Annotated in this window: 50 protein-coding genes and 1 pseudogene (2 of these 51 running past the window's edge); 33 read left to right on the top strand and 18 right to left on the bottom strand. The window is 72.2% G+C overall.

Annotated features, from left to right (window positions below; genetic code table 11):
• Both ACIQOU_RS23675 and ACIQOU_RS23670 read right to left on the bottom strand, forming a co-directional pair.
• Positions 1-168, bottom strand: the 5' portion of a protein-coding gene (locus ACIQOU_RS23675) for a gamma-glutamyl-gamma-aminobutyrate hydrolase family protein (RefSeq protein ID WP_401538790.1). The gene continues 519 nt to the left of window position 1, outside the view; the window shows 168 of its 687 coding nt (coding positions 1-168); its start codon is at positions 166-168; the stop codon falls past the left edge of the window.
• A 173-nt stretch (positions 169-341) separates the two neighbouring features.
• Positions 342-1076, bottom strand: coding sequence for a FadR/GntR family transcriptional regulator (locus tag ACIQOU_RS23670; protein WP_401538789.1), 735 nt, complete (start codon positions 1074-1076; stop codon positions 342-344).
• An 86-nt stretch (positions 1077-1162) separates the two neighbouring features.
• On the opposite strand from ACIQOU_RS23670, the gene ACIQOU_RS23665 reads away from it, so the two are divergent.
• The 3 genes from ACIQOU_RS23665 (at position 1163) to ACIQOU_RS23655 (ending at position 4806) form a co-directional block, all read left to right on the top strand.
• The gene (locus tag ACIQOU_RS23665) at positions 1163-2521 is read left to right on the top strand and encodes a glutamine synthetase family protein (RefSeq protein WP_401538788.1); all 1359 of its coding nucleotides are present in this window, start codon (positions 1163-1165) and stop codon (positions 2519-2521) included.
• Between the two features lie 123 nt (positions 2522-2644).
• Positions 2645-4024 (top strand): aldehyde dehydrogenase family protein, encoded by a 1380-nt coding sequence (locus ACIQOU_RS23660; RefSeq protein WP_401539022.1) that lies wholly within the window; start codon positions 2645-2647, stop codon positions 4022-4024.
• Complete coding sequence (locus ACIQOU_RS23655) at positions 4021-4806, top strand: 3-oxoacyl-ACP reductase (RefSeq protein ID WP_401538787.1); 786 nt, start codon at positions 4021-4023, stop codon at positions 4804-4806. The genes ACIQOU_RS23660 and ACIQOU_RS23655 overlap by 4 nt, the downstream gene beginning before the upstream one ends.
• Positions 4807-5191: 385 nt before the next feature.
• Here the strand turns inward: ACIQOU_RS23655 and ACIQOU_RS23650 are convergent, their stop codons facing one another.
• Together ACIQOU_RS23650 and ACIQOU_RS23645 are read right to left on the bottom strand one after the other, a co-directional pair.
• On the bottom strand, positions 5192-6394 hold the full coding sequence (locus ACIQOU_RS23650) for an amino acid deaminase/aldolase (protein WP_401538786.1): 1203 nt from the start codon (positions 6392-6394) through the stop codon (positions 5192-5194).
• A 1100-nt stretch (positions 6395-7494) separates the two neighbouring features.
• On the bottom strand, positions 7495-7689 hold the full coding sequence (locus ACIQOU_RS23645; RefSeq protein WP_401538785.1) for a hypothetical protein: 195 nt from the start codon (positions 7687-7689) through the stop codon (positions 7495-7497).
• A gap of 2230 nt (positions 7690-9919) precedes the next feature.
• On the opposite strand from ACIQOU_RS23645, the gene ACIQOU_RS23640 reads away from it, so the two are divergent.
• Both ACIQOU_RS23640 and mycP read left to right on the top strand, forming a co-directional pair.
• The gene (locus ACIQOU_RS23640) at positions 9920-10729 is read left to right on the top strand and encodes a hypothetical protein (RefSeq protein ID WP_401538784.1); all 810 of its coding nucleotides are present in this window, start codon (positions 9920-9922) and stop codon (positions 10727-10729) included.
• Positions 10726-11901: a type VII secretion-associated serine protease mycosin gene (mycP, locus tag ACIQOU_RS23635; protein ID WP_401538783.1), complete on the top strand. Its 1176-nt coding sequence runs from the start codon at positions 10726-10728 to the stop codon at positions 11899-11901. Before ACIQOU_RS23640 ends, mycP begins: the two co-directional genes overlap by 4 nt.
• Before the next feature lie 27 nt (positions 11902-11928).
• Here mycP and ACIQOU_RS23630 read toward each other — a convergent pair whose 3' ends face one another.
• Entirely contained in the window at positions 11929-12867 is a 939-nt protein-coding gene (locus ACIQOU_RS23630; protein ID WP_401538782.1) for a serine hydrolase, read from the bottom strand.
• A 149-nt stretch (positions 12868-13016) separates the two neighbouring features.
• Between ACIQOU_RS23630 and ACIQOU_RS23625 the strand changes: the two genes are divergently transcribed.
• A complete protein-coding gene (locus ACIQOU_RS23625) occupies positions 13017-13748 on the top strand; it encodes an SseB family protein (RefSeq protein WP_401538781.1) in 732 nt (243 codons plus the stop codon).
• Positions 13749-13758: 10 nt separating this feature from the next.
• On the opposite strand, the gene ACIQOU_RS23620 is transcribed toward ACIQOU_RS23625, so the two are convergent.
• Positions 13759-14133 (bottom strand): DUF1844 domain-containing protein, encoded by a 375-nt coding sequence (locus ACIQOU_RS23620; protein ID WP_401538780.1) that lies wholly within the window; start codon positions 14131-14133, stop codon positions 13759-13761.
• Between the two features lie 351 nt (positions 14134-14484).
• Here ACIQOU_RS23620 and infC point away from each other — a divergent pair.
• From infC to ACIQOU_RS23575, 9 genes and pseudogenes are all read left to right on the top strand, one after another.
• Positions 14485-15184: pseudogene (gene infC / locus ACIQOU_RS23615) on the top strand (translation initiation factor IF-3).
• 112 nt (positions 15185-15296) lie between these two features.
• The gene (rpmI, locus tag ACIQOU_RS23610; protein ID WP_007829094.1) at positions 15297-15491 is read left to right on the top strand and encodes a 50S ribosomal protein L35; all 195 of its coding nucleotides are present in this window, start codon (positions 15297-15299) and stop codon (positions 15489-15491) included.
• Positions 15492-15586: 95 nt separating this feature from the next.
• The gene (gene rplT, locus ACIQOU_RS23605; protein ID WP_018549117.1) at positions 15587-15970 is read left to right on the top strand and encodes a 50S ribosomal protein L20; all 384 of its coding nucleotides are present in this window, start codon (positions 15587-15589) and stop codon (positions 15968-15970) included.
• 523 nt (positions 15971-16493) lie between these two features.
• On the top strand, positions 16494-17324 hold the full coding sequence (locus tag ACIQOU_RS23600) for a TrmH family RNA methyltransferase (protein WP_401538779.1): 831 nt from the start codon (positions 16494-16496) through the stop codon (positions 17322-17324).
• A 54-nt stretch (positions 17325-17378) separates the two neighbouring features.
• Complete coding sequence (locus ACIQOU_RS23595; protein WP_401538778.1) at positions 17379-18497, top strand: ATP-binding protein; 1119 nt, start codon at positions 17379-17381, stop codon at positions 18495-18497.
• A 138-nt stretch (positions 18498-18635) separates the two neighbouring features.
• Positions 18636-19757 (top strand): phenylalanine--tRNA ligase subunit alpha, encoded by a 1122-nt coding sequence (pheS, locus tag ACIQOU_RS23590; protein ID WP_401538777.1) that lies wholly within the window; start codon positions 18636-18638, stop codon positions 19755-19757.
• Positions 19757-22264 (top strand): phenylalanine--tRNA ligase subunit beta, encoded by a 2508-nt coding sequence (pheT, locus tag ACIQOU_RS23585; protein WP_401538776.1) that lies wholly within the window; start codon positions 19757-19759, stop codon positions 22262-22264. Before pheS ends, pheT begins: the two co-directional genes overlap by 1 nt.
• A gap of 526 nt (positions 22265-22790) precedes the next feature.
• Positions 22791-24131 (top strand): transcriptional regulator, encoded by a 1341-nt coding sequence (locus ACIQOU_RS23580; RefSeq protein ID WP_401539020.1) that lies wholly within the window; start codon positions 22791-22793, stop codon positions 24129-24131.
• Positions 24132-24283: 152 nt separating this feature from the next.
• Positions 24284-24829: an NUDIX hydrolase gene (locus tag ACIQOU_RS23575; RefSeq protein ID WP_401538775.1), complete on the top strand. Its 546-nt coding sequence runs from the start codon at positions 24284-24286 to the stop codon at positions 24827-24829.
• A 32-nt stretch (positions 24830-24861) separates the two neighbouring features.
• On the opposite strand, the gene ACIQOU_RS23570 is transcribed toward ACIQOU_RS23575, so the two are convergent.
• Together ACIQOU_RS23570 and ACIQOU_RS23565 are read right to left on the bottom strand one after the other, a co-directional pair.
• Positions 24862-25119, bottom strand: a complete 258-nt coding sequence (locus tag ACIQOU_RS23570; RefSeq protein ID WP_401538774.1) for a hypothetical protein — start codon at positions 25117-25119, stop codon at positions 24862-24864.
• A 175-nt stretch (positions 25120-25294) separates the two neighbouring features.
• On the bottom strand, positions 25295-26170 hold the full coding sequence (locus ACIQOU_RS23565; RefSeq protein ID WP_401538773.1) for a 3-hydroxybutyryl-CoA dehydrogenase: 876 nt from the start codon (positions 26168-26170) through the stop codon (positions 25295-25297).
• Positions 26171-26351: 181 nt separating this feature from the next.
• Here ACIQOU_RS23565 and ACIQOU_RS23560 point away from each other — a divergent pair, with 181 nt between their 5' ends.
• Positions 26352-27581: a glycoside hydrolase family 10 protein gene (locus tag ACIQOU_RS23560; RefSeq protein ID WP_401538772.1), complete on the top strand. Its 1230-nt coding sequence runs from the start codon at positions 26352-26354 to the stop codon at positions 27579-27581.
• Positions 27582-27837: 256 nt separating this feature from the next.
• Here the strand turns inward: ACIQOU_RS23560 and ACIQOU_RS23555 are convergent, their stop codons facing one another.
• Positions 27838-28818: a DMT family transporter gene (locus tag ACIQOU_RS23555; protein ID WP_401538771.1), complete on the bottom strand. Its 981-nt coding sequence runs from the start codon at positions 28816-28818 to the stop codon at positions 27838-27840.
• On the opposite strand from ACIQOU_RS23555, the gene ACIQOU_RS23550 reads away from it, so the two are divergent.
• The 3 genes from ACIQOU_RS23550 to ACIQOU_RS23540 all read left to right on the top strand — a co-directional run bounded on the left by ACIQOU_RS23550 (position 28817) and on the right by ACIQOU_RS23540 (position 31409).
• Positions 28817-30301, top strand: a complete 1485-nt coding sequence (locus ACIQOU_RS23550; protein ID WP_401538770.1) for a PLP-dependent aminotransferase family protein — start codon at positions 28817-28819, stop codon at positions 30299-30301. The genes ACIQOU_RS23555 and ACIQOU_RS23550 overlap by 2 nt on opposite strands.
• Positions 30298-30747, top strand: coding sequence for a GNAT family N-acetyltransferase (locus tag ACIQOU_RS23545; RefSeq protein WP_401538769.1), 450 nt, complete (start codon positions 30298-30300; stop codon positions 30745-30747). Before ACIQOU_RS23550 ends, ACIQOU_RS23545 begins: the two co-directional genes overlap by 4 nt.
• Before the next feature lie 68 nt (positions 30748-30815).
• A complete protein-coding gene (locus ACIQOU_RS23540; protein WP_401538768.1) occupies positions 30816-31409 on the top strand; it encodes a histidine phosphatase family protein in 594 nt (197 codons plus the stop codon).
• Here ACIQOU_RS23540 and ACIQOU_RS23535 read toward each other — a convergent pair.
• Positions 31391-31834, bottom strand: a complete 444-nt coding sequence (locus tag ACIQOU_RS23535; protein ID WP_401539018.1) for a DUF6314 family protein — start codon at positions 31832-31834, stop codon at positions 31391-31393. The two genes, ACIQOU_RS23540 and ACIQOU_RS23535, sit on opposite strands and share 19 nt — an antisense overlap.
• A gap of 186 nt (positions 31835-32020) precedes the next feature.
• Between ACIQOU_RS23535 and ACIQOU_RS23530 the strand changes: the two genes are divergently transcribed.
• Positions 32021-34513 carry an alpha-L-arabinofuranosidase C-terminal domain-containing protein gene (locus ACIQOU_RS23530; protein WP_401538767.1) on the top strand — a complete coding sequence of 831 codons (2493 nt, stop codon included), beginning with the start codon at positions 32021-32023 and terminating at the stop codon, positions 34511-34513.
• On the opposite strand, the gene ACIQOU_RS23525 is transcribed toward ACIQOU_RS23530, so the two are convergent.
• Positions 34500-34940, bottom strand: a complete 441-nt coding sequence (locus tag ACIQOU_RS23525) for a carboxymuconolactone decarboxylase family protein (protein WP_401538766.1) — start codon at positions 34938-34940, stop codon at positions 34500-34502. The two genes, ACIQOU_RS23530 and ACIQOU_RS23525, sit on opposite strands and share 14 nt — an antisense overlap.
• Positions 34941-35262: 322 nt before the next feature.
• Between ACIQOU_RS23525 and ACIQOU_RS23520 the strand changes: the two genes are divergently transcribed.
• The 4 genes from ACIQOU_RS23520 (at position 35263) to ACIQOU_RS23505 (ending at position 40209) form a co-directional block, all read left to right on the top strand.
• Positions 35263-37851, top strand: coding sequence for a YfhO family protein (locus ACIQOU_RS23520; protein WP_401538765.1), 2589 nt, complete (start codon positions 35263-35265; stop codon positions 37849-37851).
• Between the two features lie 35 nt (positions 37852-37886).
• Positions 37887-38837, top strand: coding sequence for a glycosyltransferase family 2 protein (locus ACIQOU_RS23515; RefSeq protein WP_401538764.1), 951 nt, complete (start codon positions 37887-37889; stop codon positions 38835-38837).
• On the top strand, positions 38837-39205 hold the full coding sequence (locus ACIQOU_RS23510) for a GtrA family protein (protein WP_401538763.1): 369 nt from the start codon (positions 38837-38839) through the stop codon (positions 39203-39205). Before ACIQOU_RS23515 ends, ACIQOU_RS23510 begins: the two co-directional genes overlap by 1 nt.
• A 107-nt stretch (positions 39206-39312) precedes the next feature.
• Positions 39313-40209 (top strand): LysR family transcriptional regulator, encoded by an 897-nt coding sequence (locus ACIQOU_RS23505; protein WP_401538762.1) that lies wholly within the window; start codon positions 39313-39315, stop codon positions 40207-40209.
• A gap of 48 nt (positions 40210-40257) precedes the next feature.
• Here ACIQOU_RS23505 and ACIQOU_RS23500 read toward each other — a convergent pair whose 3' ends face one another.
• The gene (locus ACIQOU_RS23500; protein WP_401538761.1) at positions 40258-41028 is read right to left on the bottom strand and encodes an SDR family oxidoreductase; all 771 of its coding nucleotides are present in this window, start codon (positions 41026-41028) and stop codon (positions 40258-40260) included.
• Positions 41029-41444: 416 nt separating this feature from the next.
• Here ACIQOU_RS23500 and argC point away from each other — a divergent pair, with 416 nt between their 5' ends.
• From argC to ACIQOU_RS23475, 5 genes are read left to right on the top strand one after another with little or no spacing between them, the layout of a single operon-like run.
• Complete coding sequence (gene argC, locus ACIQOU_RS23495; RefSeq protein ID WP_401538760.1) at positions 41445-42473, top strand: N-acetyl-gamma-glutamyl-phosphate reductase; 1029 nt, start codon at positions 41445-41447, stop codon at positions 42471-42473.
• The gene (argJ, locus tag ACIQOU_RS23490) at positions 42470-43651 is read left to right on the top strand and encodes a bifunctional glutamate N-acetyltransferase/amino-acid acetyltransferase ArgJ (protein WP_401538759.1); all 1182 of its coding nucleotides are present in this window, start codon (positions 42470-42472) and stop codon (positions 43649-43651) included. Before argC ends, argJ begins: the two co-directional genes overlap by 4 nt.
• On the top strand, positions 43648-44553 hold the full coding sequence (gene argB / locus ACIQOU_RS23485; protein ID WP_401538758.1) for an acetylglutamate kinase: 906 nt from the start codon (positions 43648-43650) through the stop codon (positions 44551-44553). Before argJ ends, argB begins: the two co-directional genes overlap by 4 nt.
• Complete coding sequence (locus tag ACIQOU_RS23480) at positions 44550-45734, top strand: acetylornithine transaminase (protein WP_401538757.1); 1185 nt, start codon at positions 44550-44552, stop codon at positions 45732-45734. Before argB ends, ACIQOU_RS23480 begins: the two co-directional genes overlap by 4 nt.
• A gap of 19 nt (positions 45735-45753) precedes the next feature.
• Positions 45754-46317, top strand: coding sequence for an arginine repressor (locus tag ACIQOU_RS23475; protein ID WP_401538756.1), 564 nt, complete (start codon positions 45754-45756; stop codon positions 46315-46317).
• On the opposite strand, the gene ACIQOU_RS23470 is transcribed toward ACIQOU_RS23475, so the two are convergent.
• The 5 genes from ACIQOU_RS23470 to ACIQOU_RS23450 form a co-directional block, all read right to left on the bottom strand.
• A complete protein-coding gene (locus ACIQOU_RS23470; RefSeq protein WP_401539017.1) occupies positions 46309-47046 on the bottom strand; it encodes an FAD:protein FMN transferase in 738 nt (245 codons plus the stop codon). The two genes, ACIQOU_RS23475 and ACIQOU_RS23470, sit on opposite strands and share 9 nt — an antisense overlap.
• 22 nt (positions 47047-47068) lie before the next feature.
• Positions 47069-47824 carry an FMN-binding protein gene (locus tag ACIQOU_RS23465; protein WP_401538755.1) on the bottom strand — a complete coding sequence of 252 codons (756 nt, stop codon included), beginning with the start codon at positions 47822-47824 and terminating at the stop codon, positions 47069-47071.
• Between the two features lie 28 nt (positions 47825-47852).
• A complete protein-coding gene (locus ACIQOU_RS23460; protein WP_401538754.1) occupies positions 47853-49235 on the bottom strand; it encodes a ferric reductase-like transmembrane domain-containing protein in 1383 nt (460 codons plus the stop codon).
• A 147-nt stretch (positions 49236-49382) separates the two neighbouring features.
• A complete protein-coding gene (locus ACIQOU_RS23455) occupies positions 49383-50075 on the bottom strand; it encodes a L,D-transpeptidase (RefSeq protein ID WP_401538753.1) in 693 nt (230 codons plus the stop codon).
• A gap of 107 nt (positions 50076-50182) precedes the next feature.
• Positions 50183-51097 (bottom strand): hypothetical protein, encoded by a 915-nt coding sequence (locus ACIQOU_RS23450; RefSeq protein WP_401538752.1) that lies wholly within the window; start codon positions 51095-51097, stop codon positions 50183-50185.
• A 354-nt stretch (positions 51098-51451) separates the two neighbouring features.
• Between ACIQOU_RS23450 and argH the strand changes: the two genes are divergently transcribed.
• The 4 genes from argH to ACIQOU_RS23430 all read left to right on the top strand — a co-directional run bounded on the left by argH (position 51452) and on the right by ACIQOU_RS23430 (position 56303).
• Positions 51452-52885, top strand: a complete 1434-nt coding sequence (gene argH / locus ACIQOU_RS23445) for an argininosuccinate lyase (RefSeq protein WP_401538751.1) — start codon at positions 51452-51454, stop codon at positions 52883-52885.
• Between the two features lie 236 nt (positions 52886-53121).
• On the top strand, positions 53122-54093 hold the full coding sequence (locus ACIQOU_RS23440) for an aldo/keto reductase (protein ID WP_401538750.1): 972 nt from the start codon (positions 53122-53124) through the stop codon (positions 54091-54093).
• Positions 54094-54201: 108 nt separating this feature from the next.
• Entirely contained in the window at positions 54202-54768 is a 567-nt protein-coding gene (locus ACIQOU_RS23435; RefSeq protein ID WP_401538749.1) for a TetR/AcrR family transcriptional regulator, read from the top strand.
• On the top strand, positions 54765-56303 hold the full coding sequence (locus tag ACIQOU_RS23430) for an MFS transporter (RefSeq protein WP_401538748.1): 1539 nt from the start codon (positions 54765-54767) through the stop codon (positions 56301-56303). The genes ACIQOU_RS23435 and ACIQOU_RS23430 overlap by 4 nt, the downstream gene beginning before the upstream one ends.
• 299 nt (positions 56304-56602) lie before the next feature.
• Here ACIQOU_RS23430 and ACIQOU_RS23425 read toward each other — a convergent pair whose 3' ends face one another.
• Positions 56603-56609, bottom strand: the 3' end of a protein-coding gene (locus tag ACIQOU_RS23425) for a lysophospholipid acyltransferase family protein (protein ID WP_401538747.1). The gene runs 665 nt beyond the window's last position; the window shows 7 of its 672 coding nt (coding positions 666-672); its start codon lies beyond the right edge, outside the window; its stop codon occupies positions 56603-56605.

Raw genomic sequence — 56609 nt, 5'->3', positions numbered from 1 at the left:
GGCGGCGCGTTCCGGAGCGTCCGGCGGCAGCAGCGCGGCGAGGCCGCCGGACCGCTGCACCAGCCGGGGATAGCCCGCGGGCAGCAGCGCCGCGTCCAGCTCCCAGATGCCCCAGCGCGCACCGGTCTCCAGGTATGTGCTCACGCCGATCAGCGGCCGTGGGGTCACCGAGCCTCCTTCAAAGGTGTAAGTGCCTACCTTTAACCGGCTCGGCGGGTTCACCGCAAGACCTTCAGCCCAAGACCCCGGACCGAGACGCCGGGCCGGTGCGCCGGTCGATGCACCGGGCCGGAACGCCCGGCCCAGGGCGCCCGGCCATGGGCACACCCGGTCCCGGGACCTCAGCCCAGGAAGCCGCGGAGCAGGGCCGCCGTTCCCGCGCAGTGTTCGCGCATCATCTCCCGCGCGCCGTCGGCGTCCTGGTCGAGGACCGCCTCGACCAGCGCGGCGTGCTGGCGCTGCGAGTGCTCCAGGTTGCGCACGAGCAGCGGGATGCAGTCGAGCAGGTCGTTCACCGAGGCGCGCACCGCCGCGTACTGGGCGGTGAGCGTCGGCGAGCCGCACAGCTCGGCCAGAGTGAGATGGAGCAGCGTGTCCAGACGCCGGTACTCGGCGAGCGGGGCGTCCTGGGTGCGGGCCAGCGCCGCCCGCAGCCGCGCCGCCCGGTCGCCGTTCAGCCCGTGCGTGGCGCACAGGCCGGCCGCGCCCACCTCCAGCACCTCGCGGAAGCGCAGCACGTCCTCTATGTCGACGGTGCTGATGCGCCGGCGCAGTTCGTCCTCGCCGCCCGCGTCCGTGCGCGGGAGCACGAACGTGCCGCCGTAGCGCCCCCTGCGCGACTCCACGAGCCCCTGGTCCTGGAGCACCTTCAGCACCTCGCGCAGCGTTACCCGACTGATCCCGAGCCGCTCCGCCAACTCCCGCTCGGCGGGCAGCCGTTCACCGCCCGGCACCAGACCGAGCCGGACCACCTGGAGGATCTGCTCCAACGCCTCCTCGAAGCCGTTCCCCGCCCGCACCGGACGCAGTACCGGCGTCAGCCGATCCCGCAGATCACCCTCCGGATTCACCGACATCCCGCCCTACCCCCTTCCCAAGCAATGGTTCTCCCCAATACCTTATTGACTCCCGGCTCACAGCAGTAGCCGAAGGAGGCTCCCCCGTGGCAGACCGCACACCCCCGCTCGGCGTCGAGGAACTGGTCGCGCTCGTCGACAGCGGTGAGATCGACACTGTCGTCCTGGCCTTCCCCGACATGCAAGGGCGGTTGCAGGGAAAGCGGTTCGCCGCCCGATTCTTCCTCGACGAGGTCCTGGAACACGGCACCGAGGGATGCAACTACCTGCTCGCCGTCGACACCGAGATGAACACCGTCGACGGCTACGCCATGTCCTCCTGGGAGCACGGCTACGGCGACTTCGCGATGCGCCCCGACCTGAGCACCCTGCGCCGGGTGCCGTGGAACGAGGGGACCGCGCTGCTGATGGCCGACCTCGCGTGGGACGACGGCTCGCCGGTGGTCGCCGCACCTCGTCAGATCCTCCGCCGCCAACTCGAACGCCTCGCCGCACTCGGCCTCACCGCACAGGTCGGTACGGAGCTGGAGTTCATCGTGTTCAAGGACACCTACGAGCAGGCGTGGGACGCCGGTTACCGGGGGCTGACCCCGGCCAACCAGTACAACATCGACTACTCCGTCCTCGGCACCGGCCGCATCGAGCCCCTGCTGCGCCGCATCCGCAACGAGATGGCGGCCGCCGGTCTCACCGTCGAGTCCGCCAAGGGCGAGTGCAACCCCGGCCAGCACGAGATCGTCTTCCGCTACGACGAGGCCCTGGTCACCTGCGACCAGCACGCCGTCTACAAGACCGGCACCAAGGAGATCGCCGCCCAGGAGGGCGTGTCGATCACCTTCATGGCCAAGTACAACGAGCGCGAGGGCAACTCCTGCCACATCCACCTCTCGCTCACCGACGCCGACGGCGCCAACGCGATGGCCGGGCCCGACGGCATGTCCGACCTGATGCGCCACTTCCTGGCCGGACAACTGGCCGCGCTGCGCGACTTCTCGCTCCTGTACGCGCCCAACGTCAACTCCTACAAGCGGTTCCAGCAGGGCTCGTTCGCGCCGACCGCCGTCGCCTGGGGGCACGACAACCGCACCTGCGCCCTGCGCGTCGTCGGCCACGGCCGCTCCCTGCGCTTCGAGAACCGGCTGCCCGGCGGCGACGTCAACCCGTTCCTCGCGGTCGCCGGTCTGATCGCCGCCGGACTGCACGGCGTCGAACAGAAACTGGAGCTGCCCGAGGCCTGCACGGGCAACGCCTACACCGCCGGGTACGCACACGTGCCGACGTCGCTGCACGAGGCCGCCGCGCTGTGGGAGAACAGCCCGATCGCGCGGGCCGCCTTCGGTGACGAGGTCGTCGCGCACTACCGCAACATGGCCCGCGTCGAACTCGCCGCGTTCGACGCCGCCGTCACGGACTGGGAGCTGCGCCGCTCCTTCGAACGTCATTGAGCCCGCCGAACCCGCCGATTCCGCAGGCCGGTTGGGCCTGACGCCGTCGGCACCCGCCCCCCACCGATCCACCGACCCCACCGACCCCACCGACCCCTTCGAACGCGAGGTTGCTCCGTGTCCGTGTCCGACCGCCCCGAGCTGCGGGTTCTCGACCCCGCCACCGAAGAGGTCGTCGCCACCGTGCCCGCCGCCACCCCGGCCGACGTGGACGCGGCCGTCCTGCGGGCAACGGCGGCCCAGACGCGGTGGGCCGCCCTGGCGCCCGGTGAACGGGCCCGGCTGCTGCGCCGGTTCGCCGTCGTCGTCGACGAACACCGGGAGGAACTGGCCCGGTTGGAGGTGCGGGAGGCCGGACACACCCTCGGCAACGCCCGGTGGGAGGCGGGCAACGTCCGCGACCTGCTCGACTACGCGGCCGGCGGCGTGGAGCGGCTGACCGGCCGTCAGATCCCGGTGCCGGGCGGCCTCGACGTGACGATCCTGGAGCCGGTCGGCGTGGTCGGCGTCATCGCCCCCTGGAACTTCCCGATGCCGATCGCGGCCTGGGCCACCGCACCGGCGCTCGCGGCCGGCAACGCCGTCCTCCTCAAGCCCGCCGAGACGACCCCGCTGACCGCCCTGCGGCTGGCCGAACTCGCGCTGGCGGCCGGGCTTCCCGACGGCCTCTTCCAGGTGCTGCCCGGCCATGGCCCGGTCGCGGGCAACGCGCTCGTCGAACACCCCGGCGTCGCGAAGATCGTCTTCACCGGGTCGACGGCGGTGGGCAGACAGGTGTGGGCCAAGGGCGCGGACCGCCTCAAGCGCGTCACCCTGGAACTCGGCGGCAAGAGCCCCAACATCGTCTTCGCCGACGCCGACCTGGAAGCCGCCGCCGCGGCCGCCCCGATGTCGTTCCTCGACAACACCGGGCAGGACTGCTGCGCGCGCAGCCGCATCCTCGTCCAGCGTTCCGTCCACGACCGCTTCCTCGACCTCCTCGCCCCCGCGATCGAGTCGGTCGTCGTCGGCGACCCCTCCGACGAACGCACCCAGATGGGCCCGCTGATCTCCCACGCCCAGCGCGAACGCGTGCGGTCCTACGTCGACGCCGACGCGCCCGGCATCCGCGGCAAGGCGCCCGAGGGCCCCGGCTTCTGGTTCCCGCCGACCGTCCTCACCGGCGTCGACCCCCGCGCCCGGGTGGCCGTCGAGGAGGTCTTCGGGCCCGTCGCCGTCGTCCTCCCCTTCGACGACGAGGCCGAGGCGATCGCCCTCGCCAACGCCACCGACTACGGACTCGCCGGTTCCCTGTGGACCTGCGACGTCGGCCGGGCGCTGCGCGTCGCCCAGCGTGTGCGGGCCGGCAACCTGTCCGTCAACTCCCACTCCGCCGTCCGCTACTGGACCCCCTTCGGCGGCTTCAAGCAGTCCGGCGTCGGCCGCGAACTCGGACCCGACGCCCTGGCCGCCTTCACGGAAACCAAGAACGTCTTCATCAGCACGGAGGGCCCCGCACAGTGACCGCAGACAACAACGTGTGCCGTCGACTCGTCGGCCGTACGGCCGTCATCACCGGAGCCGGCAGCGGCATCGGCCTCGCCACCGCCCGCCGCCTCGCCGCCGAGGGCGCGCACGTCGTCCTCGGCGACATCGACGCGAGCAGCGGCCAGACCGCCGCCGAGGAGGTCGGCGGCACCTTCGTGAAGGTCGACGTCACCGACGCCGGGCAGGTCGAGGCGCTCTTCCAGACCGCGTTCGAGACCTACGGCAGCGTCGACATCGCCTTCAACAACGCCGGTATCTCGCCGCCCGACGACGACTCCATCCTGGACACGGGACTGGAGGCCTGGAAGCGCGTCCAGGAGGTCAACCTCACCTCCGTGTACCTGTGCTGCAAGGCCGCCATCCCGTACATGCGCCGCCAGGGCAAGGGCTCCATCATCAACACGGCGTCCTTCGTGGCCCGGATGGGCGCGGCGACCTCGCAGATCTCCTACACCGCGTCCAAGGGCGGTGTCCTCGCCATGTCCCGTGAACTCGGCGTCCAGTTCGCCCGCGAGGGCATCCGCGTCAACGCCCTGTGCCCCGGCCCCGTCAACACCCCGCTGCTCCAGGAACTGTTCGCCAAGGACCCCGAGCGGGCCGCACGCCGCCTGGTCCACATCCCGGTCGGCCGATTCGCCGAGGCCGACGAGATCGCCGCCGCCGTCGCCTTCCTGGCCAGCGACGACGCGTCCTTCGTCAACGCCACCGACTTCCTGGTGGACGGCGGAATCGCAGGCGCATACGTCACCCCGGTATAGCCCCTGCCCGGCCCTCCCCACCACCACCCGGGAGGGCCGCTCAGCACAATCCGGGCAGCCCCCAGGCCCGTGTTTTTAGGGGCGCGGGGCTGTGTCATTGTGCGGCTCCGCCGCGCGGGCGCGACAAGCCCCCACGGCGCCGCGCCTGTCCACGGACCTGTCCTGTCCAGGGGCGCGGGGAACTGCGCAAACCCCCCACCGGCGCCCACCTCGTTCTCGACCGGGGCAGGCCGGAGTTGAGGTGCTGGGCGTACGTCGACGCACGGACCAGCGTCTGCAACGCCCCTGACGCCGCCCGGAGTTCACTGCGCCGCCCGGACGGCACGACGGTCCCGGACCAACCCGAGACGATCAACTGACGCGGCCGTCACAGCCGTTGGAGAGATCAGAGGTAGGTGTGGCCCTCGCCCCGGTAGGTGGGCACGGTCGCCGTCACCCGGTCGCCCTCCACGAGGTGCAACGCGTCGAAACGCTCGCACAGTTCACCGGCCTTGGCGTGCCGGAACCACACCTTGTCGCCGATCAGCAGATCGTCGGCGGGGGCGCCGAGCAACGGCGTCTGCACCTCACCCGGACCCTCCTGCGGGTCGTAGCGCAGCCCCTCGGGCAGATACGGCACCGGCAGCCGGTCCCGCCCCGCCGCACCGGACGCCGGATAACCGCCGCCCAGCACCGTCACCACCCCCACCCCGGGCCGCCGCACCACCGGCTGCGCGAACAACGCGGCCGGACGGCCCCTGAACGACGTGTAGTTGTCGAACAGACGCGGCACGTACAGCCCCGACCCGGCGGCTATCTCGGTCACCGCGTCCTCCGCCGCCGTGTGCTGCACACTGCCCGTGCCACCGCCGTTGACGAACTCCAGGTCCCCCACGACCGCACGGACCGCCCGCACCGCCTCCGCACGCCGCTCGGCCAGCTCCCGCCGCGCCGCCGCCTGCATCAGCCGCACCGTACGCGACCACAACGGCCGCCCGGCCACCGCGTCGCCGACGCCCGCGACATGCCCCTCGTACCCCATGATGCCGACCACCTTGAAGCCCGGCCTGCGGGCCACCGTCCGCGCCAGGTCGGCGAGTTGGGCGGGGGAGTGCAACGGCGAACGGCGGGCGCCGATCCGCACCCGGCCCCCGGCCGGCTTCCACGCCGTGTCCAACTCCAGGCAGACCCGCACCACTTCACGCCCGCCGCCCCGTGCCTCGTCGATCAGCCGCAGCTGCGCCGGGTCGTCGACCATCACCGTCACGGCGGCGGCCAGCTTCGGATCGGCCGCCAACTCCGCGAAACCGGCCCGGTCGGCCGACGGGTAGGCCAGCAGAACGTCCTCGCATCCGGAGCGCGCCAACCACAAGGACTCGGCCAACGTGAACGACATGATTCCCGCGAACCCGTCCCGCGCCAGCACCCGTTCGAGCAGGGCACGGCAGCGCACGGACTTGCTGGCGACCCGGATCGGCTTCCCCCCGGCCCGCCGGACGAGATCGTCCGCGTTGGCGTCGAAGGCGTCCAGATCCACGAGCGCGAGCGGCGCGTCGAGGTGGGCTGTGGCCCGGTCGTAACGGGCCCTGTCGGCGGCGAGCGCAGTCATGCACGCAGCCTGCCAGACAGGATTACCGCAGGGTAGGGGGACGTTCCGGGCAGATGCCCCGGGGTGACGGGACTGGTTCCCCTTCGGCCGGGAGCAACCCGTAGAGTGACGCGCACGTACGGCGGAAACGACCCGGTCGCGAGCCCGCGCCGGGATGGCGTACCGCGCGTACGGGTATGCGTGCCCGGGACGGCGCGACCCGTCCGATCCCATCGGCATTGAGCGCCAGCACGCCGGCCCGCGTACGTGTAGGTCGGGCCCGGGGTGCGAGGAAACGGGGGGTGCATGGGTACGGAAGCGCAACACGCTCCCATACCGCCACGCCCGCCGCACCCCCCGACGGCCGGCTCACCGCCGCCCCCCGCTGCGGACCCGGGTGCCCCCTCCACCGGAGTCTGGTCCCCCTGGCAAGGAGCCACCCCTCCTTTCGACGCCTTCGGCCCCCGCCGCCCCCACGGCACGTCCGGCACCGCAGGGCCGGCCGGCGAGGATGCCTCCGGCACCGCCGGGTCGGGTGACGAGGGTGCGTTCGGTGGCGCCGGGTCGGGTGACGAGGGTGCGTTCGGTGGCGCCGGGTCGGGTGACGAGGGTGCGTTCGGTGGCGCCGGGTCGGGCAACGGTGGTGCGTTCGGTGGCGCCGGGTCGAGCAACGGCGGTGCGTTCGGTGGTGGCGGGTCGAGCAACGACGGTTTCTTCGGTGGTGGCGGGTCAGGGGATGGTCCGTTCAGTGGTGACGGCTCGGGCAGCGGTCAGTTCGCCGGTGGCCGGTCGGGTTCGGGTGCGTTCACCGGCGGTGAGTCGAGCAGGGACGGGTTCACCGGCAGTGGGCAGGTGTACGCCGGTGGCGGGTCGAGCACGGGCGCGTTCGGCGGGGGCGGCCCGGAAGCGGGCGACGACGGCTCGCGGGCTGGGCGTACGGCACGTGGTGCCGGTGATACGCAGGCCGGGTACGTGGAACCTGGTGTTGATGGCTCGCGGGGCGGGCGTGGGGGACGGGGAGTTGACGGTTCGCAGGTGAGGCGGGGTGGTGCGGCGGGCGCCGATGAGGGTGGCGTTGACCGTTCCGTGCCGGAACGACCCTCCTCCCGCCCGCACTTTCCCTACATCCGCCCTTCCCGCGCGGCCGACACCAACCCGGCCCCGCCGATGGCGTCCGCCCGCTTCCCGGATGCGCCGCCGACGGTGGGCGTGCGAGGCGCGGGCGAACGGCGTGCTTCGTCGCCCGGCGTGAGTCCGGGGGCCTCGCCCGCGCAGGGCCCCGGCGTGAGGAACGCGGTGCCCTCCGACGCGGCCACGCAGGGCACCCCGGAACGCGAGGGACGCGGCGAGCCCCGGGCGGACGGGAGTGCAGCGGGCGGCCACGTCCCGTCCCCGTCGCAGCCCGGCAGGGACGGTCACGGCACGCCCTGGCCTGGTCAGAACGGCCGAGGCCCACGCCGTTTCGAGCGGAACGCCGTGAATGAGTCGGCCTCGGCCGGAAACGCCACGGCCACGCCCACCCCGGAACGGAACTCCCCTCACACCCCCGGCCGCGAGGCACCGGGCACCTCCAACGCGCCCCGCTCGGACACCCCGGCCGGGGCCCCCGGCCCCATCGCCCCAGCCAACGGCTCCCGTGGACTAGACCGCCCCGCCCGCTCGAACTCCGGCTCTGCAACGGGGAGTTGGCCGACGGAAGGCAGCGCCCCGACCAGCGCCCCGGACGACGTTCCCGGCCCTCCCGTGCCCCCACGGCCGACCCGGCACCCCGAGCGCCCCTCCGGGCAGACACCCGTGCCCCCACGCCCGTCCCGCCGCCCGGCCGAACCGTGGTCCACCACAGCCCCGACGGAACCTCCCCGCCACCTCGACTCACCCCCGGGCCCCCAGGCCCCGGCCACCAGACAAACGCCGGACACCGGACGCCCACCGACTCACCCTGCCGCCCCTCGGTCCGCCGACCCCGGTCGCGGGTCCACCGGTCCGGCCGCTGCGCAGGCACCGGGTGCTGCCCCTTCCGCTTCGCGGGCTACTGATGCTGGGCGTGGGTTCGCGGACCTCGGGTTCGGTCAACCGTCGGGTGCTGAGCGTCCGCCTGCTGGCCCTCGGGTCGCCGCCCCCGGGCGTGGGTCCGCCGGTCCGGGCGCTGCGCAGGCACCGGGTGCTGCCCCTTCCGCTTCGCGGGCTACTGATGCTGGGCGTGGGTTCGCGGACCTCGGGTTCGGTCAGTCGTCCAGCGCTGAGCGTCCGTCCGCTGGCCCTGCCGTCCCTCGACCCGCCGGCCCCGAGCGTCGGACCGCCGGTCCGGGTTCCGCGCAGGCGCCCGGCGCTGGGCGTGCCCCTGTTCCGCCCGTTCCCCGGCATGCACCCGACAGCGCCGGTGCCGTGCAGTCCTCCGGTGCTGAGTGCCCGCCCGCTGCACCTCGGGCCGCTGATCATGGGCCCGGCGCTTCGGGCTCCGGGCAGCGCGGGGCCGTTCCGCCTGTTCCCCGGCGTGCGCCCAGCCCCGGTGCCGCCCAGTTGTCCGGCGCTGAAGGCCAGCTCCACCCCGGCGCTTCTCGGGCCGCCAACTCCGAGCGCGGGAACGCCAGTTCGCGCCCTGCGCAGTTGTCCGGCGCTGAAGGCCAGCTCCACCCCGGTGCCTCTCCGGCCGCCAACTTCGAGCGTAGGTCCGCCGGTTCGGGCCCCGCGCAGTCGTCCGGCGCTGCGCGCAGGCCCGTTCCGCCCGTCCCCAGGCGTGCACCAGCCGACCTCGGTTTCGGTCAGTCGTCCGGCGCTGAGGGCTCGCCTGCTGGTCCCGCTGCTCCTGGGGCCGCCGATTCCAGGCGCACCCCTGTCAGCCCCGGCTTCCCGCAGTCGTCCGGCGCCCAGCGCCCGCCCGCTCCCCCCGCCGCTCCTCGGGCCGCCGACCCCAGACATAGGTCCGCCGGTCCGGGCGCCCCGCAGGCATCCGGCGCTGGGCGTCCGCCCGTTGGCCCCACCGTTTCCGAGCGTGGGACCGCCGGTCCGGGCTCCGCACAGGCACCCGGCGCGGGGCGCGGGCCCGTCCACCCCGACTCCCGACGGGCGCCCGGCGTCCCCGACCCCCAGCGTGGCTCGGCCGACCCCGACCCCGACTTCCGGCGTGTGTCGCGGGACCCCGACTCCCGACGGGCGCCCGGCGCCCCTGATCCCCGGCGTGGCGCGGCCGACCCCGACCCTCGGCAGGGCTCGGCCGTCCCTGACCCCCGGCGTGGCTCCGCCGACCCCGACCCCCGGCGTGTGTCGCGGGACCCCGACCCCCGGCGTGGCTCCGCCGATCCTGGCCCTCGGCGGGTGTCCGCCGACCCTGACTCCCGGCGTGGCCCCGCGCCCCGACGGGCGGCCGGTGACTTCGGAGTTGGGCGGGCGGCCGGTGTTGGATGTTCGCCTGTTCAGCCTGTTCAGCCTGTTCAGCCTGTTGGGACTGGGGAGGTGACGGTTCGGGCTGGTTCGGGGGTGGGTGGGGATGGGCCTGATCCGGCGTTGTCCTGGAGTGCTCCTGGGCCCGTCGGGGGGCGGCCTGTTGTGTCGTTCGGGGAGCCGGAGGGGTACGACGGGCTGGGGCGGCCTCGGGCGATCGGGGGGCTGGTGCGGGGGCGGGTCGCCGCCGTCGCCGGGTGTGTGGTGCTCGGGCTCGGGCTCATCGGCGGTGCGGTGACCGGGAGTTGGCTGGTCGGGGAGCCGGAGGGGCAGGACCGCAGTTCGTTCGACACGGCGGCCGGGATCTGGCACAGCGTTCCCGTCGACGAGTTGTTCCCGCGCACCATCGAGGGCAAGGGCGCAGGGCCCGGCGGGGCCGACCGGACCTGGACCCGGGTCGCCGTCGCGCCCGACAGCGGCTGCCAGAACGCGTTCGACCCGCTGCTGCGCACAGCACTCGCGCCGGTGGGATGCCGACGCCTGCTGCGGGCGACCTACACCGACGCCACCCAGAGCTTCGTCACCACCGTCGGACTGATGTTCACCAAGGCCGACGAGGCGTCCACCCGCTCCCTCGCCCGGCGCTTCGAGAACGAGAAGCTGGACCAGCGGACCGACCTCATGCCCCGCCCGTACGCCGCCGAGGACACCGCCGCCGCCCGCTTCGGCGACGCACAGCGCGCGTCCTGGACGGTGTCCGTCCTCACCGACGCCCCCGTCGTCGTCTACTCCGTCTCCGGCTGGGCCGACGGCCGCAGCGTCGATGCCCCCCAGCCCGCCGAGGAAGCCATGAGTTCCGGCGCCACCACGCCCCCCGCCCAGGCCGGCCTCGGCAACGAGGCGCAGGGCCTCGCCGACCGCGTCGAACGCGCCCTGCGCAAGGACGTCGGCGCCGACCCGGAGCCGTCCGCGTGAGGGCCGTCGGCCGATCGGCGATCGGCGCGCTGCTCGCCGCCGGGCTCGTGCTCGTGCCGTCCACCGCCGCGCACGCCGACGGCATACGCGCCCAGCAGTGGGCCCTCGACGCCCTGCACACGCAGGAGGTCTGGCAGACCACCCGGGGCAAGGGCGTCACCGTCGCCGTTCTCGACACCGGCGTCGAGGCCGACCACCCCGACCTCGCCGGGAACGTCCTCACCGGCAAGGACATGGTCGGCTTCGGCGCGCGGGAGGGCGACCGTTCCTGGGCCCGGCACGGCACCGCGATGGCCGGGATCATCGCAGGTCACGGCCATGGCGTGGGGGACGCGGACGGGGTCATGGGCCTCGCCCCGGACGCCAAGATCCTGCCCGTGCGGGTGATCCTGGAGGACGGCGACCCGGCCCGCGCCAAGGCCCGCAGCACCCGTGGCAACGCCCTCGCCGAAGGCATCCGCTGGGCCGCCGACCACGGCGCCGACGTCATCAACCTCTCCCTCGGCGACGACTCCGCCTCCGCCCACCCCGAACCCAGCGAGGACGAGGCCGTCCAGTACGCCCTCAAGAAGGGCGTCGCCGTCGTCGCCTCCGCGGGCAACGGCGGCGAGAAGGGCGACCACGTCTCCTACCCGGCCGCCTACCCGGGCGTGATCGCCGCGACCGCCGTCGACCGCTACGGCACCCGCGCCGCCTTCTCCACCCGCCGCTGGTACGCCACCGTCAGCGCGCCCGGCGTCGACATCGTCATCGCCGACCCCGACCACAAGTACTACCAAGGCTGGGGAACGAGCGCGGCCTCCGCGTTCGTCTCCGGTGCCGTGGCCCTCGTCAAGGCCGCCCACCCCGGCCTCACCCCGGCCCAGATCAAGAAGCTCCTGGAGGACACCGCGCGGGACGCCCCCGTCGGCGGCCACGACGACTCCCGCGGCTTCGGGCTCATCGACCCCGCCGCAGCCCTCAAAGCCGCCGGCCGCCTCACCCCGGAAGGCCTCCAGGCGGCGTCCTACGGCGACAAGTACTTCGGCTCAGGGCCCGACACCGCCACGTCCGACACCGGCACCACCGACTGGGTCGCCCCACTGGCGGGCAGCGCCGGCGGCGTCCTGCTGGTCGCCGCCGTCGTCCTGTGGCGCGGACGCCGCCCACGGGAACTCGACGACGGCTTCTAGCCGACGGAACGAGTCATCCGGAACGGCTCATCGCAGCGCGGCGATCGCCGCCTTCGCCGTCGACTCCACCAGCGTGATGCCCTTCGCCTGCGTCGCGTTGCCCTTCGACACCACCGCCACCAGGTAGTGCCGGCCGTTCGTCGTCACCCGGCCGATGCTGTTGACGTCCCACAGATTGGTGGTGCTGCGCGGCAGCCAGCCGTTCTTCAGCGCCCACCCGGAACCGTCGTCCGCCGCCGAGACACCCCACTGCTGGTCGGACGCTATCTGCCCCATCAGCCCCTGGAGATACGCCCGCGAGGCCGCGCTCAGCTTCGACGTCGAGTTGGTGCCGAACACCTGCTCAAGCAGGGTGAGTTGATCGGCCGCCGTGGTCTGGGTCAGCCCCCACAGCACACCCGCGCCGCCCTCGGTGCCGGTCAGCCCGAACCGCTTGTTCGCCGCGTCGAGCCCCCCGGCCTTCCCGATCCGGTCCCACAACGCCGTCGCCGACGCGTTGTCGCTGTTCTCGATCATCGAGGTCGCGTACGACTTCTCCGCCGCCGTCAGATGCCGCCCCGCGTCCTGCGCCTGGAGCAGCAACGTCGCCAGGATGTCGACCTTCACGATGCTCGCCGTGTCGAACGCGCCCTTCCCGTACGAGGCGTTCGCCCCCGAGGAGACGTCCAGGACCGCCACCGACACCGCGGCGCCGTCCGGCACGCTCACGGACTTCATGGCCTTCGTCAGGCGGGCGTCGTAATCGACCGTCGGTTGCGCCACGGGTTCCACGGACTCCAGGGAAGGGCTGTCGGCTGCCGTCGCCGCCGACGATACGTCGGCCGCCCCGGAGTGCGCCTGCGCCTTCACATACACGGTCCCCGCCGCCGTTCCCCCCAGAACGGTCACCGCCGCCAGGGCGGTGTAGAGCAGCGGGCGGACCCGCGACGGACGGGCACGGCGGCGGGTGGCTCTGGGAGACTCCATCCCGTGATGGTGGGTGCGGGATCTGTGCGGCCGGTTAGATGAATGTTAGAGATGTGTCAGGTCTCTCTGAGAAACCTGTGAAGACGGTGACGGTCGCGTTTCCGGACCCGCACAGGCCCGGCGGCAGCCCCCCGATAGGCTCGGTGACCGTGGCGAACAAGAACATCCCCGACCCCGGCTTCTCCGACGACGACGGCTCGGCCGACCCGCGGCTGAGCGGCGCGCTCGCCGCCTGGGCCGAGGACCGCACCGCCGTCGCCCCCGTGCTGGCCGCGTTGCAGGGCGCCCGGCTCCTGGTGCCCGTCGTCGCGGTGCTCGGCGAGGTGGAGGAGGACGAGAACGGGCTGCGCCGCGAGAAGACCAGCGACATGGCCGTCCCCACCCTGAAGGCCGGCGCCCGCGTCGCGCTGCCCGCCTTCACCTCGACCCAGACGCTGGCCCGCTGGGACCCCGAGGCCCGCCCCGTCGCCGTTCCGCTGCATCAGGCGCTCCAGGCGGCGGCGCACGAGAAGGCCGACACCGTCGTCCTTGACCTGGCCGGACCGGTGCCGTTCGAGGTGACCGGGCCGCTGCTGCTCGCGCTCGCCGAGGGGCGCACCAGCACCGATCCGCACGCCGACCCCGTCGTGCGGGACGCGGTGCGGGCCGTCGTCGCCGCCGAGCCCGCCGTGCTCCGCGCCCATCTCGGTCCCGGCACGGCCGACGGCACCCTCGCCCTCGTCCTGGAGTCGGCCGGGGCCGCCCGCTCGGTCGCCGAGCGGCTCGCCGCCGACGAGACACTGAGGGCCCGCCTGGTGCGCGGCCTCGACCTGGCACTGCTGCCGGTCGGGGCGACGCCTCCGGGCGAGCCCTTGTATGTGAGGGAAGAGGTCCAGATCTGAGGGGACCGGGTCAGGCGTAGATCGGGCCCGTGTACTTCTCGCCCGGACCCTTGCCCGGCTCGTCCGGGACGACCGACGCCTCGCGGAAGGCCAACTGGAGCGACTTCAGGCCGTCCCGCAGGGGAGCCGCGTGGAAGGAGCTGATCTCGGTCGTGCTCGCGTCCAGCAGCCCGGCCAGCGCGGTGACCAGCTTGCGGGCCTCGTCCAGGTCCTTGTAGGCGTCGCCCTCCTCGGTCAGCCCGAGCTTCACGGCGGCGGCGCTCATCAGATTGACGGCGACCGTCACGATCACCTCGACGGCGGGGACCTCGGCGATGTCCCGGGTCATCGCGTCGAAGTCGGGAGCCTCGGCGGAGGGGACGGACTCGGCAGGGGTGTCACTCATGTCCCACACGATAGGCCCCGGCTCCCACGGGTTCGCACCACCCCCGGGCAGCTGCTAACCTTGTGTGACGACCGGCCGAACGTGCCCAGTGCGAGCTGAGTACCGGCCCACAAGTGGAGGCTCCGATCTCCCACCTGACCGTCCCCCGGGACAGGCAGGTCACCCGGTCAGGCGGCAGCCATCGTTCCGTACGGACGATGGAGTCGCCCGAAAGCGCGCCCCGCGACATCGCGGCGGTGCTCCGGTAGTGCTTTGGAGCCCCGCACCGTGATCGTCCGGGGCATTTTTCATGCTTCGGCGCGGTTAGGTCTGAGGAGAGTAGAGACATGCACGGCTGTCCGCCAGACCGTCGTGTGGTGCTAACCGAGGAGGATTCATCAGCGCCGAGCCCCGCATCAACGACCGGATTCGCGTTCCCGAGGTGCGACTTGTAGGCCCCAGTGGCGAGCAGGTGGGCATCGTCCCCCTGGCCAAGGCACTGGAGCTCGCTCAGGAGTACGACCTCGACCTCGTCGAGGTGGCGGCGAACGCCCGTCCGCCCGTGTGCAAGCTCATGGACTACGGGAAGTTCAAGTACGAGTCGGCCATGAAGGCCCGTGAGGCGCGCAAGAACCAGGCGCACACGGTCATCAAGGAGATGAAGCTCCGGCCGAAGATCGACCCGCACGACTATGACACCAAGAAGGGTCACGTCGTTCGGTTCCTCAAGCAGGGCGACAAGGTCAAGATCACGATCATGTTCCGTGGTCGCGAGCAGTCCCGGCCCGAACTGGGCTACCGGCTGTTGCAGCGGCTCGCGGAGGACGTTCAGGACCTCGGGTTCATCGAGTCGAACCCGAAGCAGGACGGCCGAAACATGATCATGGTTCTCGGTCCGCACAAGAAGAAGACCGAGGCGATGGCCGAGGCCCGCCAGGCGCAGGAAGCCCGCAAGGCGGACGCGAAGGCCAACCCGGGTCGCTCGCAGAACGCCGCCGAGTCCGAGGACGAGGCGCTGGACGGCGCCGAGACCGAGGTCGAGGCACCCGCCGAGGAGCCCGCCGAGGCGTGATCCACGGGACGCGAGTCCCAGGACCACAAGTAACCGACAACAGCGACGTTCCGACGTGCCCGGTTTTCGTGACCGGGCACCGGAACGCCACCGACGAGGAGAGAACGGCGCTATGCCGAAGAACAAGTCGCACAGCGGTGCCAGCAAGCGCTTCAAGGTCACCGGCTCCGGCAAGGTGCTCCGTGAGCGCGCCGGCAAGCGCCACCTGCTCGAACACAAGTCGTCCCGTCTGACGCGTCGCCTCACCGGCAACGCCGAGATGGCCCCGGGCGACGCCAAGAAGATCAAGAAGCTTCTCGGCAAGTGACGTCGGGCGCCGCAGGGCGCCTGACCTCTGACCGGGACCCAAACGTTTCCGGGCCGTGTGAGTCCCACCACGGCCCCGCTACAAGGAGTTAAAAAGTGGCACGCGTCAAGCGGGCAGTCAACGCCCACAAGAAGCGCCGGGCGATCCTCGAAGCCGCCTCCGGCTACCGCGGTCAGCGTTCGCGCCTGTACCGCAAGGCCAAGGAGCAGGTCACCCACTCGCTGGTCTACAACTACAACGACCGCAAGAAGCGCAAGGGTGACTTCCGCCAGCTGTGGATTCAGCGCATCAACGCCGCTGCCCGCGCGAACGGCATCACCTACAACCGCTTCATCCAGGGTCTGAAGGCCGCCAACGTCGAGGTGGACCGCAAGATCCTCGCTGAGCTGGCCGTCAACGACGCGGGCGCGTTCGCCGCGCTCGTCGAGGTTGCCCAGAAGGCGCTGCCGGCGGACGTCAACGCGCCCAAGGCTGCGTGACGCTGCGCTTGGCTTTGGCCGGGCGTGAGGTGGTCGGACCCGTAGGCCCATAGCGGTCTGCGGGTCCGATGTGCTTGGGGCCCGGGCCCCGCTCGCCGGACAACTCCGTTGTGGTGGGGCGCCGTTGCGGCGGGGAGGCAGTGCCGGTTCGGCGGGAAGAGACTGCCGGTTCGGCACCGCCGGGTGACTCCGTTGTGGTGGAGCGCCGTTGCGGCGGGGAGGCAGTGCCGGTTCGGCGGGAAGAGACTGCCGGTTCGGCACCGCCGGGTGACTCCGTTGTGGTGGAGCGCCGTTGCGGCGGGGAGAGATCGCCGGCTCGGCGGGGACTGGTGGTTTGGCATCGCCGGACAACTTCGTTGTGGTGGAGCGCCGTTGCGGCGGGGAGAGATCGCCGGCTCGGCGGGGACTGGTGGTTTGGCGCCGTCGGGCAACTTCGTTGTGGCGGGGAGAGGTTGGCGGAAGGAATGCCGGTTCTGTGGGGCTTGAGGGTTAGGTGAGCTTGGTGGAGTTGGGTTGGGGTGGGGTGGTCTCTGCTCGGTCTGCGCGGGTCGTTGCGGCTCGGCGGCTCGGGAAGCGGAACTTCCGGGGGAAGGAACGGCTGTTCCTCGCCGAGGGGCCGCAGGCCGTGCGGGAGGCCGCGGGGCACGGGGACACGCTCGTCGAGCTGTTCGCCACCGCCGAGGCCGCCGAACGGTACGCCGACATCGTGGGAGAGGCCCACGCCGTCGGTGCCCGGGTCCATCTCGCCGACGAGCAGGTCATCGCCGACATCTCCACCACCGTCACCCCGCAGGGCCTGGTGGGGGTGTGCCGGTTCCTCGACACCTCCTTCGAGGAGATCCTGAAGGCTCGGCCGCGGCTCGTCGCCGTGCTCGCCCATGTGCGGGACCCCGGCAACGCCGGGACCGTGCTGCGGTGCGCGGACGCCGCCGGAGCCGACGCCGTCGTCCTCACCGACGCCTCCGTGGACCTGTACAACCCCAAGGCCGTGCGGGCCTCCGTCGGCTCGCTGTTCCATCTGCCGGTCGCCGTCGGGGTGCCCGTCGAGCAGGCCGTGGCCGGGCTCAAGGACGCCGGGGTGCGCGTCCTCGCCGCCGACGGGGCAGGCGCCGACGACCTCGACGACGAGCTGGACCGGGGCGCCATGGGCGGGCCCACCGCCTGGGTGTTCGGCAACGAGGCCTGGGGGCTGCCCGAGGAGACCCGCGCCCTCGCCGACGCCGTCGTCCGCGTCCCGATCCACGGGAAGGCCGAGAGTCTGAACCTCGCCACCGCCGCCGCCGTATGTCTCTATGCCTCCGCCCGGGCACAGCGTGCCGCCGGAGGGTGCCGTTCCGTCACCGGGAGCCAGTAGGGTGACCAGCTCGGGGGGCGGCCCACCGCGTCGTCTGAAGGGTGAGGAACCGGGATGAGTGTCGGCACGGGCAGCGCACCGGGGACACGCGGTGAACGGGCTCACCGCGCCGCCGACCCGGGCATCGACCCGGACGAGCTGCCCGACGGGCTCGTGATCGCCGACGAGCACGGCCAGGTGATCCGCTTCAACGCCGCCGCCGAACGCATCACCGCCCTGCGCGCCGAGGACGCCCTCGGACGGCGGCTGGAGAAGGCCCTGCCGTTGGAGGACCTGGAGGGCAGGCGCTGGTGGCAGCTGACCGACCCCTACGGCGGCCTCGCCATCCGGTTACGGCAGCCCGAACGCAACCTCCTGCTGCCGGGCGGCCACGAGGTCCTCGTCACCGCCCGCTACCTCCGCACCCAGCCCCTCGGCCCCGTCCACCGCGTCGTCGTCGGCCTGCGGGACACCGAGGCCCGGCGCCGCACCGAGCGCAGCCACGCCGAGCTGATCGCCACCGTCGCCCACGAACTGCGCTCCCCGCTCACCTCCGTCAAGGGCTTCACCGCGACCCTCCTCGCCAAGTGGGAACGGTTCACCGACGACCAGAAGCGGCTGATGCTGGAGACCGTCGACGCCGACGCCGACCGCGTCACCCGGCTCATCGCCGAGCTGCTCGACATCTCCCGCATCGACTCGGGCCGCCTGGAAGTACGCCGCCAGCCCGTCGACATCGGGGCCGCCGTCGGCCGGCACATCCAGGCGTACGTCGCCGCCGGGCAGGCCGTCGACAAGTTCCTGCTGCGCATCGAACCGCCGCTGCCCGCGCTCTGGGCCGACCCCGACAAGGTCGACCAGGTACTCAGCAACCTGCTGGAAAACGCCGTGCGCCACGGCGAGGGAACCGTCACCATTGAGGTCAAGGCCACGGCGTCGCCGCGTGAGGGGGAGGACGCCGGTACCTCGGTGACCGTCAGCGACGAGGGGCCCGGCATCCCGGAGGAGTCCATGAACCGCGTCTTCACCCGCTTCTGGCGGGGCAGCAAGCGCGGCGGCACCGGTCTCGGGCTGTACATCGTCAAGGGCATCGTCGAGGCCCACGGCGGCACCATCACCGTCGGACGGGCCCCCGGCGGCGGCGCGCAGTTCCGATTTACGTTGCCCGTGAGCATGCCGGCCTATCTGGTCTGAGCGGCCCACGGGCGCGGACGTCCACCTCGACCCCGTTAGACTCGGCCTTTGGCACCTTTGCGTCCCAGGACCAGTGACGTCCTGTCCACGAGTCGATGACGGGGACCTCCAGCCAGCCAATCGGAAGCACGGGAAGAGATGTCGGCACCGAATAAGTCGTACGACCCTGTCGAGGTCGAGGCGTTGAAACCGCAAGAGATCGAACGGATGCGGGACGAGGCGCTCGCCGCCTTCGCCGCCGCCCCCTCCCTCGACGCGCTCCAGGAGGCCAAGGTCGCCCACACCGGCGGCACCTCCCCGCTGGCCCTCGCCAACCGGGAGATCGGCGCGCTGCCCCCGCAGGCCAAGGCCGCCGCGGGCAAGCTCGTCGGGCAGGCGCGCGGCGCCGTCAACAAGGCCCTCGCCGCCCGTCAGGCCGAGCTGGAGGCCGAGCGTGACGCCCGGGTGCTGGTCGAGGAGGCGGTGGACGTCACCCTTCCCTACGACCGGGTCACGGCCGGCGCCCGCCACCCGCTCACCACCCTGTCCGAGCGCATCGAGGACGTCTTCGTCGCCATGGGCTACGAGGTCGCCGAGGGCCCGCAGGCCGAGGCCGAGTGGTTCAACTTCGACGCCCTCAACATCGGCCCCGACCACCCGGCGCGCGGCGAGGCCGACACGTTCTTCGTCGCGGGGCCCGACGGCACCGCCGACTCCGGCGTCGTGCTGCGCACCCACACCTCGCCCGTGCAGGTCCGCTCGCTCCTCGAACGCGAGCTGCCGGTGTACGTGATCTGCCCCGGCCGGGTCTACCGCACCGACGAGCTGGACGCCACCCACACCCCGGTCTTCCACCAGGTCGAGCTGCTCGCCGTCGACGAGGGTCTGACCATGGCCGACCTCAAGGGGACGCTCGACCACATGGTCCAGTCCCTGTTCGGCACGGACATCAAGACGCGGCTGCGGCCCAACTTCTTCCCGTTCACCGAGCCGTCCGCCGAGATGGACATGGTGTGCTACGTCTGCCGCGGCGAGTCCGTCGGCAACCCCGACCGGCCCTGCCGCACCTGTTCCAGCGAGGGCTGGATCGAACTGGGCGGCTGCGGCATGGTCAACCCCAAGGTGCTGGCCGCCTGCGGCGTCGACCCCGAGAAGTACAGCGGGTTCGCCTTCGGGTTCGGCATCGAGCGGATGCTGATGTTCCGCCACAACGTCGAAGACATGCGAGACATGGTCGAGGGTGACGTCCGTTTCACCCGGCCGTTCGGGATGGAGATCTGATGCGGGTCCCGCTTTCCTGGCTGCGGGAGTACGTCGACCTGCCGGCGACGGAAACCGGCCGTGACGTACAGGCCAAGCTGGTGTCCGCCGGCCTGGAGGTCGAGACCGTCGAGCAGCTCGGCGACGGTCTCAAGGGCCCCCTCGTCGTCGGTCAGGTCCTGACCATCGAGGAGCTGGAGGGCTTCAAGAAGCCGATCCGGTTCTGCACCGTCGACGTCGGTATGGCCAACGGCAGCGGTGAGCCGCAGGAGATCGTCTGCGGCGCCCGCAACTTCGCCGTCGGCGACAAGGTCGTCGTCGTCCTCCCGGGCGCCGTGCTGCCCGGTGACTTCGCGATCGCCGCCCGCAAGACCTACGGCAAGACGTCCCACGGCATGATCTGCTCCGGCGACGAGCTGGGCATGGGCGACGACGGCAGCCACGGCATCATCGTGCTGCCGCCCGAGTCCGAGGTCGGCAAGGACGCCATCGAGCTGCTCGAACTGGTCGACGAGGTCCTCGACATCGCCGTCACCGCCAACCGCGGCGACTGCCTGTCGCTGCGCGGCGTCGCCCGCGAGACCGCCATCGCCTACGGCCTGCCGCTGCGCGACCCGGCCCTCCTCGACGTCCCCGGGCCCAACGCCTACGGCTACCCCGTGCAGGTCACCGACCCGGTCGGCTGCGACCGGTTCACCGCCCGCACGGTCACCGGGCTGAGCCCCGAGGCACGCTCCCCGATCTGGCTCCAGCGCCGGCTCCAGAAGGTCGGCATGCGCCCGATCTCCCTCGCCGTCGACGTCACCAACTACGTGATGATGGAGCTGGGCCAGCCGCTGCACGCCTACGACCGCGCGCTGGTCCAGGGCACCGTCGGTGTGCGCCGCGCCCAGGAGGGCGAGAAGATCACCACCCTCGACGGCGTCGAGCGCGTCCTGCACACCGAGGACCTGGTGATCACCGACGACCGCGGCCCCATCGGGCTCGCCGGCGTCATGGGCGGCGCGAACACCGAGATCGGCGACGACACCGAGCGGGCCACGACGGACGTCGTCATCGAGGCCGCGCACTTCGACGCGGTGTCCGTCGCCCGCACCGCCCGTCGGCACAAGCTGTCCTCCGAGGCGTCCCGGCGCTTCGAACGCGGGGTCGACCCGCAGGCCGCGGCGGCCGCCGCGCAGCGCACCGTCGACCTCCTCGTGCTGCTCGCGGGCGGCAGCGCGGAGGCCGGGGTCACCGAGATCGTCGCGCCGTCCGCGCCGCACACCATCAGCGCGCCGGCCGACCACCCCGACAAGGTCGCGGGTGTCACCTACGGCCGCGAGACCGTCGTACGCCGCCTCCAGCAGGTCGGCTGCGACGTCTACGGGCAGGACGAGCTGCTCGTCACGGTCCCGTCCTGGCGGCCCGACCTGGTCGCCGCCAACGACCTCGCCGAGGAGGTCATCCGCCTTGAGGGCTACGAGAACCTGCCCTCCACGCTGCCCAGGCCCCGCGCCGGGCACGGCCTCACCGCACGCCAGCGGCTGCACCGGCGGGTCGGTCGGGCGCTGGCCGGTGCCGGGTACGTCGAGGCGCTGAGCTACCCGTTCCTCGGCGAGCAGGTCTTCGACCAGCTGCTGCTGGCCGCCGACGACCCGAACCGTCAGGTCGTGAGGCTCGTCAACCCGCTCAACGACGAGGAGCCCGCCCTTCGTACGACGCTGCTGGCGGGGCTGCTCGGGGCGCTGCGGCGCAACGACGGCCGGGGCTCGCACGATCTCGCGCTCTTCGAGACCGGGCTCGTCTTCCACCCGCGTGCCGAGGCCGCCGTCGCCGCCGCGCTGCCCGTGGACCGGCGGCCCACCGTCGAGGAGATCGCCGCGCTCGACGCCGCGCTGCCCGATCAGCCCCGGCACGTCGCTGTCGTCCTCACGGGCGCCCGCGAGCAGGCCGGCTGGTGGGGCAAGGGCCGTCCGGCCGACTGGGCCGACGCGGTCGAGGCGGCGCGGGTCGTCGCCCGTGAGGCCGGTGCCGAACTCATCGTCCGCAAGGGGCAGTACGGGCCCTGGCACCCCGGGCGCACCGCCGAACTGGCGGTCGTCGTCGACGGGGTCGAGCGGGTCGTCGGCCACGCCGGTGAGCTGCATCCCCGTGTCCTGAAGGCGTTCGGGCTGCCCGATCGCAGCAGCGCGATGGAGCTGGATCTCGACGCGGTGGAGGCGGCCGGGGTGGCGCTCGTGCAGGCGCCGCGGATCTCGACGTTCCCGATGGCCACGCAGGATGTCGCGCTCGTCGTCGATGCCGGTGTGGCGCATGCCGATGTGGAGGCCGCGCTGCGTGACGGGGCGGGTGAACTCCTTGAGTCCATCCGGCTGTTCGACGTCTACGAGAACGCCGGGCAGCTCGGTGAGGGGCGGAAGTCGCTCGCCTACGCGTTGCGCTTCCGCGCGGGGGACCGGACGTTGACGGTCGATGAGGCGTCTGCTGCGCGGGATGCGGCGGTTGCCCTGGCGGGCGAGCGGGTCGGGGCGGTACTTCGCAGCTAGGCGCTGGCCGCGGGGGGTGCGGGGTCTTGCGCGGGTGCGCTGCGGCTTGTCGCGCAGTTCCCCGCGCCCCCTGATGGGGGCTGCGCCCCCATGCCCCGCGAACGGGGGTGCGTGGTCTTGTGCGGGTGCGCTGTGGTCGCTCGCGCAGTTCCCCGCGCCCCTGGACAGACGGGGTCGTGGGTGGGTGCGGCTCGGTGGGGGCTTGTCGCGCAGTTCCCCGCGCCCCTTGGTGGGGGCTGCGTCCCCATGCCCCTGCGGACGGGGTTGACCCGTGGAGTGCAGGTCGGCTGCAACCCCCTAGGGGCGCGGGGAACTGCGCGGCGAGCCACGACGGCGCTGCACCCGGTGAACTGCCTCTCACCGCAACGGAGTTGGTCCGTAGGGGCGCGGGGAACTGCGCGACCAGCCACGACGGTGCCGCACCCGGCGAACTGCCTCTCGCCGTAGCGGAGTTGGTTCACACCCCGTGTGAAAGGGGGTGGGCTACGGTGAGGTGTACCCATTGGTGGAGTCTGGGGGCGCGGCCGTGCAGCCCAATGCGTTACTTGACGCGATCCTTGACGAGGCCGGCATCTCGCATGCTGGTCTTGCCGCACATGTGAACCAGGCGGGGCGGGCACGAGGACTCGCCCTCCGTTACGAACACACCGCCGTGGCACGGTGGTTAAAGGGCCAGCGGCCCCGAGGCCAGGTCCCCGACCTGATCTGCGAGGTGCTCGCCACCCGCCTGCACAGACCCGTCACCCTGGACGACATCGGCCTCGGCCTCCCGGGCGAACCGTCCGCCGCGCACGCCACCTCCCTGTCCGGGTTCGTCGAACGGGCCACGGCCCTGTGGCGCTCCGACGAGCAGCAGCGCCCGCATGTCCTGGGCGCCCACGCCGTCACCGGCACCCCGGCCGTGATGCCGGTGTGGGAGTGGGAGAACCCGCCCGAGGACGTGGACGTCTCGCGGGGCGGCCAGCACCGGGTCACCGGCGTCGATCTGGAGGTGCTCAGCTCGGCCCGCGCGCACTACGAGCAGATGTACCGCAAGACCGGCGGCATCGCGACCCGCACCCGGATCGTCGGGTTCCTCAACGCCGAGGCGGCGCCCCTGCTGCGAGGCAGTTACCCCGACGGACTGGGCCGCCAACTGCACCGTGCCACCGGCGGGTTGGTCGCCGTCGCGGGGATCTGCGCGTACGACTCCGACGCGCACGGGCTGGCCCAGCGGTACTTCCATCAGGCGCTGCGGCTGGCAAAGGCCAGCGGGGACCGGGGACTTGGCGCCTATGTGATCGCGCTGCTGGTCAACCAGTCGCTGTTCATGCGGGAGTTCCGGCAGTCCGTCGCCTTCGCGGAGGCCGCGCTGCGGGCCGCGGGCAAGCAGATCACCCCGGCGCTCGCCTCGGACCTGTACGCGATGCAGGCGAAGGCGTACGCGCACCTGGGCGACTCCACCAGCGCCCTGGCCTGCATCCGCCGCGCCGAGACCGCCGCCGGGCGCATCCGGCGCGGCCACGAACCCGACGAGACCGGCTACGTCCAACCGGGCCTGATCAACGTTCAGGTGGCAGAGGCCCTGCTCAGCCTCGGGGAGCTGGCGGCGGCCGGAGAGCACGCGGCGGCGGCCGTGGACACCCCGGCGCACGACCGGGGGCGGGTGCACCGGCTGGCGATGCTCAGCACCATCGAGTTGCGCCAGGGGCACGCCGACAAGGCGGGCGCGACGGCGGTGCGGATGGCCGAACAGGCCCGGGGCATGGAGTCGCAGCGGCTGCGCGACCGGCTCCGCGAGGTGCGCGAGCACCTGGTGGGGCGCGGTGGCGCGGGCGCCGCCGAGGCCGCCGAGCTGATCGACGGGGCGCTGCGGGTGCCGCTGTAATCGGCGGCCCGGGGCGAGTGTCCCGGGGCTCAACCGCCCTCAGCGCGCCCTCACTGCGCCCGCCGCTGCGCCGGGCGCAGCTTCGTTCACGCCTGCTGCGTCGCCGTTTCGGCTGCGATATTGCCACCTACTCGGCGAAAGGTGGCAGAACCGTGCAGTGGGCGAAAAAGAACGAACAAACCGTGTACTCGAATCGCTGGTTCAGCGTCAATCTCGCGGATGTCGAACTGCCGGACGGCCGGCATCTCGACCACTTCATGATCCGGCTGCGGCCCGTCGCCGTGGCCACGGTGGTGAACGAGGCCAACGAGGTGCTCCTCCTGTGGCGCCACCGCTTCATCACCGACAGCTGGGGCTGGGAACTCGCGGCCGGTGTCGTCGAGGACGGCGAGGACCTCGTCGTCGCGGCGGCCAGGGAGCTGGAGGAGGAGACCGGCTGGCGGCCGGGACCGCTGCGCCACCTGATGAGCGTGGAGCCGTCCAACGGACTCACCGACGCCCGGCACCACATCTACTGGGCCGACGCAGGTGAGTACATCGGACACCCCGTGGACGACTTCGAGTCGGACCGCCGGGAATGGGTCCCGCTGAAGCTGGTCCCGGACCTGGTCGCCCGCGGCGAGGTCCCGGCCGCCAACATGGCGGCGGCACTGCTACTCCTGCACCATCTCAGGCTCGGACAGGACGACATGTCCTGACCCCCCGAAGCCTCCCACCGGGTCCTGGACCGTCATCGGCCCAGGACCTGCCAGACCGTCACGACGAGCGCGCCCAACGACGTGAGCGCCGCGACCGCGGGCAGCGGCCAGCGGGCGTGCTCCAATGTCCCGACCCGGGCGGTCAGTTCGTCGATCTCCTTGCCGGTCTCCTCGGTACGGTGGTTGAGCAGCGCCAGTCCGCCCTCGACGCGCGCGTACGCGACATCGAGGCGGCGGCGTAACTCCGCGAGTTCTCCATGAACCACGGTCTGCTCGGGTTCGGCGGTCACGAGGCCGCTCCTCTCCAGTTGACGCATCGTGTGCCTGCGCGTGTCGGCCTGCACATGAGGAGTCAACCCGTCCGCCGCGCGCGGGGGGAGCGTGTGGGAGGGGTGGGTACGAGCCCGGCGCGCACACGGAGTGTGAATGCGACGGGCCCGTTCGCACCGGAGCGTGACGCCGGACTCAGCCGTAGCTGTAGAACCCCGACCCCGTCTTGCGGCCGAGGCGGCCCGCGTCGACCATCCGCTGGAGCAGTGGGGGAGCGGCGTAGAGGGGCTCCTTGTACTCCTCGTACATCGAGTGCGCGATCGACGCGACCGTGTCCAGGCCGATCAGGTCCGCCAGTTTCAGCGGGCCCATCGGGTGGGCGCAGCCCAGCTCCATGCCGTTGTCGATGTCGTCGCGGCCCGCGATGCCCGACTCGAACATCCGTACCGCGGACAGCAGATACGGCACGAGCAGCGCGTTGACTACGAACCCGGAGCGGTCCTGGGCGCGGATCGCGTGCTTGCCGAGCAGCTTCTCGGCGAAGAGCTGGGCCCGCGCGAGCGTCGCCTCCGACGTGGTGAGCGCCGGGATCAGCTCGACGAGCTTCTGGACCGGCGCCGGGTTGAAGAAGTGGATGCCGATGACCTGGTCGGCCCGCGAGGTGGCGACCGCCAGCTTCACCACCGGGATCGACGAGGTGTTGGAGGCGAGGATCGCGTCCGGGCGGGTCACCACCTGGTCGAGCACCTGGAAGATCTCCGTCTTCACCTGCTCGTTCTCGACGACGGCCTCGATCACCAGGTCCCGGTCGGCGAACTCGCCGAGGTCGGTGGTGAAGCTGAGCCGCGCCTGCGTGGCGTCCCGCTCCTCCTCGCTGATCTTGCCGCGCTCGGCCGCCCTGGCCAGGGAGTTGTACAGCCGGGTGCGGCCGATCTCCAGGGCCTCGCCGGTGGTCTCGGCCACCTTCACGTCCAGGCCGGAGCGGGCGCACACCTCGGCGATGCCCGCGCCCATCTGGCCGCAGCCGACCACTCCGACGCGCTCGATGTCTCCCGCCGGGATGTCCGTCACATCGTCCCCTTCGCTGGTCTCACGCGTGCGGCAGGACCCACTCGTTCGGGGCCTGCTCCGATCGTGCACGTTACTCCCAAGTATCGATGATCGATCGCCGGGGGCGGGCCCGCGTCGGGCATGCTGTGCGCGGAGCCGGTCCGTGACGTGCGGACCGCATTGTTCTTCTGGGGGTGTGCAGATGGGGCGAGTGACACGGCGGGCGTTCACCACGGCCGTGCTGTCGACGCTCACGTTCACGCCGGGTGCCACGGCGGCGGCGGCGCGGGGCGGGCGGCGCGCGGTCACCGAGATGCGCGGGGTGTGGCTGGCGACCGTGGCCAACCGGGACTGGCCGTCCAGGACCGGTCTGACGGCGGCGGCGCAGCGCGCGGAGCTGATCGCCCACCTCGACAAGGCGGCGCGGGACCGGCTCAACGCCGTGATGTTCCAGGTGCGTCCGACGGCCGACGCGCTGTGGCCCTCGCCCTACGAGCCCTGGTCGCAGTACCTCACCGGGACCCAGGGCGTCGACCCCGGCTGGGACCCGTTGCAGACGGCGGTGACGGAGGCGCACGCGCGCGGCCTCGAACTGCACGCCTGGTTCAACCCGTACCGGATCGCCAACCACACCGATCCGTCGAAGCTCGCCGCCTCGCACCCCGCGCGCACGCACCCGGAGTGGGTGGTCACCTACGGCGGCAAGCTCTACTACAACCCGGGGCTGCCCGAGGTCCGCGCGTTCGTGCAGGACGCCATGGTGGACGCGGTGCGCCGCTACCCGGTCGACGCCGTCCACTTCGACGACTACTTCTACCCGTACCCGGTGGCCGGGCAGACCTTCGACGACGACGAGGCCTACGACCGCTACGGCGCCGGGTTCCCGGACCGGGCGGCCTGGCGGCGCGACAACATCGACCGCCTGGTGCGCGAGATGGCCGCCCGCATCAAGGAGACCCGGCCGACCACCCGGTTCGGCATCAGCCCGTTCGCGGTGTGGCGCAACGCGACGACGGACGCGCGGGGTTCGGACACGGCGGCGGGGGTGCAGACCTACGACGACCTCTGCGCCGACACCCGAAAGTGGGTGCAGGAGGGCTGGATCGACTACATCGTCCCGCAGGTCTACTGGAACATCGGCTTCCCGGCCGCCGACTACGCGACGCTGGTGGACTGGTGGGCCGACGTCGCGCGCGACTCGAAGACCCGCCTCTACATCGGCGAGGCCCTCTACAAGGCGGGCGACCCGGCCCAGCCCGCCGCCTGGCAGGACCCGGCGGAACTCTCCCGCCACCTCACCCTCGCGAAGAAGTACCCGCAGGTGCGCGGCCACGTCTTCTTCGCCGCGAAGGAGGTCACGACGGACCCGGCGGGAGCGATGGCCCGCGTGGTCGCCGACCACTACCGCACCCGCACCAGAAGCCCACGGTGAGGTGAGCCGACAGCGCCGGAGGCCTCACTCCTTGAGGTCAGCGGCGCGCGGGTTCCGGCCCAACGCCCGCTGGGCTGCGGGCTGTTGTCCGGCGGTCCGTGCAACGGCAGTTCTGGTGCAACGGTGGTGAGGGCCGGGTCCGTCGACCGGCGGGCCCGGCTCAACGCCCGTCAGCCTCACGGCCGTTGAGCGGTGGGCCCCCTCCAACGGCCCTCGGACCGGGGCCCGTCGCGCGTCGCCCGCTGCTCAACTCCCCTCAGCCCCGGGACCGTTGGGTCACCGCGATGCAGGCCAGGACCGCGAGGGCGGTCAAGGGGGCCGTCAGGGGGAGGTGTTCGCCGAGGAGGAGCACCGACCAGGCCAACGTCAGCAGGGGCTGGGCCAGTTGGAGTTGGCTCGCGTGGGGGACGCCGATCGCGGCCATGCCCCGGTACCAGACGACCAGGCCGAGGAACTGCGAGACGGCGGCCACCCACACCAGCCCCACCACACTGTGCCCCGTGAGGTGCACGGGCTCGTCGGCCAGCGCGACGGCGGCAGCCGGCACCGCCAGCGGCAGGCACGCCACCAGCGCCCAGCCGATGACCTGCCAGCCCGGCATCACCCGTGCCAGCCGCCCGCCCTCCGTGTACCCGGCCGCGCAGACCAGCAGCGCCCCGAACAGATACAGGTCGGCGGAGGTGAGCGCGCCGCCGCTCTGCCACACGGTGAACGCGATCACCGCGCCGGCGCCCGCGAGCGCCGCGAGCCAGAACGTGCGGGACGGCCGGGTGCCCGTGCGCAGGGCGGCGAACCCGGCCGTGGTCAGCGGCAGCAGCCCCACCACGACGGCCGCGTGCGCGGTGGTCGACGTCCGCAGCGCGAGCGTGGTGAGCAGCGGGAAGCCGACGACGACCCCGGCGGCCACCACCGCGAGCCCCGCCCAGTGCGCCCGCGCGGGCACCCGGACCCGCAGCGCCAGCAGACAGCTCCCCGCGATCAGCGCGGCCAGGACACAGCGCAGCGTCCCCAGCGACCAGGGGCCGAAGCCCTCCAGACCCCAGGCGGTGGCGGGGAACGTGAGGGAGAAGGTGACGACACCCAGGGCGGCCAGCGCGGTACCCCGGGCACGGATCGCGGGGGCGGCGGGGACGGCGGGGGCGGCGGGGGCGATGGGGGCGATGGGGGCGGCGAGTGTCGGCCGCGGGGTGTGCACCGCTATCGCGGCCGGGTCAGTAGCGTTACTCTGTGCTCTCATGCACGAGAGTAGCAGCGTCAATGAACTGGCGAATCGCCTACGGCAGGAGCTGAACCGCTACTCGCCAGGTGGAAAGCTCCCGTCGAGCCGGGCCCTCGTCGAACGGTTCCGGGTCAGCCCGGTGACCGTCTCGCGGGCCCTCGCCCAGCTCGCCGCCGAGGGACTGGTCGTCACCCGCCCCGGCGCCGGTGCCTTCCGCGCCGAGCCCCGCCGGGCCGCCCCTGCCGTCCCCGGCGACACCTCCTGGCAGGAGCTGGCGCTGAGCGCGGACGGCGCCGCCGACCTCGTCCCGCGCACGGTGGACGCCTCCGGGGTCGTCGCGACCCTCGCGGTGCCGCCGCCGGGGGTGGTGGAGTTCAACGGCGGTTATCTGCACCCCTCGTTGCAGCCGGAACGGGCGATGGCGGCGGCGCTGGCCCGGGCGGGCAGACGGCCCGGCGCGTGGGGGCGGCCGCCGATGGAGGGGCTCTCCGAGCTGCGGGAGTGGTTCGCTCGGGGCATCGGCGGCACGGTCACCGCGGCCGAGGTCCTGATCGCGGCGGGCGGGCAGGCCGCGCTCACCACCGCGCTGCGCGCCCTCGCCCCGCCGGGTGCGCCGGTCCTGGTCGAGTCGCCGACCTACCCCGGCATGCTGGCGATCGCGCGGGCGGCGGGGCTGCGCCCGGTGCCGGTCCCGGTCGACGCCGACGGGGTCCGCCCCGACCTCCTCGCCGCCGCCTTCCGGGCCACCGGCGCCCGCGTCCTGGTCTGCCAGCCCCTGTTCCAGAACCCGACCGGCGCGGTCCTCGCCCCCGAACGGCGCCCCGAGGTGCTGCGGATCGCCCGCGCGGCCGGGGCGTTCGTCATCGAGGACGACTTCGTGCGCCACCACGCCCACGAGGACGCCGCGCCGCTGCCGAGCCCGCTCGCCGCCGACGACCCGGACGGCGTCGTCGTACACGTCGGCTCGCTCACCAAGGCCACCGCGCCCAGTTTCCGGGTCAGCGCCCTCGTCGCCCGGGGCCCGGTCCTGGAACGGCTGCGGGCCATCCACATCGTCGACACCTTCTTCGTGCCCCGGCCGCTCCAGGAAGCCGCCCTCGAACTCGTCGGCTCGCCCGCCTGGCCCCGCCATCTGCGGGCGATCTCACGGGAGTTGACGCTCCGCCGCTCCACCCTGACGTCGGCCCTGCGGCTGCGCCTGCCCGAACTCGCCCTGCCGCACATCCCGTCGGGCGGCTACCACCTCTGGCTCCGGCTGCCCGACGGCACCGACGAAACGGCGCTGACCTCGGCGGCGTTGCGCGCGGGCGTCGCCGTCACCCCGGGCCGCCCCTACTTCTGCGCCGAACCCCCGGCCCCGCACCTGCGATTGAGCTTCGCGGCGGTCGCGGGCCCGGCCGAGATCACCGAAGGGGTACGGCGGCTGAAGGCCGCGTGGGCCGAGACGCGCGGCGAAATCCGCTCGACGTCCGCCGACCCGAATGCGAGCCTCCCCGCATGACCGACACCACCCCGGGCCTCCCCGACGGCTACGCACTCTCCACCGACCGCGCCCGCCTCGACGCCGCACGCGTCCACCGCTGGCTGTCCACCGACGCCTACTGGGCGCTCGGCCGCTCCCGCGAGAAGCAGGACCGCGCGATCGAGGGATCGCTCAACTTCGGCGTCTACGACGAGACGTCGGGGGAGCAGGTGGCCTACGCGCGGGTCGTCACCGACCTCGCGACCTTCGCCTGGCTCTGCGACGTGTACGTGGACCCGTCGGTACGCGGCAAGAGCCTGGGAACGGCGCTGGTGATGGCCGTGCGCGAACATCTGCGCCCGTACGGGCCACGGCGCCTCCTGCTGGCCACCCAGGACGCGCACGGCGTCTACGAGAAGGTCGGCTTCACCGCACTCCCGCACCCCGAGCGGTGGATGGCGCTGCTGTTCCAGCCGGAACCCTGAGCCGGGTTTCCGGGACGGCGCCCCGGGTCCCTCTTGACCTGGTGTCCCGCTCGACTCACCATCACCGCATGGCACTTCGGGTCACTTTCGTCGCCGCGGCGCGCAGTTCCTCGCTGCTCGCGGAGCGGTTCGAGGACGACCGGCCGCTGGACCAGGCCGGTTGGGACGAGGTGCTGCGGGCCGGTCCCGAGCTGGCGCCGCTCGCCGCGGCCGAGCTGCGGTACTGCTCGATCGCCCCGCGCAGCCGCGCCACCGGCGAGGCCCTCGGCTACACGCCGCTGGTCCAACTCGCCCTGCGCGACTGCGACATGGGCCGTTGGCGCGGACTGACCCTGGGCGAGGCGATGGCCCGGGAACCGGCGGAGGTGGACGCCTGGCTGGCCGACCCGGCGGCCAGCCCACACGGCGGCGAGTCGCTGCTCGCGTTCGTCTCCCGGGTCGGCGGCTGGCTGGACACCCGCCCGGTCGGTGACGGTGGCCGGATCGTCGCCGTCGCCGAACCCTCCGTGATCCGGGCCGCGTTGGTGTACGCGCTCAAGGCGCCGCCGTCGACGTACTGGAACATCGACGTGCGCCCGCTCTCGGCGGTCACCGTCACCGGACTCGCCGGGCGCTGGACCCTGCGGGTCGAGGGCGGGCCGACTCAGGTCTCGCGGACGTAGTCGGTGCTCAGCAGCAGGTCCTTGGCGGGGCCGCCGACCCGCCACACCGACCGCCAGTGGTCCGCGTCCCGCACGGTGAACTCGCCCCGGTAGAGGTCGGCCGCGCACGGATGGTCGGTGACATGGTGGCCGGTGCGCAGGTCCAGGTCGTGGAAGGGGCGCCCGTCGGCGAAGCGCACGTCGGCGGTGCCGGGCTCGGCCCCCGGCAGGAAGCGCAGGGTGCGTGCGGCGGGCCGGGGCGTCCCGAGCCAGGTGAACGTGCCGGTCTCCTCGTGCAGCAGCCCGCCGTCCGGGAGGTCGCCGAAGACGGTGACGCCCTCGAAGTGCCCGCGTGCGCCGCTCGCCCGATCGCGTACGTCCCGCTCGACGCGCCAGCGCCCCCGCAGATGGGCCAGCACATCGGGTACCGGCCAGCCGCCGCCCATCGTCACGACCCTTTCCGGCCAGGTTCCGGCCAGATCCCGGCCGGAACCCCCTGCGGAACCGGCGCATCCGTCCCGACTTTACGTCCCCGTGTCCGATCCATTGACGCGTTCATGGCGCATGCCTATCTTCCCGTTCGAAGTGTTGATCGATGTCTGATATTTCGAACAACGAGCCGCGGAGTATCCATGACACGTCCCACCCGCACCCGCCCCGGCCGCTGGAGACTCGGCCTCGGCGCGAGCGCGTTCCTGCTGGCGACGGCCCTCGTCCCGGCCCCCGCCCATGCCGCCGAGGTCACCGACTACGCCATCACCGTCGACCCCGCCGCCCGGGGCGCGACGATCGACCCCTCCCTGTACGGCGTCTTCTTCGAGGACATCAACCGCGCCGCCGACGGCGGTCTCTACGCCGAGCTGATGCAGAACCGATCCTTCGAGTACACGACCGCCGACAACACCACCTACACCCCCCTCACCGCCTGGCAGGTCACCGGCGTCGCCCAGGTCCTGAACGACCCCGGCCGCCTCAACGACCGCAACCGCAACTACCTTGCCCTGGGCGCCGGTTCGGCGGTCACCAACGCCGGGTACAACACCGGCGTCCGGGTCGAGCAGGGCAAGACGTACGACTTCTCGGTGTGGGTCCGCGCCGCCCGCCGCACCGGCCTGACCGTGTCCCTCGCGGACGCCGGGGGCACCCTGGGCGCCGCCCGTGAGATCACCGCCCGGGGTGGCTGGGCGCAGTACCGGGCCACGTTCACCGCCGAGCGCACCAGCAGCACCGGCCGCCTCACCGTGTCTGCCGACGACGCGGTCGCCCTGGACGAGGTGTCCCTCTTCCCCCGCGACACCTACCGGCACCAGTCCAACGGCCTGCGCAAAGACCTCGCCGAGAAGATCGCCGCCCTGCACCCGGGGTTCGTGCGCTTCCCCGGCGGCTGCCTGGTCAACACCGGCTCCATGGCCGACTACAGCGAGTCATCCGGCTGGCAGCGCAAGCGCTCCTACCAGTGGAAGGACACCATCGGGCCGGTCGAGCAGCGCGCCACCAACGCCAACTTCTGGGGCTACAACCAGAGTTACGGCCTCGGCTACTACGAGTACTTCCGCCTCGCCGAGGACATCGGGGCGATGCCGCTGCCCGTCGTCCCAGCCCTGGTGACCGGCTGCGGCCAGAACAAGGCCGTCGACGACGACGCGCTCCTCAAGCGGCACATCCAGGACACCCTGGACCTCATCGAGTTCGCCAACGGCCCCGCCACCTCCACCTGGGGCGGGAAGCGCGCCGCGATGGGCCACCCGAAGCCGTTCCACCTCACCCACATCGAGGTCGGCAACGAGGAGAACCTCCCCAGCGAGTTCTTCGCCCGCTTCACGCAGTTCCGCACCGCCATCGCGGCCGCGTACCCGGACGTCACCGTCATCTCCAACTCCGGCCCGGACGACGAGGGTTCGACCTTCGACACCGCCTGGAGACTGAACCGGGAAGCCGGCGTCGACATGGTCGACGAGCACTACTACAACAGCCCCCAGTGGTTCCTGAAGAACAACGACCGCTACGACTCCTACGACCGCGCCGGTCCCAAGGTGTTCCTCGGTGAGTACGCCTCCCAGGGCAACGCCTTCAAGAACGGCCTCGCCGAGGCGGCGTTCATGACCGGCCTGGAACGCAACGCCGACATCGTCGAACTCGCCTCCTACGCGCCCCTGTTCGCGAACGAGGACTACGTCCAGTGGCGCCCCGACCTGGTCTGGTTCAACAACCACGCCTCCTGGAACTCCGCCAACTACGAGGTCCAGAAGCTGTTCATGACCAACGTCGGTGACCGCGTCGTCCCCTCCACCGCCACCGCCACCCCCGCGCTCACCGCCCCGATCGGCGGCGCCGTCGGCCTGTCCACCTGGAACACCAGCGCCGCCTACGACGACGTCCAGGTCACCGACGCCGACGGGAACACCCAGCTGAGCGACGACTTCTCCGGCGACGCCTCCCGCTGGACCCCCTCCGGCACCGGCGACTGGAGCATCCAGGACGGCCAGTACACGCAGAGCTCCACCACCGCCGAGAACACCATGGTGTCGGCGGGCGACCCCGGCTGGCACGACTACGACCTGCGGGTGAGGGCCACCAAGAGGTCCGGCAAGGAGGGCTTCCTGATCGCCTTCGGCGTGCAGGACACCGGGAATTACTACTGGTGGAACCTCGGCGGCTGGAACAACACCCAGTCCGCGGTCGAGCAGTCCGTCGACGGCGCCAAGTCCACCCTGCTCAGCAAGGCCGGCACCATCGACACCGGCCGCGCCTACGCCATCGACATCAAGGTCCGGGGCCGCCAGGTCACCCTGTACCTCGACGGCCAGGAGTGGGGCAGCTTCACCGATGACCGGCCGGCCGAGCCGTTCCGCCAGGTCGTCACCCACGATCGGAAGACCGGCGACCTGATCGTCAAGGTCGTCAACGCCCAGGACGCCGACGCCCGTACCGCGATCGACCTCGGCGGGGCCAGGGTCGCGTCCACCGCCCGGGCGACGACGCTGCGTGCGGCGCCGGACGCGGTGAACACCGAGACGGCCACCGCCGTCGCCCCGGTCACCGCCACCGTCCGGGGGATCGCGAGCCGGTTCACGTACACCTTCCCGGCGCACTCCGTCACCTTCCTGCGGATCAGGCAGAGGTAGCCGGACCGCCGTCCGCGGGCTGCTGTCCCACCGGCAGCAGCCCGCGCTCCGCGAACACCTTCCGGGCCACCGACGTGGCGTTCAGCGCCTTCGGGAAACCGCAGTACCCGGCCGCGTGCAGCAGCGCCTCGACGATCTCCTCGGGCGTCAGCCCCACGTTCAGCGCCGCCTGCACATGCACCTCCAGCTGCGGTTCGCAGCCGCCCAGCGCCGTCAGCATCCCCAGCGTCACCAACTGGCGGTCGCGCGGGGCCAGTTGCGGGCGGGCGTAGATCTCGCCGAACCCCCAGGCCACGATCTGGTGCCCCAGCTCCGGGCTGACCTCGGCGAGCGAGTCGACCACCCGCTGCCCGACCTCCCCGTCGACGGCCCGCAGCACCTCAAGACCGCGCGCGAAACGCTCCTCACGGGTCGTGCTCTCGCTCATACGTACTCCCGATGTCCGCCGCCCGACGGGCCGTCCGCCGTGGTCGCTGCACCGTAGAACCTGGAGCGCACTCCAGGGCAAGCGACGCCGCCGACCGGCCGCAGAACCCCTCACAGGCCGCCCGGACGCCGCCCGCCGGATTCCCCGAATTCACCCCGAACTACGCTCCGGGACATTTCCGTTTCCCGGCTGTTCATCTCTTCGTTCAGCGTACTTACGGGCCATCGGAATTCGTCTTGCTACTTTCATCGGGCGGCACAACCAATCGGAAACGAGGGCCGTCTAACTCCGCGAATCAACCACCCTCGGGGAGTAATCAGGAATGGACCGCTCGACCCTGCGCAAAGCCGTTTACGGCGGCCATTCCCCGACCCGACGGGCCGCGGCACTCCTTGCCGCACTCCTCACCACCGCCGTGTTCTGCGCCGGTGACATCCTCGCCCGCAGCTACCCCTTCGGCCCCCGCACCCGCAGCGTCAACGACCTCGGCAACCAGTACGTGCCCTTCCACGCGCACCTCTGGGACCTGCTGCACGGCCGCGCCGACGGAGGCCTGTTCCTCAACTGGCAGTCCGGCTACGGCACCAGCTTCCTGCCCGACCTCGGCACCTACCTCAGCAGCCCCTTCGCCCTCCTCGTCGCCCTCTTCCCGCGCGACGAGATCGACCTCGCCGTGTACACGATCACCGTCCTCAAGACGGCGTGCGCCGGAGCGGCCATGGCCTGGCTGCTGCTGACGCTGCGCTCCGGGCGCTGGTGGGCGGCCGGGTTCCTCGCCACCTCCTACGCCCTGTGCGGCTGGAGCGTCGCGGTCGCCTCCTACAACCCGATGTGGCTCGACGGCCTCCTCGCCCTGCCCCTGTTCTGCCTGGTCGGCGAGTGGGCCAGAGAACGCCGCCACCCGCTCCTCGGCGTCCTCGTCGTCGCCGTCGCCTGGATCGCCAACTTCTACACCGCCTACATGGCCACCCTCGCCGCCGGTCTCGTGCTGCTCCTGCGGCTCTGGCTCGCCGACCTCGACCGGCGCCGCACGGCAGCGGCCCTCGGACGCGCCGCCCGGACCGTCGTGCTCGGCATCGGCCTGGCCGCGCCCCTGGTGACGGTCGTCTACGTCGGCACGAAGCACGCCTACCCGGGCCGCGAGGCCGCGTTCACGGCCGTGCCCGCCCGGGATCTGCTGGCCCGGCTGCTGCCGACCACGTACAGCTTCAACAGCCCGGCCGTCTACGTCGGCACCGCCGCCCTCCTGCTCGCCCTCGCGCTGCCCTTCCACCGCCGGGTCCCGCGCCGGGTGCGGACCGGCTGGACCGTGCTGACCTGCGCCGTCGCCCTCTCCTTCCAGTGGGCGCCGACCAGCCTGGTCTGGCACGCCTTCGCCACCCCGCAGGGCAGCGCCTACCGGCAGACGTTCGTGCTCTGCGCGCTCCTCGTCACCGCCGCCTGGCTCAGCCTCTCCCACGGGGTGCCCGACCTCCGGGCCCTGGGCGCGGCGGCCGGGCTCCTCGCCCTGATCGTCGCCGTCGCGAGCCGCAGCGCCCTGCTGCACCCGGTCGCCTGGCTGGTGCTGGCGCTCGCCCTGGTCGGCGCCCTCGGCGGTCTGGTCCTGCTCGGCCGCGACCCCGGCCGACACCGAGGACGGCTGGCATCGCTCGCCCTGCTCCTGCTGTTCGGCGGGCAGTTCGGCGAAACGGCGGCCACCTACGCCGTCGCCGACCGCCTCCGCCTCGGCCACATGGACGACTACGCCCCCTGGGGCACCCGGCAGCAGGAGCAGGCCGACGCGATCGCCCGCGCCGACGACTGGCCCGCCCACCGCACCGAGCCCGGCCGCGAACAGACCGTCGGCAACGACCCGTTGCTGGTCGGCGGCCAGGGCGCCCAGTACTACAGCAGCCTCACCCCCGACATCCTCAGCCGCACCCTCACCGCCCTCGGCGACGGCTACACCTCCCGGGGCCGCAGCGTGCAGAGCCTCGACAACGACGTCACCGACGCGCTCTTCTCCGTCGGCGCCCGCGTGCACTCCCCGCCCGACCCGCACCAGAACTGGTTCCCGCAGGACGGCACCCGCCCGACCGTGACCCGCGAGGACGTGCCACCCCTCGTCACCGTCCACCCCGCCCCCACCCAGCACTTCGGCAACTCCCCTTACCGCAACCAGGAGTTGCTGCTCGGCAGCCGCGTCTACACCGTCCCGCGCCTCACCCTGCGCGACGCCGACGGACAGCAGCTGCCCCCCACGTCCTGGGTCGGACAAGGCACCGCGGTCCTCGGCGCCTCGATCACCGCCACCTGCCCGGCGGGCGACGAGGTCTACCTCTGGGCCCCGCGCTACTCCGGCACCGCCGCCACCGGCTCGGGTCCGACCGGACGGTTCCGCGCCGACCGGGGCACCAAGATCTCCGCGATGCAACGGCTCGGCACCGTCCCCGCCTCCGGACACCTCCGCGTCGACCTCACCCCGGCCGCCCCAAGTCCCGTCCCCGCAGGGGCCGTCGGCTGCCTCGACACCGACCGGCTGCACACCGCCGTCGCCCGCCTCAAAGCCACCGGCGCCACCGAGGTCCACGTCTCCGACGCCACCGTCGAGGCCCGGATACCGGCCCACAGCAAGGGAGTTGCCGTCATCGCCGCGCCCCGGATCGCCGGGTGGCGATGTGCGGCCGGTGCCGACGACGCCGTTCCCGCCGGGCAGTACCACGGCCTGATCGCCGTTCCGCTCGACGGCTCGGCCACCACCGTGACCTGCACGTTCCATCCGCCCGGGCTGCGCCTGGGCACCGCCGTCGGCGCCTCGGCGCTGCTCGGGCTGCTCCTCACCGCGACGCTCGGCGCCCTGCGCCGCAGACGCGCCGCTCCACCGGAACCGGCGGCCACCACCACCGGACCGCTCGACCGCGTCGGCGCATGACCGGCGTCCCGCGCACCCGCACCAGGGGGAACCCCATGCTCATCTCGATCGTCGCGCCCTGCTTCAACGAGGAAGAAGTCCTCGACCGCTTCCACGAGCGGCTCCAGAACGTCGCGGAGGAACTCCTCCCGCTCGGCCACGACATGGAGTTCGTGTACGTCGACGACGGCAGCCGCGACCGCACCCTCACCGTCCTGGAACGGCTCGCCGCCCTCGACGCGCGCGTGCGCTATGTCTCCTTCAGCCGCAACTTCGGCAAGGAAGCAGCCCTGTTGGCGGGCCTGCGGCACGCGTCAGGGGACTCCGTCGTCGTCATGGACGCCGACCTCCAGCACCCGCCGGATCTCATCAGGCCCATGGCCGAACTCCGTGAGAAGGGCTTCGACCAGGTCATCGCCCGCCGCACCAGGACCGGCGACGGCCGGACCCGCACCCTGCTGGCCCGCCTCTACTACCGGCTGGTCAACCGCGTGGTCGACGTCGAACTCGTCGACGGCGTGGGCGACTTCCGGATGATGTCCCGCCGGGTCGTCGACGCGGTCCTGGACCTCACCGAGTACAACCGCTTCTCCAAGGGCCTGTTCGCCTGGGTCGGCTACCCCGCCACCACCTTCAGCTACGAGAACGCCGCCCGCGAGGCGGGCCGCACCTCCTGGAGCCTGCGCGGCCTGCTCAACTACGGCCTCGACGGCCTCCTCTCCTTCAACAACCGCCCGCTGCGCGCCGCCCTCTACCTCGGCATGGGCCTGCTGCTCGTCGCGGGCCTCTACACCGGCTGGATCGTGGCCGCCGCGCTCGTCAACGGCGTCCAGACGCCCGGCTACGTCACGATCATCACCGTCGTCACCGCACTCGCCGGCGTGCAGATGGTCATGCTCGGGGTGATCGGCGAATACACCGGACGCATCTACTACGAGGTGAAACGCCGCCCGCACTTCCTGGTGAAGGCCAGCAATGTCGACCGCACGAAGAACCTCATTCCCTGATGTCCCGCCAAATGCTCACGTTCGCCCTCATCGGCGTACTGAACACCGCGACCTACTACGGCCCTTATCTGGTGTTCCTCACCCGATTCCCGTATCTCGTCGCCCATGTCCTCGCGACGTTCATCAGCATGACGATCTCGTTCTTCCTGAACGCGCGATTCACCTACCGCACCCGGCCCACCTGGCGGAAATTCCTGCTCTTCCCGCTCTCCAACGCGGCGAACTTCCTGATCACCACGGCCGGCGTCTACGTCCTTGTCGACCTTCTGCACACCGACAGCCGCTACGCCCCGCTCCTCGCGTCGCTGGCGGCGATCCCGGCGACCTTCCTGATCTCCCGCCGGATCATGCTCCCGAAGACCGCCTGAGCCGGGTCCGGCGGCCGCACCGGGAGTAATCGCGCCGTCCGACGCGTTGTCCGCGACGACGACAGCGGAGTGGACCTCGGTCCACCGCAGGGAGAGGACGGGACGCGATGAGCCTGCGCCAGTACGAATACGCCCTGGCCGTCGCGGAGGAGGGCTCGGTCACGGCGGCGGCGGAGCGACTGCGCGTCGCCCAGCCCTCGATGTCCCAGCAGATCCGCGGGCTGGAACGGGAACTCGGCGTGAAGCTCTTCGCCCGCACCCCGACCGGTCTGGTGCCCACCACCGTCGGCCGCGCCTTCCTGCGGGAGGCGGAGGTCGCGGTGAACGCCTCACGGCGGGCGCGGGCGACGGCCCGGGCCGGCGCCGGTGACCTGGTGGGCGAGCTGACCGTCGCCGTCCAGATGGGCTTCGGGACCCGCCAACTGCCGGACGCCCTGGGCGCGTTGCGCCGCCGCTTCCCACGCCTTGAGGTCACCGTCTTCGAGGAACCGAGCGGCGCCGAGCTGGAACGGCTGTGCCGCCGGGGCGTGATGGACCTCGCCCTGATGGCCGCCTGCGAACGGACCCCCGCCCACGCCCACCACCTCGGCGACGAGGAGTTCGTCGTGGTGCTCGGTGCCGGACACCCGCAACTCGCCGCTGAACGCGTCGAGTTGCGTGAACTGGACGGGGAGCCGTGGGTGCGGTTCGACCGGGACAGCGCCCTCGACAGCGTGCTGCTGAGCGTGGTGCGGGACCACGACCTGACCCCGGCCACGGTCGCCCGCGTGACCCAGACGGCGACGGCCGTGCGCTGGGCCGCCCAGGGGCTCGGGGCGACGCTCGTGCCGCGCTCCGCGGTGCCCCCCGGCCACGAACACCTCGCCCGCCCGGTGTTCCCGGCCGTCTCCCAGCCCGTCATCGCCGTGCTCCGCCAGGACCCGGGCCCCGCGGAGACGGCCCTGCTCGACCTGCTGGGTCAGGAGGCCTGGTCGACAGCGGAGGCATTCACGCCGGTACCTTGAGGGCCGGTGTCTTGAGGGGGCCAAGGGGTGCGCCGCCGAATTCCGCCCTCACCCCCTGGGGAATTCACCGCCGTCCACGACGAGATTGCTTCCGGTGAGCCAGCTCGCGCGGTCCGACAGCAGGAAAAGCACCGCGTCGGCGATATCGGCGGGCTGTCCCTCACGCCCCAACGGCACCGGGCTGCCGCTCTGGACCTGTGTCGGGTCCAGCTGCGCCCACTGCTCGCGCACGGCCTCGCCGCCGGGGGTGACGACGCGGCCCGGGGTCACCGTGTTGACCCGGACGCCGGCCGGGGCCAGCTCCGCGGCCAGACCCCGGCTGTAGTTCTCCAGCGCCGCCTTGGCCGCCGTGTAGTGCAGGAACTGCGGTGCCACGGCGGGCACGGCGGCCGAGGAGATGTGCACGATCGCGCCGGAACGCTGCTCCCGCATCGCCGGTGCCAGCAGGGCGTCCAGGCGCACGGCGGCCAGGAAGTTGATGTCCAGGGCGTCCTGCCACTCCTCGTCGGGGATGGCCGCGATGCTCGCGTGCGGCCGGGCCGCGCCCGCGTTGTGGACGATGACGTCGAGCCCGCCGAGCGTCTCCCGCACCGCCTCCGCGATGCCCCGGGCCCCGGCCGGTGTCCGCACGTCGGCCGTCACGAAGGAGGCCCCGTCCGGCACGGTGGCGGACGCCGACCTGGCCGTCGTGAGGACCTCGGCGCCCGCGTCGAGCAGCGCCCGCACGATGCCCGCCCCGATCCCCCGGGAGCCACCCGTGACCAGAGCCCGCTTTCCCTCGAACTCCCGCATTCCCGACCCGTTCTCCAGTGCGCTCATGCCGCTCACCCTCTCGCTCACGTATACGTCCACCCGACGGAAAAGGGAATCCCGGGAAATCCCGATGACCACCTCGTCGAGCTGTTTTCACGGTACGTCCGAAAAAGAAAGCCAAGCAAAGACGAAAACCGAGCAGCCCCCATAGCCAATCCCTATGGGCCGACCTCGCCACGCCCATCTCGGCACGCCGACCGGAGCACGGCGATCCCGGGCGCCGGTTGCGCGTGACCACGCCGACGGGGAGGAGGCCGTCCGCGACGCGCCACGCGCAGGCGTCGTCGAGCTGCGCCGCGAACGCGTCGAGGCTCACCCCGGGCCAGGGCGGCAACGGCGCCGTGTGGAGCACCCGGGGAATCCCCGCGATTGCATAAACGTGCAGCGAAACGTATAGTCATGCCGTCCAGGAGGAGGATGACATGGTGGTACGTGCGGCGGTGGCCGGGGCTAGTGGGTATGCGGGAGGGGAACTCCTGCGGCTGCTTCTCGCGCACCCCGAGGTCGAGATCGGCGCCCTGACCGGGCACTCCAACGCGGGCCAGCGGCTCGGCGGGCTCCAGCCGCAGCTGCTGCCGCTGGCCGACCGGGTGCTGGCCGAGACCAGCGCCGAGGTTCTCGCCGGACACGACGTCGTCTTCCTCGCCCTGCCGCACGGCCAGTCCGCCGCCGTCGCCGAACAGCTCGGCCCGGACGTCCTCGTCGTCGACATGGGCGCCGACTTCCGGCTCAAGGACGCGGCCGACTGGGAGCGTTTCTACGGCTCCCCGCACGCCGGCACCTGGCCCTACGGCCTGCCCGAACTGCCGGGCGCCCGCGCCGCGTTGGAGGGGTCCAAGCGCATCGCGGTGCCCGGTTGCTACCCCACCGCCACCACCCTCGCGCTGTTCCCGGCCTACGCCGCCGGGCTCGCCGAGGCCGAGGCCGTGATCGTCGCCGCGTCCGGCACCTCGGGCGCGGGCAAGGCCGCCAAGCCGCACCTGCTCGGCAGCGAGGTCATGGGCTCCATGTCCCCCTACGGCGTCGGCGGCGGCCACCGGCACACCCCCGAGATGATCCAGAACCTCGGCGGCGTCGCGGGCGAGCCCGTCTCCGTCTCCTTCACACCGACGCTCGCGCCGATGCCCCGCGGCATCCTCGCCACCTGCACCGCCAAGGCCCGCCCCGGCGTCACCGGCGAGTCCGTGCGCGCCGCCTACGAGAAGGCCTACGCCGACGAGCCGTTCGTGCACCTGCTGCCCGAGGGGCAGTGGCCCGCGACGGCGTCCGTCTACGGTTCCAACGCCGTTCAGGTGCAGGTCGTCCTGGACGAGGCCGCGGGCCGGATCATCGCGATCAGCGCCATCGACAACCTGACCAAGGGCACCGCGGGCGGTGCCGTCCAGAGCATGAACCTCGCCCTCGGGCTCGACGAGTCCACCGGGCTGACGACGATCGGAGTCGCGCCGTGAGTGTGACGGCAGCACAGGGATTCACGGCCGCGGGCATCGCCGCCGGGATCAAGGAGAACGGCAACCCGGACCTGGCCCTCGTGGTCAACAACGGGCCCCGCCTCGCCGCCGCGGGCGTCTTCACCTCCAACCGCGTCAAAGCCGCGCCGGTGCTCTGGTCGCAGCAGGTCCTGAAGAGCGGCAAGGTGACCGCCGTCGTCCTCAACTCCGGTGGCGCCAACGCCTGTACGGGGCCGAAGGGCTTCCAGGACACCCACGCCACCGCCGAGAAGGTGGCCGACTCCCTCAACAGCGCGGGGCTCGACGACACGGGCGGCCACGCCCCGGGCCTGATCGCCGTCTGCTCCACCGGCCTCATCGGCCTGCTCCTGCCGATGGACAAGGTGCGGGGGGGCGTCGACAAGGCGGTCGCCCAGCTCTCTCCGCACGGCGGCGAGAAGGCCGCCATCGCCATCAAGACCACCGACTCCGTCCACAAGACCGCCGTGGTGACCACCAAGGCCGGCTGGACCGTCGGCGGGATGGCCAAGGGCGCAGGCATGCTCGCCCCCGGCCTCGCCACCATGCTCGTCGTCCTCACCACCGACGCCGACGTGCCGAGTGACGTACTGGACACGGTACTTCGGGCCGCCACCCGCACCACCTTCGACCGCGTCGACTCCGACGGCTGCATGTCCACCAACGACACCGTGCTGCTGCTCGCCTCCGGCGCCTCCCAGGTCACCCCGGACCAGGCCGAGTTCGCCGAGGCCGTGCGCGCCGTCTGCGACGACCTCGGGCAGCAGCTCATCCGGGACGCCGAGGGCGCCAGCAAGGACATCAAGATCGAGGTCGTGAACGCCGCGACCGAGGACGACGCCGTCGAGGTGGGCCGCTCCATCGCCCGCAACAACCTCCTCAAGTGCGCCATCCACGGCGAGGACCCCAACTGGGGCCGCGTCCTGTCCGCCATCGGCACCACACAAGCCGCCTTCGAGCCCGACCAGTTGAACGTCGCGATCAACGGCGTCTGGGTGTGCAAGAACGGCGGCGTCGGCGAGGACCGCGAGAACGTCGACATGCGCTACCGCGAGGTGCACATCGTCGCCGACCTCGCCGCCGGCACCGAGACCGCCACCATCTGGACCAACGACCTCACCGCCGACTACGTCCACGAGAACAGCGCCTACTCGTCATGAGCACTCGTAAGCACACCGCACTGCCGAAGGCCGAGATCCTCATCGAGGCGCTGCCCTGGCTGACCCGGCACAACGGCCGCGTCGTCGTCATCAAGTTCGGCGGAAACGCCATGGTGGACGAGGAGTTGAAGGCCGCGTTCGCCCAGGACGTGGTCTTCCTGCGGCAGGCGGGACTCAAGCCCGTCGTCGTCCACGGCGGCGGCCCGCAGATCAGCGCCGCCCTCGACCGGCACGGCATCGTCAGCGAGTTCAAGGCCGGCCTGCGCGTCACCACCGAGGAGGCCATGGACGTCGTCCGCATGGTCCTCGCCGGACAGGTGCAGCGCGAACTGGTCGGCCTGCTCAACCAACACGGGCCGCTGGCCGTCGGGTTGACCGGCGAGGACGGCAACACCATCACCGCCGTCAAGCATCTCCCCGAGATCGACGGCGAGTTGGTCGACATCGGCCGGGTCGGCGAGATCACCGCCATCGACACCGGCGTCATCGAGGCCCTGCTCGCCGACGGCCGCATCCCGGTGGTCTCCTCCATCGCCCGCGGCGCCGACGACGGCCACATCTACAACGTCAACGCCGACACGGCCGCCGCCGCGCTCGCCGCCGCGCTGGGCGCCGAGACCCTCATGGTCCTCACCGACGTCGAGGGCCTCTACGAGGACTGGCCCCACTCCGACGAGGTGATCAGCCGCCTCACCGCCGGCCAACTGGAGCGCCTGCTCCCGGAGTTGTCGTCCGGCATGGTGCCCAAGATGCAGGGCTGCCTGCACGCCGTGCGTAACGGAGTCACCACCGCCCGCGTCATCGACGGGCGGGTCCAGCACTCGATCCTGCTGGAGATCTTCACGGATGAGGGAATCGGCACGATGGTCGTGCCCGACGCGTCGGAGGGGGAGTCGTCATGAGCAACCAGGAACTGACCGAGCGGTGGCAGGGCGCGCTCATGAACAACTACGGCACCCCCCGGCTGCCCCTGGTGCGCGGCGCGGGCGCCCGGCTGTGGGACGCCGACGGCAAGGAGTACCTCGACTTCGTCGGCGGCATCGCGGTCAACGCCCTCGGCCACGCCCACCCGGCCATCGTCGAGGCCGTCAGCCGCCAGGTCGCCGAACTCGGCCATGTCTCCAACCTGTTCGTCGCCGAACCCCCCGTCGCCCTCGCCGAACGGCTGCTGCGCCTCTTCGGCCGCGACGGCAAGGTCTTCTTCTGCAACTCCGGCGCCGAGGCCAACGAGGGCGCCTTCAAGATCGGCCGGCTCACCGGGCGCACCCACATGGTCGCCACCCACGGCGGCTTCCACGGCCGCACCATGGGCGCCCTCGCGCTCACCGGCCAGCCCGCCAAGCAGCAGCCGTTCCTCCCGCTGCCCGGCGACGTCACCCACGTCCCCTACGGCGACGCGCAGGCGCTGGCCGCCGCCGTGACCGAGGAGACCGCCCTCGTCGTCATCGAACCCGTCCAGGGCGAGAACGGCGTCGTCGTCCCGCCGCCCGGCTACCTCAAGGCGGCCCGCGCGATCACCGCCGCCACCGGCACCCTGCTCGTCCTGGACGAGGTGCAGACCGGCATCGGCCGCACCGGGCACTGGTTCGAGTACCAGGCCCACGAGGGCGTCCTGCCCGACGTCGTCACCCTCGCCAAGGGCCTCGGCGGCGGGCTCCCGCTCGGTGCGACCGTAGCCTTCGGCCGCGCGGCAGACCTGCTCCAGCCCGGCCAGCACGGCACCACCTTCGGCGGCAACCCGATCGCGTGCGCCGCCGGGATCGCCGTTGTCGACACCATCGAGAACGACGGTCTCCTCGCCAACGTGAAGCGGCAGAGCGGGACGTTGCGGGACGGAATCGAAGGCCTCGGCCACCCGAAGATCGCGCATGTCCGGGGTGCGGGCCTCCTGCTGGGTATCGTGCTCACCGAGCCGCACGCACCCCAGGTGCAACAGGCGGCTCAGGAGGCCGGTTTCCTGGTGAACGCCCCCGCCCCCGACGTCGTCCGGCTGATGCCCCCGCTGAACCTCGACGACGACGCGGTCGACGCGTTCCTCCGGGCCCTGCCCGGCATCCTCGACGCGGCGGGCGCCGCCGCATGAGCGGGAGAATGGGACGACGATGAGCCAGCCGCAGGACGACGACGGCCAGCACGCGGGGCCTGCCGTGCCGCAGACCCGTACGGCCCGCCACCGGCGGATCGTGGACATCCTCAACCGTCAACCGGTGCGGTCGCAGAGCCAGTTGGCGAAGCTGCTGTCCGATGACGGGCTGAGTGTCACGCAGGCGACGCTCTCCCGCGACCTGGACGAGTTGAACGCGGTGAAGATCCGCAACACCGACGGTGACCTCATCTACGCCGTGCCCAGCGAGGGCGGGTTCCGCACGCCCCGGGTGCCGCTGGGCGGGTCGGCGAAGGAGGAGCGGATGCGGCGGCTGTCGCAGGAGCTGTTGATCTCCGCGGAGGCGTCCGCGAACCTGGTGGTGTTGCGGACGCCGCCGGGGGCCGCGCAGTTTCTCGCCTCGGCGATCGATCAGGCCGAGTTGCATGACATTCTCGGCACGATCGCCGGGGATGACACGTTGATGCTGATCAGCCGGGAGGCGGCGGGGGGGCAGGCGTTGGCCGAGCACATGTTGCGGCTCGCGCAGAACGGGCACCCCGGCCGGGAACCCTCAGCCTAGTTTTTTGGGCAGGCCCTCCGTGCATCTGACCTCGTCGCCTGCTGTGATGAGGAGGGCTTCTGTGTCGGGGAGGGACTCCAGCCAGGTCAGGGCGTGGCGGGAGCCCATCGCGAAGGCGGCTGTCGCCCAGGTGTCCGCCCAGGTCAGACTGGGGGCGACCACCGTCACCGCGACCAGGTCGGTGATCGCGGAGCGGCCGGTGCCGGGGTCGACGATGTGGGCGCCGCGTTCCGCCGTGCCGGAGGTCGCCACCGCCAGCTCGTCCGCGCCGGCCGCCGAGATCACCGCCGCCAGGCCGCCGGGGCGCAGCGGGTCCGAGACGCCGACCCGCCACGGGCGCCGGGTGCCCGGCACGCCGAGCAACTGCACATCGCCGCCGCCGTTGACGCTCACGCCGGTCGCCCCCGCCGCCGACAGCAGCCGGGCCGCCCGTTCGGCCGCCCAGCCCTTGACGATGCCGGTCGGATCGAGCCGGCCCCGGTAGGACGTGCTGAACCAGCCGTCGCTGACCCGCTCGGCCTCCGCGCCCAGCTCCAGCACCTCGGCGACCTCGGGATCGCACTCCGGGACGGTCAACTCGCCGCGCGCCAGCCGCGATATCTGGCTGCCGTGCCGATAGGTGCTGAACACCTCGTCCACCCGGTGCAGTCCCGCGACCGCCTCCGTCAGCGCCGCGCGCACGGCGGCGGGTTCTCCGCCACGGACGTCGAAGGAGAACACCGTCCCCATGACCTCCTCGGCATGGCGTACCTCAGCCACCGGCCTGGTCCAGGGCGGACTGGAGGGACTGCTGGTAGCCGGTGCTGGTGTAGGTGGCGCCGGTGACGGTGTCGATGTCGGCGGTGCCCTGGGCGACGGCTTCCTGGTTGAGCTTGGGGACGGCGAGGGCCGTTTTCTCGGTGCTGGTGCCGCCCGTGGGGGCCTGGACCGCCTCGGCCTTGGTGAGCTTTCCGCCGGTCAGCGTGATGCGGACCTGGACCGGGCCGTACTGGGTCTGGGCGACGGCGCCGGTCACCGTCCTGGCCTGCGCGGCGCCGGAACCCTCGGCGGCACCGGCGGTCTTCATCTTGTCCAGGGCGGACTGGAGGGACTGCTGGTAGCCGGTGCTGGTGTAGGTGGCGCCGGTGACGGTGTCGATGTCGGCGGTGCCCTGGGCGACGGCCTCTTGGTTGAGCTTGGGGACGGCGAGGGCCGTCTTCTCGGTGCTGGTGCCACCCGTGGGGGCCTGCACCGCCTCCGCCTTGGTGATCTTTCCGCCGGTCACGGTCAGCCTGACCTGGACCGGGCCGTACTGGGTCTGCGCGACCTCGCCGGTGACCGTGCTGTCGCCGGCCGCGGCGGCACCGCCCTGCGGCGACTCCTGCGCGGCGGCGCCCTGTTGGGCCGCGCCCGCCGCCGACGCGCCGCCCGGATCGGACGCCGGTTTCAGCGACAGCAGCAGGACGACGCCGGAGACGGTGGCCGCGGTGGCCAGCACGACACGGCGGATGGGGTGACTCTTCCTCATCGGTTTCGAGCTCCTGGAATCCCGTCGCTCACATCTCGAACGACTCGTGATGGATGCGGCGGGCGGGCACTCCCGCGCCGCGCAGTGCTTCATAGACGGACTGCGCGAACCCGGCGGGCCCGCACATGAACACGTCGTGCTGCTCGATGTCGGGCAACTTCTGCCGCAGCCGGTCCGCCGAGATGTCGGGGCGTTCCCCGTCCGGGCTGTTCACGGCGTACATCAGCCGGGCGCCGCGGTCCTCGGCGATCGTCGCCAACTCGTCCCACAGGGCCAGGTCCTGCGTGGTGTTGGCCCGGTAGAGGAGCGTGATGTCGCCCGCCGCGCCGGGCAGCGTCTCGAACAACGCCCGCATCGGCGTGATCCCGACACCGCCCGCGACCAGCAACACCTTGCCCCGACTGCGCCGTTGGGCGGTCATCGCGCCGTACGGACCCTCGGCCCACACCCGGGTGCCGGGCGTCAGCTCACGCAGCCGGGCGCTGTGGTCGCCGATCGCCTTCACGGTGATCCGCAGCATGCCGGGCCGGGGCGCCGCCGACAGCGAGTACGGGTGCGAGCTGAACCGCATGCCGGGTGCCAGGAACCGCCAGCGGAAGAACTGCCCCGCCTGCGCGCCCATCCGGTGCAGCTTGCGCCCGCCGATCAGCACCGACACGATGCCCGGCGTCTCCTCGATCACCGCCTCGACCCGCATCCGGTGACGCAGGTTCAGCCGGATCGGCGTGAGAATCCGGTACCACAGGACCAACGCGGTCACCACGCCGTACAGCGCGTACCAGAACGTCTTCGCGAGCGGCTCGACGGCGAAGTCGTTGCCGGTGCTGATCTGGTGCCAGAACGTCAGGAACACGGCCGCGTAGGTGAGGAGATGGACGTGGTACCAGGCGTCGTACGGGAGGAGCCGGCGGACGAAGCCGACCGAGAGCAGCCCGATGAGGAACAGCAGACCGGTGCCGATCACCGCGATGCCGACGTCCGGCAGCTGGTTGGCGGCGTCGATGGTCTGCTGGACCAGGTCGGCGGCCGTGCGGCCCGACTGCAACGCCATGCCCCACATGGTGAGCCCCACATGCGCGACGACCAGACAGATCGTGTACCGCCCCGACATCGCGTGCCACCGCGCCACCCGGTCGGAACCCACCCGGCGCTCCAGCGCGGGCACCCGGGCCATCTGGAGCACGACCAGCGCCATCAGATACCCGGCCAACAGACCGGTGATCCGGCCCGCGTTGAGGATCTTGCCGTTGGTGTCGGCGATGGCCGGGGTGTTGTGCCACCACAGCCACAGCACCCCGGCCGCGCCCGCCCACACGAAGAGCAGCAGGACGGTCGCGGGGGAGCGACGCGGGCGGATGCGGCGCATCGTCTGGCGGCGGGCGGCCCGGCCGCCTGCGAGCGTGGTGGTCACGGTTCCTCCGGAAACGGGCACAACGGGGATGGCGTGTCCCTTGGCCCTCGAATACGTGCCGGAGTACGGTCGTGTTCAGCCATTCACCGAGTCTGTGAAGACCTGTGAACCACCCCTGACCGGGCGGGAGTTCGGCCCGCCACGGGGTCAGTACCGGGTGATCGCGGTGGGCCCGCCGGTGGTGCCGATCGCGAGGTGCGGGGACCGCGCGGGGTCGGCCCAGCGCAGGATCTCCCGCATCGCCTCCACCGGCACCGACACACAACCGGCGGTCGCGCCACGGCCGTTGACATGCAGGAAGATCCCGGCGCCCCGACCACGCACCGGACGCGCGTAGTTGAAGTCGACGACGAGCGCGTGGGCGTACTGGGCCGGGAAGTCGGCGAGCCGCTCGGACTCGGCGGCCCGGCAGTCGGCGGGGCGCGGATCGGTCCAACGGTTGTAGGAACGCGAGGAGTTGTCCTCGCACCACCATGAAGTCGGCGTCACGGCACGGTAGTCGTGCCGGGTCCCCGGCGGCGCGGCCTCGGTACCGAAGGCGAACGGCAGCCCGAACAGGCCGGTGGGTGTGGTGCTGGTGCCCTGCTCACGTGCGGTGCCCTCGACGAGCCCGTGGGAGCCGAAGCGGGCCGGTGCCGAGCCCGTCTCCCGCCACTGTCCGTCGCGCAGGTCCCACCAGGTGACCGTGCCGGTGGTGGCGTGGGTGTCGGCGGCCACGGCGGTGATCAACTGGCTGCCGCCCCCGGTGTCCGCCATCCGCGCGGGCAACTCGGGGGTCGGCGCCGACCCCAGCGTGAACAGGGACGCGGCGGCGAGGACGGTGGCGACGACGGGACGCATGCCCCCGACGCTAGACGCAGCCGGGGCCGGCGGCAGCCCGGGTGGGCCGGCGGAGAAGGGGCCCGCCCCGGCCGACGCGCACCGGGGCGGACACCACGCCGGTCACCTCACTGGTTGAGGGCACACGGGGCGAGGGCGTCGAGGCCGGTCGGCTTCTCGGCGGTGCGGCCGATGGCGGTGGCCATGCGGTTGATGGTGGCGACGCGCTTGTCCTTGAGGGGGCCGAGGATGGCGTTGTTGACGAAGTTGGGGCCACCCTGTCCGACGGTGTCGACGAGGCGTTTGTTGGCTTCGTCGATCTGGGTCTGGAGGAGGGTGAGGTTCCGGTCGATCTCGGCCTGCGCGGAGGCGGGGATCGCCGGGAGCTGCGAGGCCACGTCCGGGCAGGAGATCGTGCCGGCGGCCGCGTTGTTCCCGGCCCCGGTGTCACCCGTGCCCGCGCCGGTGTCCGCGCCCGTGCCCGCGCCGGTGTCCGCCCCGCCCGCGTCCGGCGCCGACGGGCTCGGGCTGGCCTCGGCCCCGGTGTCACCCGCGCCCGCTCCCGTGTCCGCACCGGTGTCCGCAGCGCCCCCGGCGTTCAGGGTGCAGGGGGCGAGGGCGTCGAGGCCGGTCGGCTTGGTCGCCGTTCGGCCGATGGCGGTGGCCATGCGGTTGATGGTGGCGACGCGCTTGTCCTTGAGGGGGCCGAGGATGGCGTTGTTGACGAAGTTGGGGCCGCCCTGTCCGACGGTGTCGACGAGGCGTTTGTTGGCTTCGTCGATCTGGGTCTGGAGGAGGGTGAGGTTCCGGTCGATCTCGGCCTGCGCGGAGGCGGGGATCGCCGGGAGCTGCGAGGCCACGTCCGGGCAGGAGATCGTGCCGGGGGAGGCGGCGAGGGTACGGGCGTTCGCGGTGCTGTCGCTCTTGGAGCTCTCCCCGGCCAGCGCGGAACCGGCGATCACGGCTCCGGACAGCACCACGGCGGCGGCACCGCCGATGACGGCGACGCGACGCTTGTTGTACTTCGGAAGGGCCCTGGACATGGCGATGCCTCACTTGGGTCAGGGGTCGGGTGTCAGGAGTGGGGGGAGTGGGGGAGTGCGGTGTGACGGACGCGGCGCCGGCGTCGGGGGTGAGTACGAGCAAGCGGTTTCGTTTGTTCAAACACCCCGCACAACTTTCTTCCGGACCCGCTCGGCTTTCTTCCGGGCCCCGTTCCGCCCCGGCTCGTGACCCGCGATCGTTGGACAGGTGGGCCGGACGGCCCGGTGGGTCTCGGCTCGATGGGCCGGGGCGAGGGCCGGGGGCGGAAGTCGGCTCGATTGACGAATCATGCAGACTTCTGCATACTCATGCAGAGCAGTGGGTCAGTGCATCGGTGCAAGGGAGCAACGCAAGTGAGCAGCAACAGCGGAGACGTTCGGCTCTGGGGCGGCCGGTTCGCCGACGGGCCCGCCGAGGCCCTGGCCAAGCTGTCCGCGTCGGTCCACTTCGACTGGCGGCTCGCCCCCTACGACATCGCCGGTTCCCGCGCCCACGCGCGCGTGCTGCACAAGGCGGGGCTGCTCACCGAGGACGAGCTGACCCGGATGATCGCCGGGCTCGACCAGCTGGAAGCGGACGTGGCGGACGGCTCGTTCGTCGGCACCATCGCCGACGAGGACGTGCACACGGCGCTGGAGCGCGGCCTGCTGGAGCGGCTCGGCCCCGACCTCGGCGGCAAGCTCCGCGCGGGCCGCTCCCGCAACGACCAGGTCGCCACCCTCTTCCGGATGTACCTGCGCGACCACGCCCGGATCATCGGCGCCCTGATCGCCGACCTCCAGGACGCGCTGATCGGCCTCGCCGAGGCCCACCCGGACGTGGCCATGCCCGGCCGCACCCACCTCCAGCACGCGCAGCCGGTGCTCTTCGCCCACCATGTCCTCGCGCACGTCCAGTCGCTGTCCCGGGACGCCGAGCGGCTGCGGCAGTGGGACGAGCGGACCGCCGTGTCCCCGTACGGCTCGGGCGCCCTCGCGGGTTCCTCCCTGGGCCTCGACCCGGAGGCGGTCGCCGCCGACCTCGGCTTCGAGCACGGCAGCGTCGGCAACTCCATCGACGGCACGGCCTCCCGTGACTTCGTCGCGGAGTTCGCCTTCATCACCGCGATGATCGGGGTGAACCTCTCCCGGATCGCCGAGGAGATCATCATCTGGAACACGAAGGAGTTCTCCTTCGTGACGCTGCACGACGCGTTCTCCACGGGTTCGTCGATCATGCCGCAGAAGAAGAACCCCGACATCGCCGAGCTGGCACGCGGCAAGTCCGGCCGCCTGATCGGCAACCTGACCGGTCTGATGGCCACCCTCAAGGCCCTCCCGCTCGCCTACAACCGTGACCTCCAGGAGGACAAGGAGCCGGTCTTCGACTCCTGCGACCAGCTGGAGGTCCTGCTCCCCGCGTTCACCGGCATGATGGCCACCCTCACCGTCAACCGCGAGCGCATGGAGGAGCTGGCCCCGGCCGGGTTCTCGCTCGCCACCGACATCGCGGAGTGGCTGGTCAAGCAGGGCGTGCCGTTCCGTGTCGCGCACGAGGTGGCCGGCGAGTGCGTCAAGGCGGCCGAGGCCGAGGGCAAGGAACTGGACGAGCTGACCGACGAGCAGTTCGCGAAGATCAGCGCCCACCTCACCCCCGAGGTCCGCACGGTCCTCAACGTCCCCGGCGCCCTCGCCTCCCGCAACGGCCGAGGCGGCACAGCCCCGAGCGCGGTAGCCACCCAACTGACAGAGGTCAAGGCGGACCTGGCCATCCAGCACACCTGGTCGACGGCCAAGAAGCACGCCTGACCACCGCACGCGGGGCGGGGGGCGGCCTGTCGTTAAGGGGCGCGAGGCTGTATCGATGTGCGGCTCCGCCGCGTGGGCGCGACCAGCCACGACGCACCCGCACCCGGCAACGAGCCGAACCCCCCACCCCCCGTCCCACCCCCGTCCAGCCCCCCTCCGCACCGAACCCGTTTCGAACCGCCTCACCGGGTTACGTTGGTCGAAAGCCGTACCGGAGCCGACCAACGGAGCCCGCGATGCCCTTCGCCCGACTGGCCACAGCGACCACCCCCACCTGCCACATCGGCCTAGGTCTCGCCGCGGTGGGCCGCCCCGGCTACATCAACCTCGGCCGGGACGACGACCTCGGAGCCGACCGCACCGTCGACACGCTCCGCACCCGCACCCATGAGCTGCTGGACGCCGCCTACGCGCAGGGCGTCCGCTACGTCGACGCGGCCCGCTCCTACGGCCGTTCGGAGGAGTTCCTCGCCGACTGGCTGAAGAGCCGCCCGAACGTCACCGATGTCGTCGTCGGCAGCAAGTGGGGCTACACCTACACCGCCGACTGGACGACCGACGCCGAGAAACACGAGGTCAAGGACCACTCCCCGGCGACCTACGAACGGCAGCGGGCGGAGACCGACGCGCTCCTCGGGGACCGGCTCGACCTCTACCAGATCCACTCGGTGACCCCGGACAGCCCAGCCCTCACCGACAAGGAACTCCACGCGCAGCTCGCCGGGGCCGCCGCCCGGGGCGTCACCGTCGGCTTCTCCACCAGCGGCCCCGCCCAGGCCGACGCCATCCGCGCCGCCCTCGACATCACGGTCGACGGCGAACGCCTCTTCCGTACCGTCCAGTCGACCTACAACGCCCTGGAGACCTCGGCCGGGCCCGCGCTCACGGAGGCGCACGACGCCGGGCTCACGGTGATCGTCAAGGAGGGCATGGCCAACGGCCGGCTCGCGGACCCGCACGCGCCGGACGCGTTGAAGGCGGTCGCCGAGGAGACGTCCTACGGCTGCGACGCGGTGGCCCTCGCCCTGATCCTGCACCAGCCGTGGGCCGGCGTCGTCCTGTCGGGCGCGGCGACCAGCGCCCACCTCGCCTCCAACCTGCACGCGGCCGCCGTCGACCTCGACGAGGACCACCTCGCCCGCCTCGCGACCCTCGCCAAGGACCCGCAGACCTACTGGGCCGAGCGCGCGGCCCTGCCCTGGCACTGACAGGCCCCGCCCCCGCACCCGCCCCCCGACCGCAAGCCATGAGCCGAGCGCACCCGCGATGAAGTAAGCGGTGAGACATGAATGTCTCACATGGGTTACGCTCGTCTCATGGCTGTCGATCGTGATCAGGTGCTGCGCAGCGCCGCCGCCCTGCTGACCCGCAAGTCCACCGCGACGATGGACGAGGTCGCCAAGGCGGCCGGGATCAGCCGTGCCACCCTGCACCGGCACTTCGCCGGGCGGGACGCGCTGGTGAGGGCGCTGGAGTCGCTGGGCATCGCGGAGTGCGAGGCCGCCCTCGACGCGGCCCGCCTCGACGAGGGACCGCCCGCCGACGCCGTTCACCGGCTCGTGCGCGCGATCGAACCGGCCGCCGCGCTCCTCGCGTTCCTCTACACCGAGAACCAGCTCTTCGAGGGCGAGCAGCGCGACGCCGGCTGGGCCCGCATCGACGACCGCATCTCCGCCCTGTTCCGGCGCGGCCAGCAGAGCGGCGCGTTCCGTATCGACCTCACCCCGGCGTGGCTCACCGAGGCGCTGTACGGGCTGCTGGCGTCCGGCGTCTGGGTGGTGTCCGAGGGCCGGGTGGCCGCGAAGGACTTCACGTACATGATCGTCGAGCTGTTGCTCGGCGGCGCGCTGAGGAGGGACGCCTCGTCGGGGCAGGCGTCATGACCAGCGCCCTGCGTCCGGCCGACCCGACCGAGGCGGCGCCGCGTCCTGGCCGGTGGCTGGCGCTGTCGGTCCTGGTGCTCGCGGTGCTCCTGGTGGCCGTCGACGCGACCGTCCTCGGCCTCGCGACCCCGTACATCAGCGAGGATCTCAGGCCCTCGGGCACCCAGTTGCTGTGGATCGGCGACGTCTACTCCTTCGTCATCGCCGGACTCCTCGTCTCCATGGGCAGCCTCGGCGACCGCATCGGCCGCAAGCGCGTCCTGCTCGTCGGCGCCACCGCGTTCGGGGCGATCTCCGTCCTCAACGCCTATGCGTCGACACCGGAGTTGATGATCCTGGCCCGCGCCCTGCTCGGCGTCGCGGGTGCCACCCTGATGCCCGCCACGCTGGCCCTGATCCGCAACCTCTTCCACGACCCGCGCGAACGCAGCCTCGCCGTCGGCATCTGGGGCGCCACCGCGTCGGCCGGTACCGCCGTCGGCCCGATCGTCGGCGGGTTCCTGCTCGAACACTTCTGGTGGGGCTCGGTCTTCCTGATCAACCTGCCGGTGATGGCGGTCCTGGTCGTGGTCGGCGTCAAGTTCCTGCCGGAGTCGAAGAGCGCGCACCCCGGGCCCTGGGACATGACCAGCGTCGCCCTGTCCCTGGTCGGCATGATCGGCGTCGTCTACGCGGTCAAGGAGGCGGCGACCCATGGCTTCAGCTGGCCGACGCTGGGCGCGGGCGTGCTGGGCGCGGCGGCCCTGTACTGGTTCATCCGCCGCCAACTCACCCTGCCCACGCCGCTGTTGGACATGCGGCTGTTCCGCAACCGGGGTTTCAGCGGGGCCGTCCTGGCCGACCTGCTGACCATCTTCGGCCTGGCCGGGCTGGTGTTCTTCCTCTCCCAGTTCCTGCAACTCGTGCAGGGCAGGGGCCCGTTGGAGGCAGGCCTCGCCGAACTCCCCGCCGCTGTAGGGGCGGTGGTGGCAGGGCTGCTCGCGGGCCGTGCCGCCCGCCGTTTCTCGGTGCGCTCGGTGGTCTCCGGCGGTCTGGCGGCGATCGGTCTGGCGCTGGCCGTCCTGACGACCCTGGACCGCTCCACGGGCTACCCGCTGCTGGGCGCCGCGCTCCTGGTCGTCGGCGTCGGCGCGGGCCTGTCCTTCACGGTGACGGCCGACGTCATCCTCTCCAGCGTCCCCAAGGACCAGGCGGGCTCGGCGTCGGCGGTCTCGGAAACGGCCTACGAACTCGGCGCGGCCCTCGGTATCGCCGTCCTGGGCTCCATCGTCACCGCCGCCTACCGGGGTTTCCCGTCCCCACCGGGCACCCCGGAATCCGCCCACGAATCCCTGGGCGCGGCCACCGAAGCAGCGTCAACTCTCCCACCCCCCAAGGCAGAAGCCCTCCTGACGGCAGCCCAGACCGCCTTCACCCACGGCCTGACCCTGGCAGCCACAGCAGGAGCAGTCATCCTCCTCACCACAGCAACAGCAGCCTGGTACCTCCTACGCACCCAACACCTGGAAGAGAGCCCACCCAAGAGCACCTCTTGACGAAGGCTGAGGAAACCCGCCCAGGGGGCGCGGGGCTGTATCTCATACGCGGCTCCGCCGCGCGAGCGCGACCAGCCACGACGGCGCCGCACCCGCCCCCGGCGAGAAGCCCAACGGCGCTGGATCAGGGGCGCGGGGCTGTGTCTCATATGCGGCTCCGCCGCGCGGGCGCGACCAGCCACGACGGCGCCGCACCCGCCCCCGGCGAGAAGCCCAACGGCGCTGGATCAGGGGCGCGGGGAACTGCGCAAAACACCTCAACGCACCCGCACGATCCAGCGCACCCTCAGTAGAAGCGGCTACGCC

The sequence above is a fragment of the Streptomyces sp. NPDC091279 genome, from assembly GCF_044757465.1.
GTDB lineage: Bacteria > Actinomycetota > Actinomycetes > Streptomycetales > Streptomycetaceae > Streptomyces.
This window is presented reverse-complemented; position numbering and strand designations above follow the sequence as displayed.

What these genes read in the sequence shown, in the direction of transcription:
- ACIQOU_RS23475 (WP_401538756.1), top strand. Translation starts at nt 45,754, where the DNA reads ATGAGCCAGCCGCAGGACGACGACGGCCAGCACGCGGGGCCTGCCGTG.
- ACIQOU_RS23555 (WP_401538771.1), bottom strand. Translation starts at nt 28,818, where the DNA reads ATGAGAGCACAGAGTAACGCTACTGACCCGGCCGCGATAGCGGTGCAC.
- argC (WP_401538760.1), top strand. Translation starts at nt 41,445, where the DNA reads ATGGTGGTACGTGCGGCGGTGGCCGGGGCTAGTGGGTATGCGGGAGGG.
- ACIQOU_RS23430 (WP_401538748.1), top strand. Translation starts at nt 54,765, where the DNA reads ATGACCAGCGCCCTGCGTCCGGCCGACCCGACCGAGGCGGCGCCGCGT.
- ACIQOU_RS23440 (WP_401538750.1), top strand. Translation starts at nt 53,122, where the DNA reads ATGCCCTTCGCCCGACTGGCCACAGCGACCACCCCCACCTGCCACATC.
- ACIQOU_RS23505 (WP_401538762.1), top strand. Translation starts at nt 39,313, where the DNA reads ATGAGCCTGCGCCAGTACGAATACGCCCTGGCCGTCGCGGAGGAGGGC.
- ACIQOU_RS23535 (WP_401539018.1), bottom strand. Translation starts at nt 31,834, where the DNA reads ATGGGCGGCGGCTGGCCGGTACCCGATGTGCTGGCCCATCTGCGGGGG.
- ACIQOU_RS23540 (WP_401538768.1), top strand. Translation starts at nt 30,816, where the DNA reads ATGGCACTTCGGGTCACTTTCGTCGCCGCGGCGCGCAGTTCCTCGCTG.
- argB (WP_401538758.1), top strand. Translation starts at nt 43,648, where the DNA reads ATGAGCACTCGTAAGCACACCGCACTGCCGAAGGCCGAGATCCTCATC.
- pheT (WP_401538776.1), top strand. Translation starts at nt 19,757, where the DNA reads ATGCGGGTCCCGCTTTCCTGGCTGCGGGAGTACGTCGACCTGCCGGCG.
- ACIQOU_RS23435 (WP_401538749.1), top strand. Translation starts at nt 54,202, where the DNA reads ATGGCTGTCGATCGTGATCAGGTGCTGCGCAGCGCCGCCGCCCTGCTG.
- ACIQOU_RS23520 (WP_401538765.1), top strand. Translation starts at nt 35,263, where the DNA reads ATGGACCGCTCGACCCTGCGCAAAGCCGTTTACGGCGGCCATTCCCCG.
- ACIQOU_RS23500 (WP_401538761.1), bottom strand. Translation starts at nt 41,028, where the DNA reads ATGAGCGCACTGGAGAACGGGTCGGGAATGCGGGAGTTCGAGGGAAAG.
- ACIQOU_RS23670 (WP_401538789.1), bottom strand. Translation starts at nt 1,076, where the DNA reads ATGTCGGTGAATCCGGAGGGTGATCTGCGGGATCGGCTGACGCCGGTA.
- ACIQOU_RS23455 (WP_401538753.1), bottom strand. Translation starts at nt 50,075, where the DNA reads ATGCGTCCCGTCGTCGCCACCGTCCTCGCCGCCGCGTCCCTGTTCACG.
- ACIQOU_RS23530 (WP_401538767.1), top strand. Translation starts at nt 32,021, where the DNA reads ATGACACGTCCCACCCGCACCCGCCCCGGCCGCTGGAGACTCGGCCTC.
- ACIQOU_RS23450 (WP_401538752.1), bottom strand. Translation starts at nt 51,097, where the DNA reads ATGTCCAGGGCCCTTCCGAAGTACAACAAGCGTCGCGTCGCCGTCATC.
- ACIQOU_RS23480 (WP_401538757.1), top strand. Translation starts at nt 44,550, where the DNA reads ATGAGCAACCAGGAACTGACCGAGCGGTGGCAGGGCGCGCTCATGAAC.
- ACIQOU_RS23630 (WP_401538782.1), bottom strand. Translation starts at nt 12,867, where the DNA reads ATGGAGTCTCCCAGAGCCACCCGCCGCCGTGCCCGTCCGTCGCGGGTC.
- ACIQOU_RS23560 (WP_401538772.1), top strand. Translation starts at nt 26,352, where the DNA reads ATGGGGCGAGTGACACGGCGGGCGTTCACCACGGCCGTGCTGTCGACG.
- ACIQOU_RS23515 (WP_401538764.1), top strand. Translation starts at nt 37,887, where the DNA reads ATGCTCATCTCGATCGTCGCGCCCTGCTTCAACGAGGAAGAAGTCCTC.
- ACIQOU_RS23525 (WP_401538766.1), bottom strand. Translation starts at nt 34,940, where the DNA reads ATGAGCGAGAGCACGACCCGTGAGGAGCGTTTCGCGCGCGGTCTTGAG.
- rpmI (WP_007829094.1), top strand. Translation starts at nt 15,297, where the DNA reads ATGCCGAAGAACAAGTCGCACAGCGGTGCCAGCAAGCGCTTCAAGGTC.
- ACIQOU_RS23650 (WP_401538786.1), bottom strand. Translation starts at nt 6,394, where the DNA reads ATGACTGCGCTCGCCGCCGACAGGGCCCGTTACGACCGGGCCACAGCC.
- ACIQOU_RS23510 (WP_401538763.1), top strand. Translation starts at nt 38,837, where the DNA reads ATGTCCCGCCAAATGCTCACGTTCGCCCTCATCGGCGTACTGAACACC.
- ACIQOU_RS23595 (WP_401538778.1), top strand. Translation starts at nt 17,379, where the DNA reads ATGAGTGTCGGCACGGGCAGCGCACCGGGGACACGCGGTGAACGGGCT.
- ACIQOU_RS23545 (WP_401538769.1), top strand. Translation starts at nt 30,298, where the DNA reads ATGACCGACACCACCCCGGGCCTCCCCGACGGCTACGCACTCTCCACC.
- ACIQOU_RS23620 (WP_401538780.1), bottom strand. Translation starts at nt 14,133, where the DNA reads ATGAGTGACACCCCTGCCGAGTCCGTCCCCTCCGCCGAGGCTCCCGAC.
- ACIQOU_RS23470 (WP_401539017.1), bottom strand. Translation starts at nt 47,046, where the DNA reads ATGGGGACGGTGTTCTCCTTCGACGTCCGTGGCGGAGAACCCGCCGCC.
- ACIQOU_RS23465 (WP_401538755.1), bottom strand. Translation starts at nt 47,824, where the DNA reads ATGAGGAAGAGTCACCCCATCCGCCGTGTCGTGCTGGCCACCGCGGCC.
- pheS (WP_401538777.1), top strand. Translation starts at nt 18,636, where the DNA reads ATGTCGGCACCGAATAAGTCGTACGACCCTGTCGAGGTCGAGGCGTTG.
- ACIQOU_RS23550 (WP_401538770.1), top strand. Translation starts at nt 28,817, where the DNA reads ATGCACGAGAGTAGCAGCGTCAATGAACTGGCGAATCGCCTACGGCAG.